The sequence below is a fragment of the Mesorhizobium sp. M0802 genome, assembly GCF_040320115.1.
Taxonomy (GTDB): Bacteria; Pseudomonadota; Alphaproteobacteria; order Rhizobiales; family Rhizobiaceae; genus Mesorhizobium.
The window spans coordinates 222,270-278,046 of sequence record NZ_JAMYOY010000001.1; the positions used below are offsets into that span (position 1 = coordinate 222,270).

At 63.0% G+C, this 55,777-nt stretch carries 54 protein-coding genes, 1 tRNA gene and 3 pseudogenes (2 of these 58 only partly in view); 34 read left to right on the forward strand and 24 right to left on the reverse strand.

Features of this window, described 5'->3' with window-relative positions; translation table 11 throughout:
* The 3 genes from carB to NKI10_RS01115 all read right to left on the reverse strand — a co-directional run.
* Positions 1–220: the 5' portion of a carbamoyl-phosphate synthase large subunit gene (gene carB, locus NKI10_RS01105; protein WP_352858070.1), read on the reverse strand. The gene continues 3,284 nt to the left of window position 1, outside the view; 220 of the gene's 3,504 nt are visible here — the first part of the coding sequence; it begins with the start codon at positions 218–220; the stop codon falls past the left edge of the window.
* Between the two features lie 234 nt (positions 221–454).
* Entirely contained in the window at positions 455–1,540 is a 1,086-nt protein-coding gene (locus NKI10_RS01110; protein WP_352858073.1) for an SH3 domain-containing protein, read from the reverse strand.
* 215 nt (positions 1,541–1,755) lie between these two features.
* Positions 1,756–2,532 (reverse strand): metallophosphoesterase family protein, encoded by a 777-nt coding sequence (locus tag NKI10_RS01115; RefSeq protein ID WP_352858076.1) that lies wholly within the window; start codon positions 2,530–2,532, stop codon positions 1,756–1,758.
* Positions 2,533–2,711: 179 nt separating this feature from the next.
* On the opposite strand from NKI10_RS01115, the gene NKI10_RS01120 reads away from it, so the two are divergent.
* Positions 2,712–3,182, forward strand: a complete 471-nt coding sequence (locus tag NKI10_RS01120) for a nucleoside deaminase (RefSeq protein ID WP_023672423.1) — start codon at positions 2,712–2,714, stop codon at positions 3,180–3,182.
* Positions 3,183–3,205: 23 nt separating this feature from the next.
* On the opposite strand, the gene NKI10_RS01125 is transcribed toward NKI10_RS01120, so the two are convergent.
* The gene (locus NKI10_RS01125; RefSeq protein ID WP_023672424.1) at positions 3,206–3,562 is read right to left on the reverse strand and encodes an ArsR/SmtB family transcription factor; all 357 of its coding nucleotides are present in this window, start codon (positions 3,560–3,562) and stop codon (positions 3,206–3,208) included.
* A gap of 199 nt (positions 3,563–3,761) precedes the next feature.
* On the opposite strand from NKI10_RS01125, the gene NKI10_RS01130 reads away from it, so the two are divergent.
* Positions 3,762–4,940, forward strand: a complete 1,179-nt coding sequence (locus tag NKI10_RS01130) for an MFS transporter (protein ID WP_023683782.1) — start codon at positions 3,762–3,764, stop codon at positions 4,938–4,940.
* A 29-nt stretch (positions 4,941–4,969) separates the two neighbouring features.
* Here NKI10_RS01130 and NKI10_RS01135 read toward each other — a convergent pair whose 3' ends face one another.
* Entirely contained in the window at positions 4,970–5,434 is a 465-nt protein-coding gene (locus tag NKI10_RS01135) for a MarR family winged helix-turn-helix transcriptional regulator (RefSeq protein ID WP_023689742.1), read from the reverse strand.
* Between the two features lie 181 nt (positions 5,435–5,615).
* Between NKI10_RS01135 and NKI10_RS01140 the strand changes: the two genes are divergently transcribed.
* The gene (locus tag NKI10_RS01140) at positions 5,616–6,410 is read left to right on the forward strand and encodes an SDR family NAD(P)-dependent oxidoreductase (protein WP_023689743.1); all 795 of its coding nucleotides are present in this window, start codon (positions 5,616–5,618) and stop codon (positions 6,408–6,410) included.
* Positions 6,411–6,572: 162 nt separating this feature from the next.
* Here the strand turns inward: NKI10_RS01140 and NKI10_RS01145 are convergent.
* Positions 6,573–7,173, reverse strand: a pseudogene (locus NKI10_RS01145) (LysE family translocator).
* Positions 7,174–7,260: 87 nt separating this feature from the next.
* Between NKI10_RS01145 and NKI10_RS01150 the strand changes: the two are divergent.
* Positions 7,261–8,139: a LysR family transcriptional regulator gene (locus NKI10_RS01150; RefSeq protein ID WP_373420136.1), complete on the forward strand. Its 879-nt coding sequence runs from the start codon at positions 7,261–7,263 to the stop codon at positions 8,137–8,139.
* 63 nt (positions 8,140–8,202) lie between these two features.
* Here the strand turns inward: NKI10_RS01150 and NKI10_RS01155 are convergent, their stop codons facing one another.
* The 3 genes from NKI10_RS01155 to NKI10_RS01165 all read right to left on the reverse strand — a co-directional run bounded on the left by NKI10_RS01155 (position 8,203) and on the right by NKI10_RS01165 (position 11,239).
* A complete protein-coding gene (locus tag NKI10_RS01155) occupies positions 8,203–8,853 on the reverse strand; it encodes a dihydrofolate reductase family protein (RefSeq protein ID WP_023731609.1) in 651 nt (216 codons plus the stop codon).
* A 116-nt stretch (positions 8,854–8,969) separates the two neighbouring features.
* On the reverse strand, positions 8,970–9,827 hold the full coding sequence (locus NKI10_RS01160; protein WP_352657364.1) for a protein-L-isoaspartate O-methyltransferase family protein: 858 nt from the start codon (positions 9,825–9,827) through the stop codon (positions 8,970–8,972).
* 53 nt (positions 9,828–9,880) lie between these two features.
* On the reverse strand, positions 9,881–11,239 hold the full coding sequence (locus tag NKI10_RS01165; RefSeq protein ID WP_023672432.1) for an Nramp family divalent metal transporter: 1,359 nt from the start codon (positions 11,237–11,239) through the stop codon (positions 9,881–9,883).
* A 258-nt stretch (positions 11,240–11,497) separates the two neighbouring features.
* Here NKI10_RS01165 and mntR point away from each other — a divergent pair, with 258 nt between their 5' ends.
* Together mntR and NKI10_RS01175 are read left to right on the forward strand one after the other, a co-directional pair.
* A complete protein-coding gene (gene mntR / locus NKI10_RS01170; RefSeq protein ID WP_023697072.1) occupies positions 11,498–11,953 on the forward strand; it encodes a manganese-binding transcriptional regulator MntR in 456 nt (151 codons plus the stop codon).
* 91 nt (positions 11,954–12,044) lie between these two features.
* Positions 12,045–12,233: a hypothetical protein gene (locus NKI10_RS01175; protein ID WP_352858083.1), complete on the forward strand. Its 189-nt coding sequence runs from the start codon at positions 12,045–12,047 to the stop codon at positions 12,231–12,233.
* A gap of 28 nt (positions 12,234–12,261) precedes the next feature.
* On the opposite strand, the gene NKI10_RS01180 is transcribed toward NKI10_RS01175, so the two are convergent.
* The gene (locus NKI10_RS01180; RefSeq protein ID WP_352858086.1) at positions 12,262–14,328 is read right to left on the reverse strand and encodes a hypothetical protein; all 2,067 of its coding nucleotides are present in this window, start codon (positions 14,326–14,328) and stop codon (positions 12,262–12,264) included.
* Positions 14,329–14,516: 188 nt separating this feature from the next.
* On the opposite strand from NKI10_RS01180, the gene ypfJ reads away from it, so the two are divergent.
* From ypfJ to NKI10_RS01195, 3 genes are all read left to right on the forward strand, one after another.
* Positions 14,517–15,452 carry a KPN_02809 family neutral zinc metallopeptidase gene (gene ypfJ, locus NKI10_RS01185; RefSeq protein ID WP_023672436.1) on the forward strand — a complete coding sequence of 312 codons (936 nt, stop codon included), beginning with the start codon at positions 14,517–14,519 and terminating at the stop codon, positions 15,450–15,452.
* A 175-nt stretch (positions 15,453–15,627) separates the two neighbouring features.
* Positions 15,628–16,893, forward strand: a complete 1,266-nt coding sequence (locus NKI10_RS01190) for a TCR/Tet family MFS transporter (protein ID WP_023713902.1) — start codon at positions 15,628–15,630, stop codon at positions 16,891–16,893.
* Entirely contained in the window at positions 16,890–17,810 is a 921-nt protein-coding gene (locus NKI10_RS01195; RefSeq protein WP_023713901.1) for an aldo/keto reductase, read from the forward strand. Before NKI10_RS01190 ends, NKI10_RS01195 begins: the two co-directional genes overlap by 4 nt.
* Positions 17,811–18,072: 262 nt before the next feature.
* Here NKI10_RS01195 and carA read toward each other — a convergent pair whose 3' ends face one another.
* Positions 18,073–19,290 carry a glutamine-hydrolyzing carbamoyl-phosphate synthase small subunit gene (carA, locus tag NKI10_RS01200; protein ID WP_031197557.1) on the reverse strand — a complete coding sequence of 406 codons (1,218 nt, stop codon included), beginning with the start codon at positions 19,288–19,290 and terminating at the stop codon, positions 18,073–18,075.
* Between the two features lie 260 nt (positions 19,291–19,550).
* Here carA and NKI10_RS01205 point away from each other — a divergent pair, with 260 nt between their 5' ends.
* Positions 19,551–20,000: a GatB/YqeY domain-containing protein gene (locus NKI10_RS01205; RefSeq protein ID WP_031197556.1), complete on the forward strand. Its 450-nt coding sequence runs from the start codon at positions 19,551–19,553 to the stop codon at positions 19,998–20,000.
* A gap of 109 nt (positions 20,001–20,109) precedes the next feature.
* Positions 20,110–20,667: a GNAT family N-acetyltransferase gene (locus NKI10_RS01210; protein WP_023683792.1), complete on the forward strand. Its 558-nt coding sequence runs from the start codon at positions 20,110–20,112 to the stop codon at positions 20,665–20,667.
* Positions 20,668–20,674: 7 nt separating this feature from the next.
* Here NKI10_RS01210 and NKI10_RS01215 read toward each other — a convergent pair whose 3' ends face one another.
* Both NKI10_RS01215 and NKI10_RS01220 read right to left on the reverse strand, forming a co-directional pair.
* Entirely contained in the window at positions 20,675–21,856 is a 1,182-nt protein-coding gene (locus NKI10_RS01215; protein WP_023713899.1) for an MFS transporter, read from the reverse strand.
* A 93-nt stretch (positions 21,857–21,949) separates the two neighbouring features.
* A complete protein-coding gene (locus NKI10_RS01220; RefSeq protein ID WP_023672443.1) occupies positions 21,950–23,614 on the reverse strand; it encodes a Na/Pi cotransporter family protein in 1,665 nt (554 codons plus the stop codon).
* A gap of 389 nt (positions 23,615–24,003) precedes the next feature.
* Here NKI10_RS01220 and NKI10_RS01225 point away from each other — a divergent pair, with 389 nt between their 5' ends.
* From NKI10_RS01225 to NKI10_RS01245, 5 genes are all read left to right on the forward strand, one after another.
* Complete coding sequence (locus tag NKI10_RS01225; protein WP_023683794.1) at positions 24,004–24,372, forward strand: RcnB family protein; 369 nt, start codon at positions 24,004–24,006, stop codon at positions 24,370–24,372.
* Positions 24,373–24,543: 171 nt separating this feature from the next.
* Positions 24,544–26,484: a DNA primase gene (gene dnaG, locus NKI10_RS01230; RefSeq protein ID WP_023683795.1), complete on the forward strand. Its 1,941-nt coding sequence runs from the start codon at positions 24,544–24,546 to the stop codon at positions 26,482–26,484.
* Positions 26,485–26,896: 412 nt separating this feature from the next.
* On the forward strand, positions 26,897–28,921 hold the full coding sequence (gene rpoD / locus NKI10_RS01235) for an RNA polymerase sigma factor RpoD (protein WP_023672446.1): 2,025 nt from the start codon (positions 26,897–26,899) through the stop codon (positions 28,919–28,921).
* A gap of 190 nt (positions 28,922–29,111) precedes the next feature.
* Positions 29,112–29,405, forward strand: a complete 294-nt coding sequence (locus tag NKI10_RS01240) for a GYD domain-containing protein (protein ID WP_023733294.1) — start codon at positions 29,112–29,114, stop codon at positions 29,403–29,405.
* A gap of 69 nt (positions 29,406–29,474) precedes the next feature.
* Entirely contained in the window at positions 29,475–29,852 is a 378-nt protein-coding gene (locus tag NKI10_RS01245) for a thiol-disulfide oxidoreductase DCC family protein (protein WP_352740765.1), read from the forward strand.
* A gap of 47 nt (positions 29,853–29,899) precedes the next feature.
* Here NKI10_RS01245 and NKI10_RS01250 read toward each other — a convergent pair whose 3' ends face one another.
* A complete protein-coding gene (locus tag NKI10_RS01250) occupies positions 29,900–30,157 on the reverse strand; it encodes a DUF2798 domain-containing protein (RefSeq protein WP_352858093.1) in 258 nt (85 codons plus the stop codon).
* A gap of 272 nt (positions 30,158–30,429) precedes the next feature.
* On the opposite strand from NKI10_RS01250, the gene NKI10_RS01255 reads away from it, so the two are divergent.
* Positions 30,430–31,107 (forward strand): PadR family transcriptional regulator, encoded by a 678-nt coding sequence (locus tag NKI10_RS01255; RefSeq protein ID WP_352858095.1) that lies wholly within the window; start codon positions 30,430–30,432, stop codon positions 31,105–31,107.
* 100 nt (positions 31,108–31,207) lie between these two features.
* Positions 31,208–31,504 (forward strand): HlyU family transcriptional regulator, encoded by a 297-nt coding sequence (locus NKI10_RS01260; protein WP_352858097.1) that lies wholly within the window; start codon positions 31,208–31,210, stop codon positions 31,502–31,504.
* 72 nt (positions 31,505–31,576) lie between these two features.
* Here the strand turns inward: NKI10_RS01260 and NKI10_RS01265 are convergent, their stop codons facing one another.
* From NKI10_RS01265 to NKI10_RS01280, 4 genes and pseudogenes are all read right to left on the reverse strand, one after another.
* A complete protein-coding gene (locus NKI10_RS01265) occupies positions 31,577–32,611 on the reverse strand; it encodes a hypothetical protein (RefSeq protein WP_352858099.1) in 1,035 nt (344 codons plus the stop codon).
* On the reverse strand, positions 32,601–34,211 hold the full coding sequence (locus NKI10_RS01270; protein WP_352858637.1) for an Hsp70 family protein: 1,611 nt from the start codon (positions 34,209–34,211) through the stop codon (positions 32,601–32,603). The genes NKI10_RS01265 and NKI10_RS01270 overlap by 11 nt, the downstream gene beginning before the upstream one ends.
* Before the next feature lie 320 nt (positions 34,212–34,531).
* Positions 34,532–35,887 (reverse strand): annotated as a pseudogene (locus tag NKI10_RS01275) (IS3 family transposase).
* Between the two features lie 86 nt (positions 35,888–35,973).
* A complete protein-coding gene (locus NKI10_RS01280) occupies positions 35,974–36,609 on the reverse strand; it encodes an FMN-dependent NADH-azoreductase (protein WP_352858101.1) in 636 nt (211 codons plus the stop codon).
* Between the two features lie 109 nt (positions 36,610–36,718).
* Between NKI10_RS01280 and NKI10_RS01285 the strand changes: the two genes are divergently transcribed.
* Complete coding sequence (locus NKI10_RS01285) at positions 36,719–37,675, forward strand: LysR family transcriptional regulator (protein ID WP_023683802.1); 957 nt, start codon at positions 36,719–36,721, stop codon at positions 37,673–37,675.
* Here the strand turns inward: NKI10_RS01285 and NKI10_RS01290 are convergent.
* Entirely contained in the window at positions 37,608–38,234 is a 627-nt protein-coding gene (locus tag NKI10_RS01290; RefSeq protein WP_352858103.1) for a TetR/AcrR family transcriptional regulator, read from the reverse strand. The genes NKI10_RS01285 and NKI10_RS01290 overlap by 68 nt on opposite strands.
* Positions 38,235–38,299: 65 nt before the next feature.
* On the opposite strand from NKI10_RS01290, the pseudogene NKI10_RS01295 reads away from it, so the two are divergent.
* Positions 38,300–38,726: pseudogene (locus NKI10_RS01295) on the forward strand (VOC family protein).
* 94 nt (positions 38,727–38,820) lie between these two features.
* Positions 38,821–39,732 (forward strand): arginase family protein, encoded by a 912-nt coding sequence (locus tag NKI10_RS01300; protein WP_023672458.1) that lies wholly within the window; start codon positions 38,821–38,823, stop codon positions 39,730–39,732.
* A 4-nt stretch (positions 39,733–39,736) separates the two neighbouring features.
* Here the strand turns inward: NKI10_RS01300 and NKI10_RS01305 are convergent, their stop codons facing one another.
* Positions 39,737–40,687, reverse strand: coding sequence for a S1C family serine protease (locus tag NKI10_RS01305; protein ID WP_352858106.1), 951 nt, complete (start codon positions 40,685–40,687; stop codon positions 39,737–39,739).
* Positions 40,688–40,856: 169 nt separating this feature from the next.
* Here NKI10_RS01305 and NKI10_RS01310 point away from each other — a divergent pair, with 169 nt between their 5' ends.
* The 3 genes from NKI10_RS01310 (at position 40,857) to NKI10_RS01320 (ending at position 43,434) form a co-directional block, all read left to right on the forward strand.
* A complete protein-coding gene (locus NKI10_RS01310; protein ID WP_023705828.1) occupies positions 40,857–41,729 on the forward strand; it encodes a S1C family serine protease in 873 nt (290 codons plus the stop codon).
* A gap of 8 nt (positions 41,730–41,737) precedes the next feature.
* Positions 41,738–42,448 (forward strand): helix-turn-helix transcriptional regulator, encoded by a 711-nt coding sequence (locus NKI10_RS01315; RefSeq protein ID WP_198020319.1) that lies wholly within the window; start codon positions 41,738–41,740, stop codon positions 42,446–42,448.
* 119 nt (positions 42,449–42,567) lie between these two features.
* Positions 42,568–43,434, forward strand: a complete 867-nt coding sequence (locus NKI10_RS01320; RefSeq protein WP_023705827.1) for an SDR family oxidoreductase — start codon at positions 42,568–42,570, stop codon at positions 43,432–43,434.
* A gap of 130 nt (positions 43,435–43,564) precedes the next feature.
* Here the strand turns inward: NKI10_RS01320 and NKI10_RS01325 are convergent, their stop codons facing one another.
* Complete coding sequence (locus NKI10_RS01325; protein ID WP_352858107.1) at positions 43,565–44,080, reverse strand: TIGR00645 family protein; 516 nt, start codon at positions 44,078–44,080, stop codon at positions 43,565–43,567.
* 325 nt (positions 44,081–44,405) lie between these two features.
* Complete coding sequence (locus tag NKI10_RS01330) at positions 44,406–46,616, reverse strand: OmpA family protein (protein WP_023727443.1); 2,211 nt, start codon at positions 46,614–46,616, stop codon at positions 44,406–44,408.
* 202 nt (positions 46,617–46,818) lie between these two features.
* On the opposite strand from NKI10_RS01330, the gene NKI10_RS01335 reads away from it, so the two are divergent.
* Both NKI10_RS01335 and NKI10_RS01340 read left to right on the forward strand, forming a co-directional pair.
* Positions 46,819–47,265, forward strand: coding sequence for a YcgN family cysteine cluster protein (locus NKI10_RS01335; RefSeq protein WP_023672465.1), 447 nt, complete (start codon positions 46,819–46,821; stop codon positions 47,263–47,265).
* 220 nt (positions 47,266–47,485) lie between these two features.
* Positions 47,486–47,830 (forward strand): hypothetical protein, encoded by a 345-nt coding sequence (locus tag NKI10_RS01340; protein WP_352858110.1) that lies wholly within the window; start codon positions 47,486–47,488, stop codon positions 47,828–47,830.
* Positions 47,831–48,088: 258 nt separating this feature from the next.
* On the opposite strand, the gene NKI10_RS01345 is transcribed toward NKI10_RS01340, so the two are convergent.
* Positions 48,089–48,799, reverse strand: coding sequence for an SIMPL domain-containing protein (locus NKI10_RS01345; RefSeq protein WP_023705824.1), 711 nt, complete (start codon positions 48,797–48,799; stop codon positions 48,089–48,091).
* Between the two features lie 134 nt (positions 48,800–48,933).
* Between NKI10_RS01345 and NKI10_RS01350 the strand changes: the two genes are divergently transcribed.
* Positions 48,934–49,009 (forward strand) — tRNA-Ile (locus tag NKI10_RS01350).
* A gap of 21 nt (positions 49,010–49,030) precedes the next feature.
* Here NKI10_RS01350 and NKI10_RS01355 read toward each other — a convergent pair.
* Entirely contained in the window at positions 49,031–49,579 is a 549-nt protein-coding gene (locus NKI10_RS01355) for a tyrosine-type recombinase/integrase (RefSeq protein WP_502897528.1), read from the reverse strand.
* 137 nt (positions 49,580–49,716) lie between these two features.
* Between NKI10_RS01355 and NKI10_RS01360 the strand changes: the two genes are divergently transcribed.
* The 7 genes from NKI10_RS01360 to NKI10_RS01390 all read left to right on the forward strand — a co-directional run.
* Positions 49,717–49,947: a hypothetical protein gene (locus tag NKI10_RS01360; protein WP_352858112.1), complete on the forward strand. Its 231-nt coding sequence runs from the start codon at positions 49,717–49,719 to the stop codon at positions 49,945–49,947.
* 938 nt (positions 49,948–50,885) lie between these two features.
* On the forward strand, positions 50,886–51,503 hold the full coding sequence (locus NKI10_RS01365; protein WP_023672469.1) for a cupin domain-containing protein: 618 nt from the start codon (positions 50,886–50,888) through the stop codon (positions 51,501–51,503).
* A gap of 141 nt (positions 51,504–51,644) precedes the next feature.
* Positions 51,645–52,586 carry an ABC transporter substrate-binding protein gene (locus NKI10_RS01370; RefSeq protein ID WP_023701800.1) on the forward strand — a complete coding sequence of 314 codons (942 nt, stop codon included), beginning with the start codon at positions 51,645–51,647 and terminating at the stop codon, positions 52,584–52,586.
* Positions 52,587–52,681: 95 nt separating this feature from the next.
* Entirely contained in the window at positions 52,682–53,482 is an 801-nt protein-coding gene (locus NKI10_RS01375; RefSeq protein ID WP_502897520.1) for an ATP-binding cassette domain-containing protein, read from the forward strand.
* Positions 53,479–54,489: an ABC transporter permease gene (locus NKI10_RS01380; RefSeq protein WP_023746257.1), complete on the forward strand. Its 1,011-nt coding sequence runs from the start codon at positions 53,479–53,481 to the stop codon at positions 54,487–54,489. The genes NKI10_RS01375 and NKI10_RS01380 overlap by 4 nt, the downstream gene beginning before the upstream one ends.
* Before the next feature lies 1 nt (position 54,490).
* Complete coding sequence (locus NKI10_RS01385; protein ID WP_023727752.1) at positions 54,491–55,579, forward strand: phosphotriesterase family protein; 1,089 nt, start codon at positions 54,491–54,493, stop codon at positions 55,577–55,579.
* A gap of 32 nt (positions 55,580–55,611) precedes the next feature.
* Positions 55,612–55,777, forward strand: partial view of a glutamine amidotransferase gene (locus NKI10_RS01390; protein ID WP_352858116.1) — the start only. The gene runs 605 nt beyond the window's last position; 166 of the gene's 771 nt are visible here — the first part of the coding sequence; it begins with the start codon at positions 55,612–55,614; its stop codon lies off the right edge, out of view.

Below are 55,777 nucleotides of genomic sequence, written 5' to 3' on the forward strand. Positions count from 1 at the left end.
CGACTTCAGGCGTGATCGGCTCGATATAGGTGGCGTCGGCCAGCTCCGGGTCGGTCATGATGGTGGCCGGGTTGGAATTGACCAGAATGACGCGAAAGCCCTCCTCCTTCAGCGCCTTGCAGGCCTGTGTGCCGGAATAGTCGAACTCGCAGGCCTGGCCGATGACGATGGGGCCGGCCCCGATGATCAGGATCGACTTGATGTCGGTGCGTCTTGGCATCGTTGTGAGTTCCGTTCGGCGAGCGGCTTGCACGAAAAACCGGGACGGGAAGACCCGGCCGGTTGTGCTTGCGATTCTGGTATCAGGCTAGGAGGGCCTTATAGGGAAGAGTTTTGGGAGATGTAACCCCGAAAATGAGGCTATGCAGTAGGGATCAGGCAGTAGGGATCAGGCAGCAGGGATTAGGCAGGAGCGAGGTTAAGCCGTCTATTGCCTATCCCTACTGCTTAACACCTAATCCCCCAGCGCGAGCTGATCCGTAATCTCAAACCGCTCGGCAGCGCCGATCCGGATCATGTTGAGGCTGCCTTCCCTTGTGAAGCGGAACTCGCTGGGCGAATCCGAGTTGGCCGGCATGCCGGCAGAGAAGGAGATGACGCGCGTGCCGCCATCGGGCCAGGTCACGGTGATATCGGCCTTGTCAGTGCCCTTGTGGACGATGTTGACGGCGCAGCGGGTCATCGGCTGGCCGACATAGCGCGCGCAGGGGATATCCGTGGTAGCGCCGAGGGCGGGCGGGGGTTCCAGCCGTGCAACGGTTTGCGTAGCGGTCGCAGCTTTGGCCTGGTCTGGCCGTGGCGTCGGGGATGGTACCCCCGGCGCGGACGCCGTATCCGGCGCTGCTCCCGCAGACGCGGCGGCGGCGAGTTCCGGCGTCCCTGTGGCCTCCGTTGCCGGAGCCTCTGTGGCGGGGATTTCGTCCATCGGCGGGCTTTCATTCGCTGCGAAGGCAAGGCCGTAAGCATCCTGCATGGCGGTCCTGCCGATCTCGGCGGCGGACTTCGGCGCGCCTGGATTCGTGCCGCCAAGGCGCTCCGTCAGGTCGAGTGGAGCCGGCGCGGGTGCAGCCGGGGTGGGTGGAGCCTGAGTGGGTGCAGCCGGAGCGGCAGAGGCGGGAGGTGCAGTCGTCCGGGGCGTTGCGGCCACGTCGGCCGGCTGCGTCGGCATGTCGGGCGCGACCGCCGGCTCGCCGGCTTCAGCGCTGGCGGTCACCTGGGGCGGCGCGGCGTCAACTTCGACCACGGTCGGATTGTCGGGGATAAGATAGCGCGCGGGCGCCCAGCCTTTGACCAGTGGATTGTCGATCTCCTCGACCTTGCACCAGCGGTGGCCGTCCACTTCGTTGCAGCCGAAATTCCTGACGCTCGAGCCGATCGGCAGGCGCGCCTGAGTTCTGCCCACAGGCGACGGCGTGGCGCGGATGTTGAGGAGATCGCCTGGGCCGAGTTCGGTCACGATGGAAACGATGTCGGCAGGCGCGTCCTCGGCATTCGCCGGCATGCTCACCAGCAACAGGCCCACCACCAACGGACCCGCCAACAACCGGGCTGCCCGCAGGAGCGGAGCGCCAGTCAGTCGATGCAAAATGGTTCGGATTGTGCGCCTCATCATTTGGCCGTGCGCCGATTACCCTTGCGGCAGCAGTCCTGCCGTATGCCAAGGCGGTTTTATAAGGGACGATACGCGGCCATGTAAGTCTGAAAATGCGTCCGATGTTTGGTGCCGCGAGGCGGAAGCAGGGCGCAGCCGGGCGGTCAAGCGGAGCCTTGCCAAGAGGGTTTGGGCATGAAGCCGGTCCTCAGCGCATGCGCCCATTCCGGTCGGCCCGCCTGTGCGGCCTGTCTCGCCGCCGCTTCGTGGTCGTAGTCGACGGCGATGGTCTCGAAACGGTCTGGACCATCGCCATCCAAGGTGAGGATGCCGTAGCGCGCATGCGGGCTGCCTTGCTCCGAAACATGCGCCGGGGGCGTGTCATCTTCATAGGCGGGGGCGCCGACGCTGCCGGGATTGAAGAGCAAGGGGCCGCCGGGGATACGGACCAGTTCCGCGCGGTGGCTGTGGCCGCACAGCACGATGCGGCAGGCCGGGTCCAGCGCCTGCAACCGCCGCTGAATAGCGGCAAGCGGCGCGCGCACCAGTTGGCCATCGACGATCGCGTCGAGCAGGTATTTCTCGTCATGGTCGGGCCGCGCATGGAAAGCGACCACGCCGGGAACAATCTCCAGCGTGAAGGGCAGGGCGAGCAGGGCTTCGCGCTGCGCTGATGTCAGCCGTTCCTGCGCATAGCGGTCTGAAGCCCACATCATATCGTCGGCCGGATCGACCGCGACGTGGCGGTCATGGTTGCCGCGCACCGTCGGCAGGTCGAGCGCTTCGAGCCGCTCGAATGTCTCGCGCGGCCAGAGCGGGCCGGAGACACAGTCGCCAAGGTTGACGGTGAGATCGGCGCCGCCGCGCCGCGCTAGATCGGCGAGCACGGCATCCAGCGCCAGCACATTGCCATGGATGTCGGCGAGAACGGCAATGCGCATGCGGCGGGCTCCTTGGTGCAGCCCGTTGAGGCTTGCGGCCCGTCTTCGTTATCAAGCCCCTGCCTTCATTATCAAGCCCTTGAGATCGTTCGAGACAGCCGGGAGCCCCGCCTATCGCGGAAGCACTCCATCTGCTAGCGTCCACGCCGCTCCAGAGTTCATCCGGGGGAGGACAGGCGATGACCCGCGACCAGATGGTTGCCCACCTTCGCGCCGCCAATGACGTCGCGCGCGAGACTGCCGCGCACGGGCACCATCCTTTCGGCTGCGTGCTCGTCGGCCCCGACGATCGCATCCTGATGCGGCAAGGCAACATCAACACCGTGCGCCACGCCGAAACCGAGCTCTCCCGGCGTGCCGCCGACACCTATCCGCCGGATTTCCTCTGGTCTTGCACGCTGGTCACAACCGGCGAGCCCTGTGCGATGTGCACGGGAACGCTGTACTGGGCGAATATCGGCCGGCTGGTCTACGGCTTCGAGGAAACCAAGCTTCTCGCGCTGACCGGCAATCACGCAGAGAACCCGACGATGAACCTCTCGTCGCGCACAGTCCTCGGCTCCGGGCAGAAGCCGGTCGAGGTCCACGGCCCTTTCCCCGAGATGGACGAGGAACTCCTCGCCCCGCATATCGGTTTTTGGCAGCGCTAGGAGCGGCCTGACTTCGGCACCAGCTACGCCGGAATTTCGATGTCGTGGCCGCCGACGATGGGTAGAGCCGGGTCATCTCCGGCCGCCGCAATCACGCTGTCGAGCAGGCCGGGGAAGCGGGCGTCGAGGTCGGCGCGGCGCAGCGTGATCATCCGGTTGGTGCCGGCCACTTCGGCGCGGGTGACGCCGGCCTCGCGCAGTTTGGCCAGGTGATAGCTGAGATTGGTCTTGGAGCCGAGGTCGAGGAACCGGCTGCAGTTCAGCGGCACGCCTTCCTTGCTGGCGAGATAGCGCACGATGGCGAGCCGGGTCGGGTCGCCAAGGACGCCGAGCACAACCGGCAGGCTGATCTGGTCTGTATTGGGGTGCGGCAAAGTCATGGCCCGAAACTAAGCACAGTCGGTGGAGATTTCAACGCGTCGATCTTTCGCGGGCATGCACAGTCCGTTTCGCGATTGGCCCAATGGCTGTCCTGACACAGGGCTGTCAGCAGGCTTCAGCTATTTTCACCTGGCTTCATTGACATCATGTCCTGTTATGTTCAATTGTTCAATAAGGTTTGAACTAAGGACACGCCCTATGGACAAGCGCCTCTTTTGGCTTGCGCTCGGATCGTTCACGATCTCGACCGAAGGCTTCGTCATCTCCAGCCTGCTGCCTGACATCGCCACCGACGCCCGCATTTCCATTCCGCTCGCCGGCACGCTGATCACCGCCTTCGCGCTGGCTTACGCCATCGGCACGCCGATCCTGGCAACGCTGACCGGCGAATGGGACCGGCGCCGCGTCATCTTGTGGACGCTGGCGTTCTTCGTCATCGGCAATGTGGTGGCGGCGCTGAGCTCGTCCTTCGAACTGCTGCTCATTGCCCGCATCATCATGGCGCTGTCGTCAGGCTTGTTTGCCGCGACCGCTCAAGGCACGGCGGTGGCGCTGGTCGATGACCACCACCGGGCGCGGGCCATTGCCGTCGTCGTCGGCGGAACCACGGTGGCGGTTGCGCTCGGTGCACCGCTCGGCGCGCTGGTTGCCACGATAGCCGGCTGGCGCGGGACCTTCTTTGCCATTGCCGGGCTCGGCGCGCTGGTCGGCGCCATCCTGTGGTACCGGCTGCCGCGCGGCATTGTCGGTACCAAGCTGCCGCTCAGGCGGCGGCTGGCTGCGGCGCTGCGCCCCGGCGTCATGCCGATCCTGCTGACCACCGCTCTTGCCCTGATCGGCGCCTTCTCGGTGTTTTCCTATATCGCGCCGCTGGCCATCCAGAGCGGCGGCCTCAGCCCGATTGCGCTGCCCGGCATGCTGCTCGCCTTCGGTGTCGGCGCCGTCATCGGCAACATAGCCGGCGGCCAGGCGGCCGACCGTTTTGGTGCGACGCGCACCGTCGGCTGGTCTCTGGCGCTGAGCGCCGTCATGCTGGTGATGCTCTCGGTCATCCCGACCTTCCTGCCGCAGCATCTCGCCGGGCCGGCATTGATGGCCATGATGGTGCCGTGGGGCATGGTCGGCTGGGCATTTCCGCCGGCGCAGGCCAGCCGCATCATCAAGCTGGCGCCCGACGCCGCCCCGATCGTGCTGTCGCTCAACGCTTCGGCCCTCTATCTCGGCGTGGCGCTGGGTGCTGTGGTCGGCGGCGCCGTGCTGCGCTACGGCGTGCCGGCCGATCTCGGCCTGGTCGCCGCCATCTTCCCGCTGATCGGGCTTGGCGTGGTGCTGGCCGGCCGCTGGGCGGCCCGGCCGGTCGCCATGCCGGCCGAATAGATCTTTGCAAAGGACCGGCGGCCGCTCTTTCAGCTTGAAGGGGCGGCCGCCGGCACGTCGTACTCCAGCGCCGCGACTTCATCCAGCATAGCGCGCAGATCTGCCGCTCGCTGCTGGCCGACCAGCGCCTCGAAGCGCTGCTGGGCAATGGTCCACAATTTCGTCGTCTCCTCGAGCTTGGCCTGGCCTTGCGGCGTCAGCCGCACCCGCTTGACGCGGCGGTCGTCCTTGTCGGCGAAGGTGTCGACATAGCCGTCGCGGATCAGCGGCTTCAGCGTATGGCCGAGCGCCGACAGGTCCATGACCATCGCTTCGGCTATCGTGCCCATCGCCGGCTCGTTGCTGACATGGATCTGGTAGAGCAGGCCGTACTGTGTGCCCTTCAGACCCGAAGGCGAGATTACATCGTCATAAAAGCGGCCGAGCTTGCGCGCGGCGCGCCGCAGCGTGGCGTTGTTGCAAAGGCTGAATCCCGGCAGCGCGGTCTTGCTCATCACGACTCCTTGCCGGCAAAACCGCTGCCGGCCTGTCGCAGAAATAGTTTCTGCCGCCTCCGTTGACAAGATGGTGGTATATGCCTACTTCCCGGAAAGTGGTATATGCCACTAATTGGAGATCAGGGCGGGACAAGGGTTCATCGACCTGTCTCGCCGGGCAGAAAAAAGGAACAGGACAATGAGTGGACAGGACAACAAGGGTACCGCAGTCGTCACCGGCGCATCGGCCGGCATCGGCGCGGTCTATGCCGACCGGCTGGCCGGGCAAGGCTACGATCTGGTGCTGGTAGCGCGGCGCGCCGACCGGCTGGAGGAACTGGCTGAAAAGCTGCGATATGCTTACAAGCGCAAGGTCAGCGTGATATCAGCCGATCTTGCCGACGACAATGATGTGCGCCGCGTCGAGCAGGCGATCGCAGCCGACGACAGCGTCACGCTGCTGGTCAACAATGCCGGCATTGGTGGCCAGGCCGTGGTGGCAACGGCCGACGCCGACGAGGCCGAGCGCATGATCAAGGTCAACGTCATCGCCTTGACCCGCCTGACCCGCGCCGTTCTGCCGGGGCTTCTTGCGCGCAACCGCGGCGCCATCGTCAACATCGCCTCTGTGCTCGCCTATGATACCTCGTTCGGCGGCATCTACAGCGGCACCAAGGCCTATGTCGTCAACTTCACCGAGGCCCTGCACCGCGAAGTCGCCGGCACCAATGTGAAGGTCCAGGCGGTGCTGCCGGGCGCGACCCGCACCGATTTCTGGGAGCTCGCCGGTGGCGATATCGACAATCTGCCGAAGGAGATCATCATGTCCGCCGACGATATGGTCGATGCCGCGCTTGTGGGCCTATCCAGGGGCGAAGCCGTCACCGTGCCGGCACTTGCCGATGCGACCAAGCTCGACGCCTTCCTCGGCGCAAGGCAAGTCTTCTACGGCAGCCTGCACGCCGACAAGCCTGCTGCCCGCTACGCGGTCTGAGGAGAGAGCTGGTTCGCTTCGCGAACCAGGACCCCCACCCCGCTCACTTCGTTCGCGGCCCTCCCCACAAGGGGGAGGGTAAAGTGCGCGCTCCCCTACCTCCCCTTTGTGGGGAGGTCGGACCGCAGGTCCGGGTGGGGGTACTGGCGCCGACCTCTGCGTTTACGCTCCCCGCCACATTAGGTATGATCGATGCAGCCAGCACCAGCGCCAGCACGATGTTGAGCGCGCGCCATTGCCATTCGGTCTCGAGCAGCCGTGCCAGCACCATGCCCGCCACGCACCAGATCGACAGCGAGACGGCTGCAGTGAGGCCGAAGGTCGAGCCGAGCAGCAGCGCGAGTTGTCCCGGCCCGTCGGCAAGGGCCGCGAACGAGGCCGCCGCCCCCAGTCCCATCGCCCAGCCCTTCGGGTTCATCCATTGAATGCCGGCGCCGCCGAAGAAGCTGTTGGGTTTTGCCATCGCCACATCGAGATTGGGCGGCCCGGCGCGGCCGATCTTGATTGCCAGCCAGATGAGATAGAGCGAGCCGATGATTTTCATCGCCAGTTGCAGCGAAGGCATGGCCAGCAGCAGACCGGCGAGCCCGGCGGCGGCAGCAGCGGTCACGGTGGCGAGACCGGCGGCGCTGCCGACCAATAGGGGAACGGAACGGCGAAAACCGAACTGTGCACCTGAGGCAGTCGACAGGGTGGTGGCGATGCCGGGCGTGACGGTGGCCACGAAGGCAAACAGGATGAGCGGAAAGATGGGCTGCAACATGAGGCGTCCTCCATCGAAGGCCCTACGGTAGACTTCTGCATACTTCAGTAAATGCAATGTTTGCGATGGTTGGCATTAGCAGATATAATGCCAACCATGATCCGCAACCTCGACACAGCGCTGATCCGCACCTTCGTCACTGTAGCCGACAAGGCCAGCATGACGGCGGCGGCGAACGCGCTGCATCTGACGCAAGGCGCCGTAAGCCAGCAGATCAAGCGGCTGGAAGAAGCGCTCGGCTGCAGCCTGTTCGAGCGCGACCGGCGTGGCTTGCGGCTGACGCGGCCCGGCGAGCGGCTGTTCGGCAAGGGCAAACGGTTGCTTGGCCTCAATGACGAGATCTGGGCCGAGATGGCGGGCACCGAGGTCGCCGGCCAGGTGCGGCTCGGTGTTCCCTATGACCTTGTCGGCACTTTGCTGGCGCCGGTGCTGAAGGCCTATGCCGAGACCTATCCGCAGGTCGAGATTTCACTGCTCTGTGCGGCTTCGCCGGACCTTGCCGCGGCCCTCGCGGCCGGCACCATCGACCTTGCCGTCATCGAGGAACGGGTCGGCCCGTCGGCCGGTGAGTGCCTGGCCATTGACCGGCTGGTCTGGGTGGGGGCCAAGGGCGGCGTCGCCCGCGCCAAGCGGCCGCTGCCGGTGTCGATCGTCGCCGACACCTGCGCCTTCCGCCCGGTGGTGCTGTCGGCGCTGAACGAGCACGGGCTGGAATGGCGCACCGTGTTCGAGAACGGCAACATCGACGCGACGACCGCGACAGTGCGCTCCGACCTTGCCGTCACCGCCTGGCTGGCCTCCACCGTGCCTGCCGATCTTGACATCCTGGCTTTTGATGCCGGGCTGCCGCCGCTGCCGAATTTTTCCATCAATCTGCATTTGCCGAAGTACGGCACGGCGCCGGCAGCGCAGGAGTTCGCGCGGTATATCCGGGGTGGGTTGGCACGGCGGGCTGTGGCGGCTTGACAGAACTTGCATTTCCTCTCCCCCGTCGATCGGGGGAGAGGAAAGGTGCCAAGCCTGTCCCTGTTACTTCCAGTTCTTACGCCGCTCGAGCTCGGCCTCTGACGGCTTCTGCGTAGCGAACGACCCGACCTTGACCTCACCCCCGCGTTCGTAGGTCGCCATGATGACGCCTGTGGTAGTGGCCTGCGACTTGACCAGCTTGAAAGCGGCGGGCATCGCACCACCATCGAACAGCCGCTTGCCCTTGCCCAGCAGCAGCGGGAAGATCATCAACCGGATCTCGTCGATCAGCCCGTTGGCGAGCAAAGTCTGGATCAGCTCGCTCGAACCCTGGATGAGCAGGTCAGGCCCATCTTCCTTCTTGAGGCGGCGCAACGCCGCGACGATATCTTCTCCAAGCCATTGCGTATTTTCCCAGGTGAGCGAATCCGGCCGATGCGTCGCCACATATTTAGTCGCAGGGTTGAAGGCATCTCCGATGGCATCTTTCTGGTACGGCCAGTAAGCGGCGAAGATGTCGTAGGTTCTGCGGCCGAGCAGCAGGGCGAAGGGCTTAGAGAACAATTCCTCCATGGCCACGCCCGCCACCTCGTCGAAGTAGTGGAACGTCCAGCCGCCGAACTCGAAGCCGCCAACCGGGTCTTCTTCCGGGCCGCCCGGCGCCTGCATGACGCCGTCGAGGCTGACGAAGGTAGCGGCGATGATCTTTCGCATTGGATTTTCCTTTTCCAGGATCCGCGCCGTCAGGGCCGGATTTCGATCTAAGGACGGACAGGCCGGCGGCCGCCCGACAGGCGTTGGCAAAAAAACGCTGCGGCCGACAAGAGTACCTACCGCCGTCGCCCGCCGCCAAGCGCCTGCGACGAAAACCAGACATCGCCGATGATGGCGGTGGCGGTCCGGTCCGGCGCCCTGTCTGATGTCAGCCAGATCGAACGGCTGCGCGCGGCCTTCTGGAGGTCGGGGATTTTGGCCGCCGAACCGGCGACCGAGGCGCCGACGCAGGGGATGAACCACGAGCGCATGAAGGGGTCGCAGGCAAAACCTTGTTTGGTGCGGGTCACCATTACGGCCAGGCCGACGCCCTGGGACGGGCGCCAGGGAAAGATCATGCGGCCGCCCGCTTTCAGCGCCCGCAGCCAGGCAGCCGGCGGTGCGACGACACCGGCATTGACATAGATGATGTCGGACGGCGGCAGATCGCCGGTGACGGCATCGCCGTGGATGACGCTTACATTGCCGTAGGTCTCGAGATTCTTTGTCGCTCTGGCAGCAAGATCGGCCTCCAGTTCGAAGGCGGTCACCGGGCCGGGCGCAACCAGCCGGGCCAGCAAGGCGGTGTAGTAGCCGGTGCCGGCGCCGATATGGGTGACGGCCTCGTCCGGTCTGGGGGCGATCCTGCCTATCCACATGGCGTGCAGGGAGGGTTCGCCATTGTTGATGCCCTTGTCGGCATCGAGCGCCACCAGCACGTCCTGATAGATGTGAACAGGATCGGCGCTCGGCGTCATGATCTTGCCGTTGCCGGTGGTGAGCGCCCTGCCGGCGACTACCGCCCAGGGTCCGGCCCCGAGAAAGGCCTCGCGCGGAACGGTGGCGAACGCCTCTTCGAGGCGCGGATCGGCCGAGCCGGCATTGGCCGCCATCAGCTGCGCGTAAAATTTCCTGGCGTCTTCGACACTTGTCATGATGGCGAGCAAGATAGCGCAAGCCGCCGGTTTGTCGCGGTCGGGAATGAGAATCAGCCGACGCCGAAGACGGTGTCGTAGAGCAGCTTGAAGTTGAGCACCAGGATGACCGCCGCGACGACCCAGGCGAGGACCGCCACGCCGCGGGGAATGGCAAGGTTGCCCATCTTCTTCTTGTCGGAGACGAACTGCACCAGCGGGATGACCGCGAAGGGCAGCTGCATCGACAGCACCACCTGGCTGAAGACCAGCAACTGGCCGGTGCCCTTTTCACCATAGAGCGCGGTCACGACCACCACCGGGACGATGGCGATGCCGCGCGTCAGCAGGCGGCGCGCCCATTGCGGAATGCGCAGGCGCAAAAAGCCTTCCATGACGATCTGGCCGGCAAGCGTTGCCGTAACCGTCGAGTTGAGGCCGGAGGCCAGCAGCGCCACCGCAAACAGGATCGAGGCGATGCCGAGGCCAAGCAGCGGTGACAAGAGCTCGAAGGCCTGGCCGATCTCGGCGACATCCTGATGGCCGGTGCCATGGAAGGCCACCGCCGAGACGATCAGGATCGAGGCGTTGACGAACAGCGCCAGGACGAGCGCGATGGTCGAGTCCGTCGTCGCCCATTTAATGGCGTCGCGCTTGCCTTTTTCGGTCCGTTCATAGGCGCGTGTCTGTACGATCGAGGAGTGCAGGTAGAGATTGTGCGGCATCACCGTGGCGCCGATGATGCCGATGGCGATGTAGAGCATCGCCGGATTGGTGACGATCTCCGTCGACGGCACGAACATCGAATGCAGGATCGAGCCGACCGGAGGGGCAGCGGCAAAGATCTGGATGGCGAAACAGCCGAAGATGATGATCAGAAGCGCGATGACGAAGGCTTCGAGATAGCGGAAACCCTTGTTCATCAAGAGCAGCACGATGAAGGCGTCGAGCGCCGTCAGCAACGCGCCGCCGATCAGCGGAATGCCGAACAGAAGCTGCAGCGCGATCGCCGTGCCGATCACCTCGGCGAGGTCGCAGGCGATGATGGCGAGTTCGCAGGCGATCCACAGCACGAAACTGACGGGACGCGGATAATAGGCGCGGCAGGCCTGGGCGAGGTCGCGGCCGGTGGCGATGCCAAGCCGGGCGGCAAGCGCCTGCAGCAGGATCGCCATCAGGTTGGACAGCATGATGATGAACAATAGCGTGTAGCCGAACTGGGCGCCGCCGGCGAGGTCGGTGGCCCAGTTGCCCGGATCCATATAGCCGACCGAGACCATGTAGCCCGGTCCCATGAAGGCGAACAGGCGGCGGAACCAGACGCCGGACTGCGGCACCGCAATCGTGGAGTTCACCTCGCGCAGGCTGGGAGGATTGTCCTCCGGCCTGTCAAATCGCCAGGATGATCCCAAGGTTGCGTCGGCTTCGGACATGGAGGGCTTTCCATTGCATGGATTGATGTCTCTCATCCTATCTACGCCAGGGCTCAACATTATGCAATAGGCTATATTTCATTGTATATGCTTCTCATGAGGCAGCCAAGGGCCCAGAAAGGGGGTGATCGCAAACGCCGGTTGCGCCTGCTATGGATGCAAATAAACGGCTGCAACAGTTAAGCCCGTGCTATGAATGGCAAAGGGCGATTGATTTGTCGAAAGCCAATTCTTGCCAAAGGTATGAGGGAACACGTATTGGCACTGAAGCGTAAACCGGTTCGACGCGAAGAGCCGCTTCCGGATGCCGATGTCCATTCCGAAGGCTTCAGGCAGCAGCGCCAAGCGCGCCGCAGCGCGCTGGTCGAGGACTATGTCGAGCTGATCGCCGACCTGATCGAGGACGGCAACGAGGCGCGCCAGGTGGATATCGCGGCGCGGCTCGGCGTCGCCCAGCCGACCGTGGCCAAGATGCTGACCAGGCTGTGCGCCGATGGGCTGGTCTCCAGAAAACCGTATCGCGGCGTTTTCCTGACCGATGCCGGCCGCAAGGTTGCGGAAGAAAGCCGCATTCGCCACCAGACGGTCGAAGCGTTTTTGCGTTCGCTCGGTGTCAGCGCCGAGACGGCGCGCATCGATGCCGAGGGCATCGAGCATCATGTCAGCGCCGAGACGCTGGAAGCCTTTCGCAAGGCGATGATCGCGCCGCGCTGAGGGGTGCCGGGGCCGCACCACTGGAACCTCCGCACGTCAGGCTCGTTGCTCCTGACGTTGCGCGTGATTGTTGCGCGCCAAGGAGGAAAACATGGGCGTCGAACAGGCACCGACCGCGAAGGGCAAGCAGGCGGCCGAGGGTTTGAGGCAGGCAGCGGCAAAGGACGAACGCAAGACCGAGGTCGAAACCGGTCGGCCGCTGAAGAAGGGCGCCGCGCGTTTCGAGGAACGCTCCAAAAGCTCGGATGGCAGGAGCGCCGGCACCAAGCAGAAGAGCTGAGTTCTGTTCGCAAGCGGCAACCTGCCGCTCATTCCTCGGTGTCCTGCACCCAACTGCGCGGATGGCCGTCGACGCGGAACTGGAATATGAAATAGGGCGGAATGCAGGAGCCCTTGCCAGGCTTGGCTGCGGCCAGATCGTCGTAGCCGGCGGTGCAGATATAGTCCTCGCGGCAGGGATGCGCCTTGTCGCAGGCGCGCAGGCCGGCGGTCTTGGTGAATTCCTTGGTGCAGAATTTGTGGTCCTTGCCCGACGCGATGCAGTCGTTGAAACCGGTCTTGGCGAGGCGGCCGCAAGTCGCCTCGTCGGGAAGCTTGTCGCAGCTTGCCTTGCGCAGCATGCCCCCGGGAAAGCCACCGGTCTTCTGCTCGGGGTTGTCGTAGCGTTGGCGCGCCGCGCCATAGCCGGCGAGCTTGATTACCGGCTTCTTGTCGCGCGCCGGATCGATGGCGCAGGCTTTTGCGGTGGCCGGCGACAGGCGGCAATATTTGTCGCTGCCCCAGCTCGATATCTTAATCTCGCCGAACTCGACGGGGTCGCCGACTGCGGTGGCCGCCTCGCTGACGCAGGTGCCGAAGCCCGGATGGATGTCGCTTTCATGGACGCCGGCGCAGCGCAGGCTTTCGCCGCAGCTCCAGTCCTTGAAGCTGGCATCCTTGCCGCTGTAGCAGATCGAGCCCCAGCCATTGTAGAGATCGGTGCCTTTCAGCGCTTCGGCGAGTTTGGCGTCCGGACGGGCGGCGAAGCCGCGTGAGAAATCCGGATGGCCGCCGGCGGCGAAGTCCTCGACGATGGCGCGGCGGCGAGGCAGGTCGGCGAAGAACACCGCCGAGCCGGGGACGAAGACGGCGTTGCGGCGCGGCTCGCTGGCCGGATCGGCGCCGGTGTAATGGAAGCCGGCAATGCCGTGCGTCTGGTGGCAGCCGGTGCAGGTCATTTCGTTGAGACGCAGATTGAAGCCGGCCACCGATTTCACGCTGCGCAGCTCGTTGCCCTTGGCGACATAGTCCTGCAGTGCCTTGTCGATGTCGGCATCGTCGAGCAGCCCATAGGCGATGTTGTTTTGCGATCTGGCCATGCCGCCGGGTGCGACCGAGACGGCGCTGGTCGCCAGGAATTTGTCGTCGATGACCAGCCGGCCGCGGTCGAGATCGTAGATGTTGCGGTCGGTGAGCAGCCATTTGGCGAAGGCCGGCCGGTCGGCCAGAACCACTTTCCGGTCGATCTGGTTCTCCATCTTCGATTCCTGGAAGGTGGACGTCGTTGGGTCCCATTTGAAAATCTTGAGGAGATATTCGGCGTGGCCACCGAAGTCGCGGCGGCTCGAGGCCGACAGCCGGAGAACCTGCATGTTCAGCTCAAGCCGCATGATCTGCGACGAATTCAGCATGGCGTTGGAGAGCGGCCCTTCGTCGGAGCGCAGCCAGGCTGCCAGTTGCTCGGGCGCAAGGTTCTTCTGGCCGGCGGCGAGCCAGCGCTTGGCGATTTCGGCACAGGAAACGGCGGTGGCGCTTGGACGGTCTCTCGAAGCGCGGGGGCGAGCCTCGCCGGGCCTGGCGTTGAAGACCAGACTCATGGTCAGCGGCAGCCGCGACGAGATGCGTTGCGCTGTCTTTCCCTTCGTGGGCTTCTCCGCCACCGAATAGTGGAAGCGGTAGATCAGCCTGATCTCGCCGCATTCGGTGTGGCCGAGATAGCCGCGGTCCATGCGGTTGACGACGCCGGTCAGGTCGAGCGTCGAGCCGTCATCGTCGATGTATTTCGGGTTGAATTTCTGGCTGGTGTCCTTCGACTTGACCATGGCCGCGACGTAAGGATCGGGGCTATTGGCAGGCTCGTCGGCGATCTCCTGCTTGACGGCGTTGCGCACAGGGGTCAGCGCGCGCACCGAAAACAGGCCCCGATTGTCGACCTCGCGCGTGAGACCCAGCGCCGGGCCGAGCAGGCGGCTGATCGAGAGGCCGCCACGCTCAAGCGCCTGCAATGTCTCGGGATCGGTCACGGCGACGCTGGAATCGAGCGTCACGGCGCGCGCCGGCAACGGGCCGAGGCATAGCACCACGGCCAGCAGCAGAAATCGACCGATCGTCCGCAAGTCCCCGACACCCCCGTTCGAACCGGATGCTACAGCGCGCATGCCGCCTCGACCAGAGTGCGAACGCGATGCCGCCGCCACGAAAAATACTGTGACTTGGCGCAACCATTGCGATAATTGTCTGTTGGGTCGGACTGGGCCACGACAATCGGCCAGGCCAGCCGAAAATTTGCATACGGGGAGTTGCCATGCTCTGGAAGGGCCGCCGTCAGAGTGACAATGTCGAGGACGAGCGCAGCGACAGTGGCGGCGGTGGTGGTTTCGGCGGCGGCAGCCCTGGCCAGTTCCGCATCCCGATCGGCGGCCGCACCGGCGGCGGCGGCAGCATCCTGCTGGTTGTCCTCGTGGTGCTGGCCGGATGGTATTTCGGCTTCGACCCGTCGCAGATCCTGGGCAGCGGCGACGGCGGCGGCGTGCTGCCGGGTGGCGGTGGCCAGATTACCGACAACAGCGGCGGCCAGGACGACGGCGCCGGCACGCCTGCTTCCGACGAGATGAAGCAGTTCGTGGCGACCGTGCTGGCCGAGACCGAAGAGACCTGGACCGGCATCTTCCAGTCGCAGGGCCTGAAATACGAGGACCCGAAGCTTGTGCTGTTCAGCGGCCAGATCCGCTCGGCCTGCGGCTCCGCCTCGACGGCAGCCGGACCGTTCTATTGTCCCGGCGACCACAAGGTCTACCTCGACACCACCTTCTTCCAGCAGCTCGACCAGCAGTTCGGCGCCTCGGGGGATTTCGCCCAAGCCTATGTGATCGCTCATGAAGTCGGTCACCATGTGCAGAACCTCACCGGCATCCTGCCCAAGTTCAACCAGATGCGGCAGTCGATGGGTGAGGCGGAAGCCAACCAGATGTCGGTGCGCATCGAGCTGCAGGCCGACTGCTTCGCCGGCGTTTGGGCGCATTTCACCGCGCAGAAGGGCATTCTGGAACAGGGCGACATCGAAGAGGCGCTCAACGCCGCCAAGCAGATCGGCGACGATACGCTGCAGAAGAAGATGCAGGGCTATGTCGTGCCGGAAAGCTTCAACCACGGGACGTCGCAGCAGCGGCAGACCTGGCTTGCGCGCGGCTACAAGAGCGGCAAGCTGTCGGACTGCAACACGCTGACCGGTCCGGTTTGAGGCGCTCGCAAGTTCCAGCCGACTCGGTCCAAAGCGCATCCGTCGGCGGGCCGATTCACCACCGGCAACAGATGTCAGGAGGAGAACGCCTGAGGCGTTCTCCTATTGTTCCAAAGTGGCGCCTCGCCTATAACGGGCGCCCGCCCAAGGGCGGTCTCAGGGAGCAGACGCCATTATGATCGACCCCAAAACCGCCAGGCGGGGCCTTGCGCTCGTCTTCACCACGCTGCTGCTCGACATTATCGGCTTCGGCATGATCATGCCGGTGTTGCCGGCCTTTCTCAGGGAGCTTTCCGGCGTCGGCATCAGCGAAGCGGCGATCGAAGGCGGCTGGCTGTTCTTCGTCTATGCGGCGATGCAGTTCTTCTTCGCGCCAATCATGGGTGGATTGAGCGACCGCTTCGGGCGGCGGCCGATCCTGCTTGCCTCGGTGCTTACATTCTCGATCGACAATCTGATCTGCGCCATCGCCTGGTCCTATCCGATGCTGTTCATCGGCCGCGTGCTGGCCGGCATTTCGGGCGCCAGCTATTCGACGACGTCGGCCTTCATTGCCGACATCTCGAACGATGACAACCGGGCGAAGAATTTCGGTCTGCTCGGCATCGCCTTCGGCGTCGGCTTCGTCATTGGGCCGGTGCTGGGCGGGCTGCTCGGCACGTTCGGGCCGCGAGTGCCGTTTTACTTTGCCGCCGGGCTTGCCTTCGTGAACTTCCTCATCGCCATGTTCTTCCTGCCTGAAACGCTCGATGAAAAGCACCGCCGCCGCTTCGAGTGGAAACGCGCCAACCCGGTCGGCACGCTGCTGCAGATGCGCCAATATCAGGGCATCGGCTGGATCGGGCTCGCCTTCTTCCTGATGACGCTCGGCCACATGATGTATCCGGCGGTGTGGTCGTTCGTGTCCAATTATCGTTATGGCTGGAGCGAGCAGCAGATCGGCTTCTCGCTCGGCGCCTTCGGCCTGTGTGGGGCGATCGTCATGGCGACGGTGCTGCCGCGCGTGATCCCCAAACTTGGCGAGTGGAAGACGGCGGTGATCGGCCTGACATTTACGGCGGCCAGCGCCTTCGGCTACGCCTTCGCCTCGCAAGGCTGGATGATCTATGCGGTGATCGTCGTCGGCTGCCTGGAAGCACTGGCCGATCCGCCGCTGAGAAGCCTCGCCGCCGCCAAGGTGCCGCCATCGGCGCAAGGCGAATTGCAGGGCGCGATGACGTCGATCTTCTCGATCACCTCGATCATCACGCCGCTGCTCTACACCGCGATCTTTTCCTGGTTCACCGGACCGAATGCGCCCGTAGTGTTCGGCGGCGCCCCCTATCTGGTTGGCGCGTGCTTCCTGACGCTTGCCGTCATTGTCTTTGTGACGAAAGTTGCGAGGCCGACGGCGGTGAGAAGCGTTGCCACCGGCGCTGCGGAAGATGGAGCCCAGATATGAGCCATGACAGCCGCATAGAGCTGACCAAGGACGGTTTGTCGCTGTCGCGGCTGGTGTTCGGCGCCTGGCGCCTGCTCGACAGCGCCGCGCGCCCGGACGCCGACCAGATCGCGCGGCTGATCGGCACTGCGGTCGATCTCGGCCTTACCAGCTTCGACCATGCCGATATTTACGGGCATTACCAGGTGGAAGCTGCCTTTGGCGCCGGCTTGTCGCGCTGGAAGGGCAAGCGCGACAGCATCGAGCTGATCTCGAAATGCGACATCATTCTGGCATCGGCCAACCGGCCTCAGAACCGGCTGAAGCATTACGACACCAGTGCGGCCCACATTGCCGCCTCGGTCGACCGTTCGCTCGCCAATCTCGGCACCGACTATCTCGACCTGTTGCTGCTGCACCGGCCGGATCCGCTGATGGATGCCGACGAGACGGCGGCGGCCCTTGCCGGGCTGGTCAAGTCGGGCAAGGTGAGAGCGGTCGGGGTCTCCAATTACACGCCGTCGCAGTTCGACCTTCTGGCTTCGCGGCTGCCGTTTGCCTTGGCCACCAACCAGATCGAGATGTCGGTGCTGAAAACCAATGCGCTGGTGGATGGCAGCCTCGATCACGCGCAACGCCTCGGCTATGCGCCGATGATCTGGTCGCCGCTCGGCGGCGGCTTGCTGTTCACCGGCAAGGAAGGGCGCGAGGCGCGGGTCAGGGCGGCAATCGCGGCGGTGGCTGCCGAGATCGGCGCCGGCGATCTCGCCGCCGTCGCCATCGCCTGGCTGCTGCGTCATCCGGCGCGGCTGGCGCCGGTGCTCGGCACGATGAAGCCCGAGCGGCTGGCCGTCATGGTCAAGGCGCTGGAGATCGACCTCGGCCGCCAGCAATGGTTCGCCATACTGGAGGCCAGCGAAGGTCGGCCGGTGGCGTAAGGTCACCCAGGCGCGAACTTCGAACCCGCCATAGGTGTGTGCTTCGTCCCTTAATGCGGCGCGCAAGCGAAGCGATGAGGAGGGCTTGGGCTCACGGGATTGCCGTCGGCGCTCTCGAAGCCTTCGTCGCTTCGAGCCGTCACAAACAGACCGGTGACCGGTTTATTCCATTGACCAAGACAAGGGCAATCGCGCCGCGTTTGTAACTCCGGCTATTCGGAGCATCACGATCTGGGCAACGGCTAGACGAAGACCTGTAAAATCAAACCCGTTCGGCCAGCAGTTCCTCGCCGCGCTTTTCGCGGATCAGGTTGACGAAGCGGCGGAACAGATAGTGCGAGTCCTGCGGGCCGGGCGAGGCCTCGGGGTGGTGCTGGACCGAGAACACCGGACGTCCGGTCAGCGCGATGCCGCAGTTCGAGCCATCGAACAGCGAGACATGGGTTTCCTCGACGCCCTCGGGCAAGGAGTCGGCATCGACGGCAAAGCCGTGGTTCATCGAGACGATCTCGACCTTGCCGGTGGTATGATCCTTGACCGGGTGGTTGGCGCCGTGATGGCCCTGGTGCATCTTGGCGGTCTTGCCGCCGAGCGCCAGGGCCAGCATCTGGTGGCCGAGGCAGATGCCGAACACCGGAATATCGGTCTTGAGCAGGTCCTGGATGACCGGCACCGCGTAGTCGCCGGTGGCTTCCGGGTCGCCGGGGCCGTTGGAGAGGAAGATGCCGTCGGGCTGCATGGCCAGGATTTCTTCCGAACCGGTACCGGCCGGAACCACGGTGACCTTGGCGCCGAGGCCGGAAAGCAGGCGAAGGATGTTACGCTTGACGCCGTAGTCGATGGCGACGACGTGCATCGACGGCTCGGCCTGTTCGCCAAAGCCTTCGTTCCACACCCAGGGCGTTCCACGCCAGACCGAGGACTGGCCGGAGGTGACTTCCTTGGCGAGGTCAAGCCCGATCAGGCCCGACCAGGCGGCGGCCCGCCGCTTCAAATCGTCGAGGTCGAAGATGCCGTCGGGCGCGTGCGCAATGACGGCATTGGGCATGCCCTTTTCGCGGATCAGCGCGGTCAGCGCCCGGGTGTCGATGCCCGACAGCGCGACGATGCCGCGCTTCTTCAGCCACTGGTCCAGCCCGGTGCCGGCGCGGTAGTTGGACGGGTTGGTGACATCGGCCTTGAACACCGCGCCGACGGCGCCGGCACGGGCGACCGGGTTCAAGTCCTCGATGTCCTCGTCATTGGTGCCGATGTTGCCGATATGCGGGAAGGTGAAGGTGACGATCTGGCCGGCATAGGACGGGTCGGTGAGAATTTCCTGGTAGCCGGTGAGCGCGGTGTTGAAGCAGACTTCGGCAACGGCGGAACCGGTGGCGCCGAGGCCGCGACCCTCGATGACGGTGCCGTCGGCCAGCACCAGAAGGGCGGTCGGCTTTTCGGTTGCCCAAGGCGGGGTCAGTCCGGGGGTCATCTCGGCCATGGCGACGCTCCTGTCACGCTGCGCGCTTCGATGGCGGGCCATCTGCGCAGCAAACGGCGCGGCCGATCTCTCGAGCCTGCGCGCATCAATTCTTTGTCTTGTGCAAGGCCGAGTACATAGGGGAAGGCGCCAGAGCGGTCAATGATGCCCGTGCCAAAAACGGCGAGCATTTGTTTCGTCGAACAATATCAGAGGCTTGGCGTGTTTGCTTTACGAGTTCGCCACCGTTATTGTCCGCACCGTTCGAAGGAGAAAGCATCATGCGCGCAAAAATCGCCGAATCCCTGAAGAGCGCGATGAAGGCGCAGGACAAGCACCGGCTGCCGACACTGCGGCTCATCCAGGCCGCCATTCACGACCGCGACATAGCCAATCGCGGCTCGGCCAAGGACCCCGCCAGCGACGAGGAGATCCTGCAGATCCTGGCCAAAATGGTGAAGCAGCGCGAGGAATCGGCCAAGGCGTTCGAGGACGGCAAGCGCCCGGAACTGGCGGCGCAGGAGCGTGGCGAGATGGAGATCATCCGCGGCTTCCTGCCGACGCAGTTGGACGAGGCGGCGGTGACTGCAGCGGCGCGCGAAGCGATCACTGCTACCGGTGCGACCAGCCAGAAGGACATGGGCAAGGTGATCGCTGTGCTGAAGCAGAAATATGCCGGCCAGATGGATTTCGGCAAGGCTAGCGGCATCGTCAAAGGCCTGCTGCAGTAGGAGCCGACACCACTTCAATGGCGAAGGAGAGCAGGGGCATTACCTCTGGGCAAGAAACGGTCCGCACCGGCTTAAGCGAGCAAGCCTTGACCTGCCGGAGAGACCCACCATGATCGAAATCGTCAAACCCACGCTCGAACATCTGCCCTCCTACAAGGCGGCGCTCGAGCGTGGCTGGTCGCCGGACAATGTCCGGCTGATGGAAGCGACGCGCGAGCAACTTGCGGCGATCGACGAGGATCCCGCGGCGTTCCTTGCCAGCCTCGACGATCCCGAGGCCAAAGGAGGCCCGATTACCTTGCCGGACGGCACGACCGTGCCGCGGCTGCCGGGCTTCCGGCGCTGGATCTGGGACGGCGAGGCCGCCGGCTCGATCGGCTTTCGCTGGCAGCCGGGTACGGCCGCGCTGCCGTCGCATGTGCTCGGCCATATCGGCTATGCCGTGGTGCCGTGGAAGCGCGGACGAGGCTATGCGACCGAGGCGCTGCGGCTGATGCTGGACGAGGCGAGGGCTGTTGGTTTGCCATATGTCGAGATCACCACCGACCTCGACAATCCGGCCTCGCAGAAGGTGGTGCTGGCCAATGGCGGCCGTGTGGTCGGTCCGTTCATCAAGGACGCCGCGTATGGCGGCGCCGAGAGTTTGTTGTTCCGGATCGATTTGTAGTCCGACGCTATTCGGCCGCTGCCGGCAGCGGCGGCGCTGCCCGGCTGCGCCCCTCCCAGATGTAGGAGGCAAGTGCCACCACCACCGCCACCAGCATGGCGGCAGCGCCCACAACCGGCAGGCTGCGATAGCCGTAGCCGGCATTGAGCATGGCAGCGCCCAGCGACGCGGCGAGCGCGATGCCGACATTGAAGCCGGAGGGGATGAGCGAGGAGGCGAGGTTGGAGGCGTCCGCCGTCCAGGCCAGGATGCGGGTCTGGATCGGCGTGCCTATGGCGAAGTTGAGGCCACCCCAGATAACGATGGCGATGACCATCGGCACGGGGTAGGGGCTGACGGCATAGATCACGCCCAACATCACCGCCTGCAGCGCAAGCATGGTGATCAGCGACGGCATCAGCTTCCAATCGGAAAGCTTGCCGCCGAGAAACACACCGACGGTGGCGCCGACGCCGTTGAGCAGCAGCACCCAGGGGATCAGGCTCTCGTCGAGATGGGTCACCTCAAGCAGTGTCGGGGTGATGTAGGTGAACAGGCCGAACTGGCCGATCATCAACGTCAGCATCAGGATCAGCGAGGTCCAGACTTGCTGGCGCGCCAGCACGCGAAACTCGCTGCCAAGACTGGCGGATGGCCTTGATGCGCCTGTCGTGCGCGGCAAAAGCGCAGCCATGGCGGCGAACGCCACCACGCCCAGCGCGCACATCACCCAGAAGGTGGCGCGCCAGCCCCAGAGATTGCCGATTGCGGTGCCGGCCGGCACGCCGATGACATTGGATACGGTGAGGCCGGAGAGGATCACAGCCACGGCCATGCCGCGCTTGTCCTCGGGCACGAGGCCGACAGCCACCACCATGGCGACGCCGAAATAGGCGCCGTGTGCGACGGCGACCGCAATGCGCAAGAGCAGCATCGAGGTAAAATCGGGCGCCGCCGCGCAAGCGGCCTGGCCGATGGTGAAGGCGACGGTCAGGCAAAGCAGTAGCGTCTTGCGGGAAATGCCCTTGGTGGCGAGCGCCAGCAATGGCCCACCAACGGCGATGCCGCCGGCATAGCCGGAGACGAGATAGCCGGAAGTCGGGATCGAAACGCCAAGGCCGTCGGCCACTTGCGGCAATACACCGGCGATGACGAATTCGGTGGTGCCGAAAGCAAAGGCGGCAATGAACAGGGCAATGAGCGGGAGCATGGCGGAAGCGATCCTCGGATAAGGTCGCCTCAAACCATGGATGGGGTTCGTGGGCAATGCAGAAATTATCGACGCCGCTTTAGGTTTTCTTGATCAGCTTGCCTTCAACCGCGACCCACCGAGCAACCCGCGCTCTTCCAGCACCGGGTAGGCCATCGACGCCAGCAGCGAGTTGATCTGCTTCAGGTCGCGGATGGTGTCGAGGTGGATGGAACTTGTTTCGACGCTCTTGGCGGTGCCGTCGCGCAGGCGCACGAAATGGCTGGCGCTGGTTTCCTTTTCGCGGTCGCGCAGCCGGTCCTTTTCCAGCACCAGCTGGCGGGCGGTCTCAGGGTCGCGCGACACCAGCACGTTGAAAGCAAGCCTGGCATTGGCCAGCACCGAGGTGTGAAAGGCGAGCAGCTCGCTCCAGCCCTCGGGCGTGAACTCCAGCCCGCGCTCGAACTTCTTCTTCACATGCACCAGCATGTTGCGCACGATGATGTCGCCGACCTGCTCGAGCTTGACGCAGGCGCCTATCAGCTCCTGGCAGCGCAGCGCCTCGTCCTCTGTGAGCGAGTTCCTGGTCAATTTGGCCAGATAGAGCTTGATCGCCGCGTGCTTCCTGTCGACGCGGTCGTCAAGGGCGGCCAGCGCCTTGATCTTGTCGCCGTCGGCGCTTTCATACAGCTCGATGATGCGCTTGAGCATGATCTCGACCGTCTCGCAGACGCGCACCACCTCGCGGGTGGCGTTGGCCAGCGCCTGGCTCGGAACGTCGAGCGCGCCGTCGTTGAGGGCGGAGAGTTCGACCACATCGAGCTCTGTAGCAGGCGCCGGCTTGGTGCCCATTGCGACGATCTTCTCAGAGGCACGATAGATCAGGCTGGCAAGCGGCAGGCCGGCGAGCAGGATCAGCACATTGAACAGGATGTGGGCGTTGACGATCTGGTCGGGCACGGTGGCGCCGAGGAAGGCGACCGGTGGCTTCAGCGTCATGAACAGGATCAGCATCACCAGCGAGCCCATGCCGCGCATCAACAGATTGCCGATCGGCACGACGCGCACGCCAGGTTCGGCACTTCGGGTGAGCAGCGGCGCGATGATCGACGAGCCGAGATTGACGCCGAGCACCAGCACGATGCCGAGTTCGGGCGGGATGAAGCCGCGGCCGGCCAGCGTGACCATCAAAAGCACGGCGGCGATCGAGGAGTGGAACAGCCAGGTGACGAGCGCGGCGAGCAGATAGGCGGTGACGTAGTCGCTGGAGAAATATTCGATGATGAGCGGCATCAGCGTGCTCTGGCGCAGCGGCTCCGAGGCCTGGCCGATCATCTCCAGCGACAGTACCAGAAGGCCGATGCCGACCAGGATGCGGCCGAACTGGCGCCAGTCGCGCCGCTCGGTGGCCATGAACATGACCGTGCCGGCGACGAGGCAGATCGGCACCAGCAGAGTCAGATCGAAGGTCAAGAGCTTGACCACCAGCGCCGAGCCGATCTCGGCGCCGCGCACAGCCAATTGGCCCGACATGCCCGAGACGATGCCGGCGCCGGCGAAGGAGCCGACGAGAAGCGTGACGGCGGTCGAGCTCTGCAGCGCGATGGACAGGCCGCAGCCGGCCAAAACCGCCATGATCGGATTGCGCATGGTGGAGCGCAGCCGGTGACGCAGCACGTCGCCATAGGCGCGCTCGACGCCTGTCTTGACCATGCGGGTGGCAAACAACATCAGCGCCACCGCGCCCGCCAGATGCAGCAGGACGACGGAGCCGCTCATTTCGAAACCCGCACGCAGACAGGGACCGCGACGCGGAGGGCGCGCAGTGCAGGGAGGAAAACGGGGCTGCGAATCATGGTCATGACAGTCTTGAACAATATCCCGGAATATTTTAGCCGGGTAATAAAATCTTGTCGATTTCAAGAGCCGTCGCGGCGCGACAGGGCGTGTCGGAAAATGGACGGATGCGCAAATGGTTGCATGGCGGATCCCTGGTGATGGCAGCGGATCGTCCCGGTTTGCCGGACTCCCGGCAATCGCCTTTGCGATGATGTTCAAATATCCAGGATAAGCACCGGATTTCATTACGTAAATGTAATGCTAGTGTTCAGTTTCGGTTCATCCTTCGGGCGCTATTCCCTAGGCATCGACAACCAAGGAGCCCCGCTATGAAACGTATTGTTCTTTCCGCCCTCGCTTTCTCGATGCTGGCCGCCACTTCGCTTACCGGCCAGGCCGCACCGGTGAACGCACCGGTCGCACCGCAGTCGAATTACACGCAGGTCGACTGGCAGAGGCCCGGCAAGCATGTCGATGTCAGGAAGCGCGTCGTGAAGAAGACGGTGGTCGTCAAGCGCAGCCATTGGCGCAATGGCCGGAAATATTCCAGCTGGAAGCGGCACCAGCCGATCCGCGATTATGGCCGCTATGGCCTGCATCGCCCCGGCCGCGGCCAGGAATGGATCCGCGTCGGCAACGACTATGTGCTGGTCAGCGTCCTGTCCGGCATCATCTTCGGCGCCATTGCCGCGCATTAAGCCCGGCCTCGCCGGCGCAATGCAGAGACTTGAAAGGAGGCGGCCCGAAACGGCCGCCTTTCTTTTGGCTGTAGAAACCGGGCTTTTTGGCTGTGGAAACCGGGTATGGTCCGCAATAAGGGTCGTCGGATTCCGCGCGCATGATTATATGAGGGACAAACGAGTTCCCCAATGCGCTTTCCGCCCGCCTTTCTCGATGAGATACGCGACCGTGTGCCGATTTCATCGGTCATCGGCCAGCGCGTCGCATGGGACAGGAAGAAGACCAACGCCTCGCGCGGCGACTATTGGGCCTGTTGTCCGTTCCATGGCGAAAAGAGCCCCTCCTTCCACTGCGAGGACAAGAAGGGCCGCTATCACTGTTTCGGCTGTTCGGTGTCGGGCGATCATTTCAAGTTCCTGACCGAGCTCGACGGATTAAGCTTTCCCGAAGCGGTCGAGAAGATCGCCGACATGGCCGGCGTGCCGATGCCGGTGCGCGACGAGCGGGAAGAACAGCGTGAGAAGGAACGCGCCAGTCTGACCGACGTCATGGAGATGGCGACTGCCTTCTTCCAGGAGCGGCTGCAAGGACCGGAGGGTGCAAAAGCCCGCGCCTATCTCAGGGATCGCGGGCTGACGCCGGCGACGCAGCAATCGTTCCGGCTGGGCTTTGCGCCCGACAGCCGCAATGCGCTGAAGGAACATCTTGCCGCCAAGGGTGTGCCCAAGGCCGACATCGAGGCCTGCGGGCTGGTGCGTCATGGCGACGACATCCCGGTCTCCTATGACTGGTTCCGCGATCGCATCATGTTCCCGATCCCGGATTCGCGCGGCAAGATCATCGCCTTCGGCGGCCGGGCACTGGCGCCCGATGCGCTGGCCAAATACATGAATTCCCCCGACACCGAGCTCTTTCACAAGGGCAATGTGCTCTACAATTTCGCCCGCGCCCGCAAAGCGCTGGCAAAAGGCGGCACGGTGATTGCCGTCGAAGGCTATATGGACGTGATCGCGCTGGCGCAGGCCGGCTTCGAGAACGCCGTGGCGCCGCTCGGCACCGCGCTCACCGAAAACCAGCTCGAACTTCTGTGGCGCATGGCGCCTGAGCCGATGCTGTGCTTCGACGGCGACCAGGCCGGGCTGAAGGCGGCGTGGCGCGCCGCGGATCTCGCGCTGCCGTCGGTGCAGGCCGGGCGGTCGGTGCGCTTTGCGCTGTTGCCGGAGGGCAAGGATCCCGACGATCTGGTCAAGGCAGAAGGGCCGGACGCGTTTCGTGCCGTGCTGGCGGAAGCGCGGCCTCTCGCTGATTTGTTGTGGATGCGTGAGACATCCGGTGGCGTCTTCGACACGCCGGAGCGGCGGGCGGGGCTGACAAAGACGCTGCGCGAACTGACCAGCCGCATCCGCGATGAGAGCCAGCGCTACCACTACCAGCAGTGGATGCGCGAGCGGGAGCTGACCTTCTTCAGCGCCCAGCGCGAAGTGCGGCAAGGTCGCCAGGACTGGAAACCGGGGCAGGGCAAAACGCCCGCACCCGGCGGACAGTTCGCCAAAGGCAGCGGGGCAGGCGCGCGCGCCGCGATCACCGAAAGCCTCGGCCGCTCCGCCATGGTCAAACGCGGTGGCGAGATGATGTCGGTGCGCGAGGCGACGATCATCGTAGCCCTCGTCAACCATCCGGCGCTGATCGACGAGAACTTCGCCCATGTCGAGTTCCTCGATCTCGCCAACACCGATCTGCAGCGGCTGCACGCCGCCATCCTCGATGCGATGGCGCACGACATGGCCAATGACCGTAGCGCGGTGATCGCCACCATCGAACGTGCCGGCTGCAGCGATATCTGGGGGCGCGCCGTGGCGCTCATCCAACGGGCCAGGCAATGGCCCGCGCTGGAAACCGCAGCGCTTGACGATGCCCGCGACGCCTTCAACCAGGCGCTGCACTTGCAGCGCAGCGCGCGCACCTTACATAAGGAACTGAAACAGGCGGAAGCAGCGCTCGCCAGCGATCCCACTGACGAAAACTACCGGCACCTCATCGAGATTCAGGCGCAATTCCGTGATGTACAAGCAACGGAAGCGCTGATCGAAGGGTTCGGTGTATCCTCGGGCAGGGGTGGGCGCGTCTAGGTCGAAACCTGCGCAAGAATGAATGTTGTACGTGCTGCGCGTCGAATCGACGCCTCTAAGTCGGGTAATTGATTCGCTTTTTTGATGCGAATCATGCGAGAGGCGCTTGACCTTCTGGCAGAATGACGGAATCAGGACGATTCGAAACCTTAACCCGCGCCGGCGTCGATGGAAATGCACTGACGCGAGGTGCTGATCACTGGACAGGCTGACAGCCTGCCACAGATATCAGGGTTAATCTGGACTTAATGCATATCGCCCAAAAGTGAAAACCGGTTTTGGGGGCACGATATGAACAAACAAAAGAGTTGATTCGGTTACCGGCCCGGTTATGCGCCACCAGCGCATGTAGTTTGACCGGTGCGGCAGCTACGCGGCTTCGATGCTCGGCCGCTAGGAGAAGATAAAGACTATGGCGACAAAGGAAAAGGAAGAGGTCGAGACCGAACGTGAAGGCGCCACCGATGGGCCTCTGCTCGACCTTTCCGATGATGCTGTCAAGAAGATGATCAAGGCCGCCAAGAAGCGCGGCTATGTGACTCTCGACGAACTGAACGCGGTGCTGCCGTCGGAAGAGACCGATCCGGATCGCATCGAAGACATCAATGCGATGCTGTCCGACATGGGCATCAACGTGGTCGAGGACGACGATCAGAGCGAGGAGCCCGAGGCCGCCGACAGCAATGCCGACGCCGAGGAAGACGCCAACGAGCTGGCCGAGCAGACCGGCACCGCCGTCGCCGCCACGACCACCAAGAAAGAGCCGACCGACCGCACCGATGACCCGGTGCGCATGTATCTGCGCGAGATGGGCTCGGTCGAGCTCCTGTCGCGCGAGGGCGAAATCGCGATCGCCAAGCGCATCGAGGCCGGCCGCGAGACGATGATTGCGGGCCTCTGCGAAAGCCCGCTGACCTTCCAGGCCATCATCATCTGGCGTGACGAGCTCAACGAATCCAAGATCCTGCTGCGCGAGATCATCGACCTCGAAGCCACCTATGCCGGCCCCGAAGCCAAGCAGGCGCCGGTGGTCGAGCGCATCGAGGAGGCGCCCAAGGCCGAGGACAAGCCGAGGCGTGGACGCGACGAGGAAGACGACATCACCAATGTCGGCGCCGACACGCGCGGCCTGGTCGATGACGACGAGGAAGACGAGGACGAGGCGAGCCTGTCGCTGGCGGCGATGGAAGCGGAATTGCGCCCGCAGGTGATGGAGACGCTCGACGTCATCGCCGACACCTACAAGAAGCTGCGCAAGCTGCAGGACCAGCAGGTCGAAAACCGTCTGGCCGCGACGGGCACGCTGTCGCCCAGCCAGGACCGCCGCCTGAAGGAGCTGAAGGACCAGCTGATCAAGGCGGTGAAGTCGCTGTCGCTCAACACGGCGCGCATCGAGGCGCTGGTCGAGCAGCTTTACGACATCAACAAGCGCCTGGTGCAGAACGAAGGCAAGCTGCTGCGCCTGGCCGAAAGCTATGGCGTGCGCCGCGAGGAATTCCTCAAGGAATATCAGGGATCCGAGCTCGACCCGAACTGGACGCGCTCGATCGGCAACCTGACCTCGCGCGGTTGGAAGGAATTCACCAAGAACGAGAAGGACGCGATCAAGGATCTGCGTTCGGAAATCCAGAACCTCGCCACCGAGACGGCGATCTCGATCCTGGAATTCCGCAAGATCGTCAACCAGGTGCAGAAGGGCGAGCGCGAAGCCGCGATCGCCAAGAAGGAAATGGTCGAGGCCAATCTGCGCCTCGTCATCTCCATCGCCAAGAAATACACCAATCGCGGCCTGCAGTTCCTTGACCTGATCCAGGAAGGCAATATCGGCCTGATGAAGGCGGTCGACAAATTCGAATACCGCCGCGGCTACAAGTTCTCGACCTACGCGACATGGTGGATCCGGCAGGCGATCACGCGTTCGATCGCGGACCAGGCGCGCACCATCCGCATTCCGGTGCACATGATCGAGACGATCAACAAGATCGTGCGCACGTCGCGCCAGATGCTGCACGAGATCGGCCGCGAGCCGACGCCGGAGGAACTGGCAGAAAAGCTCGCAATGCCGCTCGAAAAAGTGCGCAAGGTCTTGAAGATCGCCAAGGAGCCGATCTCGCTCGAAACCCCTGTGGGTGACGAAGAGGATTCGCATCTGGGCGATTTCATCGAGGACAAGATGGCGATCCTGCCGATCGATGCGGCGATCCAAGCCAATCTGCGCGAGACCACCACGCGCGTTCTGGCCTCGCTGACGCCGCGCGAGGAGCGGGTGCTGCGCATGCGCTTCGGCATCGGCATGAACACCGACCACACGCTGGAAGAAGTCGGCCAGCAGTTTTCGGTCACCCGCGAACGTATCCGCCAGATCGAAGCCAAGGCGCTGCGCAAGCTCAAGCACCCGAGCCGGAGCCGCAAGCTGAGGAGCTTCCTCGACAGCTGATACCGGCAACAGACCAGCATTCGAAAAGGGCGCCGACGGCGCCCTTTTTGTTGCCGGGTGAAGGCTCTTGTCGCCCATCTCCGTCGGGAGGATACTTGCCTGGTCGGATGCATGTTCTGGGCGAAAAACCGGATGTCCGCCCCGGCTGATGTCCTCAGCCGTGCTCCGTGGCGCCGGAGGGAGGTGTGTGATGACAACCTACATCCTGCTGATGAACTGGACGGAACAGGGCGCCAGAAATATCCGAGAGTCGCCGAAGCGGCTCGATGCCGCCAAGAAGCAACTGGCCGACATGGGCGGCTCGTTCAAGGCGTTTTACCTGACTATGGGCGAATATGACATGGTGGCGATTATCGAGGCGCCCGACGACGCTGTGCTTGCTCGTTTCGCCCTGATGCTGGCAACGGGCGGCAGCGTCAAGACGCGAACGCTCAAGGCTTTCCCGGAATTTGCCTATCGCGAGATCGTCGCCTCGCTTGGATAGCGCTGGGCGCGGGTCCGTGCGGCTCGGCGTCATATTGCGGGGCCGTGCCGTCAGGGCGATAGTCGCGCCATGTCCAAGCCTGCGCTGACCGTCTGGTACAACACACGCTGCCCCGTCTGCGATGGCGGCATCACCAGGCAGAAACGGCGGCTGATCGAGGCGATCAAGGCCGGGCGGATCGAATTCCGCGACATCAACCTCGAACCGGCGGCGCTCTCTGGCTACGGCGCCTCGCTGGAGGACATACGCCGCCGGCTGCATGCCACCGATGCCGAAGGCAGGCTGCTGGTCGGCGCCGATGTCGCGGTTGCCGTCTGGCGGGCGACGCCGGGCGAGGGCTGGCTGGCGACGCTCTTCGGCAATCCGGTCGCGCTGCCGCTGACACGCTTGGCCTATGATCGTTTCGCCGATCTTCTCTATGCCTGGAACCGGCGCAAGGCTCGCTGATAGGGAGGCAAGGCCCGAAGACTCTGCGGGCCTTACCGTCATGGGCGTTACCGGGACGCCGGCTCGCAAAGCCAGCCGACAATGCGGCGCACCGCCGGCAGCACCATGAGCAACGTTGGGAACGCTACCAGCCAGGACAGGCCCCAGGCAGTGAGCCAGACAGCCGGCAAATCAGGTTGCAGTCCAAGGCTTTTCAGCGTCGATATGAGCGAGACGATGAAGGTCATCAGCAGCGACAGCACGAGCGGACTGACGATCGCGGCATAGCGCGCCGGCAGCTTGCCGCGCTTACGGGTCGTGGTCATTTTTGGATTTTCCTGAAACATCCGGTCCGTCGCATTTGGCATCCATTGCGCCGGGTTTCCGGCGGAACTGCCCGGAAAGACCGGGGTGGATGCGTTGCTTGACGTCAGACGCTTACGGAGAGGTTTTGGCCCTCACGCGCTTTCTAGCTGCCGGCGGCGGCGAAATCAACCTTCTGGCGCCGCCTTTAGATACATCGTAAGATATATCTTGACTCGTCGGCGGGGTAAGCCTAATTAAGATGTATCGTAAGATATAACTCAAGGAGCAATTCATGCATAGACATCATTCCTTTGGCGAGCGCGCCGAGCGCGCATTCCTGCACATGGCAGGCAAATTTGGTGGAAGAGGGGGCGGCGGCTTTGGTCCGTTCGGCCACGGCGGACGTGGCGGTGGACGCGGCGGCCCGGGCGACATGTTTCGTGCCGGGCGCATGCTGGCCGACGGCGATCTCAAGCTGATCACGCTGTCGCTGCTGGCCCAGGCGCCGCGCCACGGCTACGACATCATCAAGGCGCTGGAAGAGCGCACCAGCGGCATCTACAGCCCGAGCCCGGGCGTCGTCTATCCGACGCTGACCTTCTTGGAAGAGGCCGGCTATGCGGCTTCAGCCGCCGACGGCAACAAGAAGGTGTTTTCGATCACCGAGGCGGGCCAGGCGCATCTCGCCGAGAACCGCGAGATGATCGACGGCGTGCTCGAGCATCTCGAGCGCTTCGGCCGCAAGATGGCCAAGGCGCGGGACTGGTTCGGCTGGAACGACGACGGCGAGGAAGGCGGACGGCGTGGTGGACGGGGTCGCTCAGAAGCCCGCGACGAGTTCCGCGCCGTGCGCCACCGGCTGCGTGCCGCGCTCGGCGATCTCGTCGACGCGCCGGCTGAAAAGCAGGCCGAGGCGATTGCAGTCCTGGAAGCCGCCGCTGAAGCCCTGGAAGCGCTATCGCTAGGTTGACCTTGGCGGGAACCCTTGCCCGTTCTACTTAGGAACGGTACTGAAAATCATCCTGCACCGCGAGACGTGGTGCAGGGTGATTGCCGTTGGAGGAAGCCACATGTCTTTTCTGAAACGTCTTTTCGGTGGTGGCGGCGGTGAGGCGGGCGAGTCCAAGAGCGCAGCACCGGCAAAGCAGGTTGAGCACAATGGATTTTTGATCAGCGCCACGCCCTACAAGGCGGAGGGCGGCCAGTACCAAACTTGCGGCGTGGTTTCGAAGGAAGTCGACGGCGTGATGAAGGAACACAAATTCATCCGCGCCGATCGCTTTGCCGGACTGGACGACGCCGTCGACATCTCGATCAAGAAGGGCATGCAGTTGGTCGACGAGCAAGGCGAGAGGATGTTTGGGTAAGGGCCTGCGGTGGCCAACATTTGCACCGGTTGTTTATCTTTTCCCCCGATTTCCGCTCGATAATTTTTCGGCCTATGGCTCCGGCATCCCACTCATCTTTTTGAAACATTCGTCAAACGACAGATTACGACAGAGGTCGCGAAGAACGCCTGCGGGCACTTGTTGTGTGGCATCGGGCCGTGAGAATGTTTTCGCGGGCTCATTTGAGCCAGAAAGCGCAGCAGCAAGTTTAACAAGCACAAAGATGATCATAACCCATACCCACCCGGAAATAGGTGATTGACGCGCCGAACCGGTGGCTTGGCTCGATGGTGCGATTGTTTCGGGCTCAGGGTCCTGTTGCGGCGCGGACGCCATACGATATTGGGGTGCCGTCTCAGGATCGATTAGCGCGTGCAACCAGTCAAGCTGTTGACGCTCCCAATAGTTTGGTCCGCGATTGCGTGTCCAGCCAAAGCGTTCGTCAAGCAAGTCAAGCAAGCGCTGCATCATCCAGGGCTTGGCCGACGGACGCTGCCGCTCGCCGAAGCCTGATTGTTCGCAAACATAGGTCCGCATGCGGGTTTCAAACTCTTGAATGTCATCAATCGTCTGTAGGAGCTCGCCATCCAGAATTGCCAGCCAGCTGTCTATTCTCTGCCATTTTCTTGGTTCGGTGATAAGCGACTCGACAGCTTTCATGGCGCGAAGGGCAGGCGCTTCGATGGCAATTGAAGCCGTGCGGGCTGGAGCCGCTTCTTTCCGTGCATCTGGTTCGATATTTTCGATAAGGAGCGTCTCGATATCATCTTCCATGGCCCGCAAAGCGCGTGCTTCGAGGATAGCGGGAAGCGGACTCTCGTTGGACAGTGGCACGTTCTTCAACGCGGGCGTGTCGGTGTCTTCGGCAATTTGTGTCTCGTCAGGGGAAGTAATTTTCTTGAAATACTCCCGCCGGTTGACCTGATCGCGCGCCTGCTCGAATGCGTGACGCAATGCAATGAAGCTGTCGCGATTCTCATCGACGTTGATTAGTTTGAGCTTTGTAGCGTAGGCGCGCTTGATCTCGCGTTCGGTGACGTCTTCCCGGTCGGATATTCCGAGCATGGAAAACACGTCAATAAACATCGTACTTCTCTAACGCTTCGAGTTTTCCCGTGATTTGGGATCGCACTGCGGCGATTTCCTTGGGATGTTGCCGGGCAAGGATTGCCTCGAATTCCCCAAGCCATGCCGACAACATCTTGCGTTGCGGCCCCAAGGCGTTTTCAAAAGCTTTCGTGATGCGCGCGACGAGCGCCGCGTTAACCGCTTCTTCGCGTGGATGGATTTTGATCCGTTCAAGTTCTGCCAGGCGTTGCAGAATGTCTTTTTGCGAAAGAGCGCCCGGATTGCCTTCTATGACAAGTCGATGAGCCTTGCCATTGGTGACGACCGTTGCGATGACTTCAAGCACTCCGGACGTATCGTAGGTAAAGCGAACATCGACCGCTTCATTTGCGTTGCGGTTGACGGGAACAGGAACGCTCAATGTACCTATCTTCACATTGTCGCGTACCAGCGGCGCCTCGCCCTGAAAGACATTGAGTTCCACTTTCTGCTGACCAGGAACTACAGTATTGAAACGCTCAACCCGGCTCGCTGGAATAACCGTGTTGCGCTCGATGATTGGAGCAAAATATCCGGGCAGGGTTTGGCTATTCGGTCCGACTTGATGATTTGTCTCGATACCCAAGGTGAAGGGTGAAACATCGGTCATGACGATGTCGTCGAGCGCCTGATGCCGGGAAGCAAGCCCGGCCTGTACCGCCGCGCCCAAGGCCACGACATGATCAGGGTCGAGATCATGTTCCGGAAAACGCTTGAAAAGCTTGGTTATTGTAGACTTGATGATTGGCATTCTCGTTGCACCGCCAACGAGAATGATCCGGTCGACCTGGTCGTTGCTTAGGTTTGCGTCGCGCATCGCGCGCTGTAAAGGGGCCTTCATCCGGTTGACTAACTGCGTCGTTGCCTCCTCAAAACGATCTGCAGAGACGGAAAGATGCTTCTGTTCGCTGTCCAGGACATATCGGATATCGGCGTCTTTGCTGGTTGAAAGCTTGTGCTTTGCTTCGTCAGCCAGCGCACGCAGCCGTGACAGATCTCCCTTTCCCAAATCTTCACGGCCAAGATCCTTGCCCAACAACGCCACAAGGATATCCGTGAAGTCTTCTCCGCCCAGAAATGCGTCCCCGGCCGACGCTCGCACCTCCATGACGCCAGAAAACATCTCCAGAATTGAAACGTCGAATGTGCCGCCGCCAAGATCCACGACAAGAAAGGTGCTTTCATCGTCCTTGCGATGCAGGCCATAAGCCAAGGCAGCCGCGGTCGGTTCATTGATCAGCCGGCTTACCTTAAGACCCGCGAGTTGTGCGGCAGCGATCGTTGCCTTGCGTTGCACATCGTTGAAGTAGGCCGGCACGGAAATAACCGCATCGTCAATAGGGTGCTGGAAATGCGCCTCGGCGTCCGCTTTCAAGGAGCGCAGAATGAACGCGGACAACTCTTCCGGTCGAAATGCCTTGCGGCCGAGACGAACCATGTGATCCGTGCCCATATAACGCTTGAATCGTGCCGTGCTTATATCGGGATTGGACACGAGCCTGTCCTTGGCTGTCTGGCCGACCAGCAAGTCACCATTGTCGCTAAGCCCCACGGCAGAAGGCGTCAGAAAAGCGCCGATGAGCTACCAACGAATTGGTCGTGCCAAGGTCAATGCCGAGAATTGGGAACTCAGACAAACAAGTCTCCATGAGCGGTTTCGAGGTGGCTTGTCATTAAGACGTATGTGACTTGCGCATACTGTATTTGGCATAAAACTCAAAATGGAACTTATCTGAATGATAAAACCCGTGTGAAGAAAATTCACCCGACAACGCGTACACGGTTACGTGGCGATCTCGCGGCGCGTTTCACTACATGCGCTACTCCGTTCCGGTCGACATTCGTGCAACAACAAAAGAGGCAGGCGCCGGATGAACTGACCCCATAAAGTTGGACGGTTCATTGAGTTGGTAGGTTTAAGGGCTGGTTCCTGTATTGCACAGGGGCCAACCCTTTCAGTTTCAGTTTGATGCGGCGGTGGTTGTAATAGTCGATGTAGTCCGTGATGGCGTCCTCCAGGCTTTGAACGGTGTCGAAGGTTCCGGGATGTAAGAGCTCGGATTTGAGGATGGCAAAGAAGCTCTCCATTGGAGCGTTGTCGAGGCAATTGCCTTTGCGTGACATGCTCTGTTGGAGGCCTCTGGCTTCCAGCCTGCGTTGGAATGCCGACATCTGATACTGCCGTCCCTGATCGGAATGCAGGATCGGCCTTTCGTTCTCACCAAGCCGGGCGAGGGCTTTGGTCAGCATATTGTCCACCATTTTGAAGCGTGGCCGCCGCGCCGTCTCGAACGCGACGATCTCGCCATTGTAGAGATCCATGACCGGGGACAGATAGAGCTTGTCGCCGGCCAGGCTGAACTCCGTCACGTCGGTCACCCATTTGCGGTTGGCGCGGTCGGCGCCGAACTTGCGCTGCAACAGATCGGGAGCGGTCCGCCCAGCCTCGCCCCTGTAGGAGCGATACTTCTTCGGCCTGACCAGCGACTTCAATCCCATCCCGGCCATCAGGCTCTGGACGGTCTTGTGGTTGACGCGCCGGCCCAACCGGTGCAGTTGCGCAGTCACCCGGCGATAGCCGTAGCGACCCTTGTGGCTGTCGAAGATGGCCTTGATCGCCGCCTTCAGCGCCGTATGGCGGTCCGAGCGCTTCGCTGCTTTCTGTCTGTAATAGAACGTGCTGCGCGCAAGCTTCGCCAGCTCGAGCAGCCCGCTCAAGCGAATGCAACGGCCTTAACGCCTGGACGGCTTGCGCTTTTTGGGCGCGTGTCCCTGCGTTAAGGCCTCCAGTTTTTTTAGGTAGTCGTTCTCCATCCGCAGATGCTTCAGCTCAGCCAGCAGTTCTTCGCGGCTTTTGGCCTCGTCACTGGCTGCAACAGGCACTGCGGGGGACGGCGGCTTTGACATGGGTCGTCCTCTGGGACGTGGGCCGAGCGCCTCTATCCCGCCCGCATGATAGCGCTTCTCCCAGCCCGTCAGGCAACTGGCATTGCGGATATTGAACAATGCAGCCGTCTGCCGATACGACAGACCTTCCTCCCACATTCGCTCAAGCACCGACAGCCTGAACGCCGTGTCATAACGATCGTACTTACCAGATAGCCCGGCATCGCCATGCGCCTGGTACAACGCAACCCACTTGCGAACAGTGGCCGCATCAACGCCATGCATCGACGCCGCACTCGCGTAGCTCTCATCCCCGCCTAAATAGCTATCGACAACCGAGCGCTTGCAACTCTCGCCGTGTCTGGACATGCAAAACCCCGAAGGTTGTGTCCAACTTTCGGGGGTCAGTTCACGGAGCGCCTGCCTTTTTTAATGCAGGTGGGAAGGGCCTGCGCTTACGCCGCTGCAGCAACCTGCTGGCTCGCAGCCACCACGGCATCGACCTTGGCCGTCGCATTGGCGAGCGCGGCGGTCACGGCGTCGGGACCCATGCCGACGCCTTCGATCCGGATGACGTCGACGTCGGTCATGCCGAGAAAGCCGAGCACGCCGCGCAGATAGGGGATGGCGTGATCGAACTGCACGGCCGCACCTTCGGAATAGATGCCGCCCGAGGCGAGTACGATATAGACCTTCTTGCCGGTGACGAGGCCCTTGGGACCACTCTCGCCATAAGAGAAGCTCTTGCCGGAGCGGGAGATGTGATCGACCCAGGACTTCAGGGTCGAGGAGATGTTGAAGTTGATGAAGCCGGTGGCCAGGATCACGGTGTCGGCTGCGAACAGTTCGTCAAGCACGATGTCGGAGACGCCGACGACTTCGGCCTGGCGCGGCGTGCGGGCTTCAACGGGGGTGTAGATGCCGGTCGCATAATCGGTGTCGATATGCGGCAGCGGGTTGGCCACGAGGTCGCGTACGACGAGCGTATTCGACGGGTCGGCGGCGACGAGCTTTTCAGCGAATTCGGTAGCGATACGGGTCGAGTGCGAGGCAGCGCCGCGCGGGCTCGAGGTTACAAGCAGGATAGACATAGCGGTTCTCTCCAGTGGGAATTGATTTCTCCCGCCTGATATGGGCCTACCGACCCATTTAAAAAACCGGTATATTATCTATATGATCCATCCATAAAGTAGGTATGCCGTGCAACCCAATCCGACGCTCGACCAATTGCAGATCCTGGTTGCGGTCGCCGACACCGGCAGCTTCTCAGCCGCCGGCCGCAAGCTTAACCGCGCGCAGTCCGTCATCAGCTACGGCATCGCCAATCTTGAAGCGCAGCTTGGCCTGAAACTGTTCGAGCGCGAGGGCACGCGCGAGCCGCAGCTGACCGAAATCGGCCGGGCGATGCTGGAGGACGCCCGGCGCATGGTCGGCGTTCTGCAGCGCATCCGTTCGCGTGCCGACGGTCACCATCAGGGGCTGGAGGCTGAAGTTGCGCTGTCGGTTGACGCGGCGCTGCCCTCGCCAGTGCTGGTGCGCGTGCTGAAGGCGTTCGAGGCGCAGTTCCCGACCGTGATGATGCGACTGCATATCGGCACGCTCGGTCTGATCCCCGACCATGTCGTCAGCGGACAGTCGGATCTTGGCATCGGTGGCTTGCTGGGCGAGGTCGACGTGCATCTCGTGCGCATCGGCTTCATGTCGATCGTGCTGGCTGCCGCCCCCACCCACCCTCTGGCACTGCTGCCGAAACCGGTGGCGCTCGAGGATGCGCGAGAGCACACCCAGCTGGTTGTCAGCGACCAGTCGGAACGCACCAAGGGACGCGACTTCGGCGTCTTTGCCTATCGTACATGGCGGCTGACAGACGTGCGTATCAAGCATACGTTGATGCGCGAGGGGCTGGGCTGGGGCGGGTTGCCGCGCTGGCTGATCGCGGACGATTTGGCCAGCGGCAGGCTGGTCGAACTCGACCTTGAACCTTTTAGCGAGGTGCGCTCATCGCTCTATGCCATGCACCGCGCCGACCGCAGCCCGAAACCGGCGGCGGCCTGGCTGATCGACCAGTTCAAACGCCAGCTCGGCTGCTTCAACGAGTTCGACCCGGACGACCTGCCTGAGGATGAGCCGGAGACAGCCCATCGATCAGAGCCATGAGCACGGCGCGATAGTCTTCGGCCGAGGCGCCGGCCTCGACGGCAAGTGCTGCGCGGTCGAAGGCAGCGGCGAGCAAAGCGGTCAGCGCATCGGCCGGCAGTCTGGTCATCGACTGTTCGCGCATCGCCGCAACCAGGCCTTCGCGCAGCGACCGGTTGCCGTGGCGATTGTCGATCGCATCCATGGCGACGCGGCCAAGCACGGCCGGTCCGTCGAGCAGCAAAAGCCGCGTGCGGCCGGGCGCGCGCATGGCGGCGAGATAGGCGTCCGAGCCGGCAATCAGCGCATTGCGGGCAAACAAAGAAGGCGGCGAGGCGCGCTCGATCTCTTGCGCCACCGCCGCCGCCTCCTGCTCGACCACAGCGGCAAACAGCGCCTGCTTGTCGGCAAAGTGGTGATAGAGCGCGCCGCGGGTGACGCCGGCGGCCGCAACGATCTCCGGCGTGCCGGTCTCGGCATAGGACTTTTCGATGAACAGTTTGCGCGCCGCAGCGATCAGGTCGGCGCGCGTCGCTTCGGTGCGGTCGCGGTTGGAGCGGCGCGGGGTTTCTCGTTGCATACATGCAGCCTGTATGTTATTTCGAATACATGCAAACTGTATGTTGGCTGACGGGAGAAAGAAAGATGAAGACGACGAGCTATTTATCCGGTGCTGATGACGGGCGACGTAGCCGGCACAAAAGCCTTCTATATCAATCACTTCCGCTTCAAGCCGCTGTTTGCGAGCGACTGGTATGTGCATCTGCAGTCTGCCGAGGATCGCCGGGTCAATCTCGGTATCGTCCAGGGCGACCACGAGACGATCCCCGAGGGGGGGCGCGGCCGCACATCGGGGCTGCTGATCAATTTCGAGGTGAGGGATCCTGATGCTGTCTATGAACGGATCGTTGCGGCCGGCCTACCGATCCTGTGCCCGCTGCGCGACGAACCCTTCGGCCAGCGCCATTTCATCACCAGGGATCCCAATGGCGTGCTGATCGACGTCATCAAGCCGATCCCGCTCAGCCCGGAATTTCAGGCGCAATTCGCGGCGGGCGCGGCGGGCGCCTGAACAATGGCAGCAAATGTCGGCAGCGGCTCCGGCCGCTGTGGCCGGACCCGCACCGTGCGGTCTATGTTGGTGATGTTGAAGCTGGGCCTGCCGCATGCGTGACATCTGCCTTGTTCGTGCGCCATCCAATCTCGGCCTTCGGCCCTTGGAGCCGGGCCATGTGCCCGGCACCTGGCGTGCGCCGCAGGCGCTGAGCGAAGCTGGTTTGATCGAGTCGCTGGCGCCGGGGCGGGTGGTCGATCTCGACAGACCCGCCTACAGTACCGAACCGCAACCGGGCACTAGGCTGCGTAATGGTCCGGCGATCCGCTGCTTCAACCTCGATCTTGCCGAGATCGTCACCGGTGCGCTTGGGCAAGGCGAGTTCCCGCTGATCATCGGCGGCGACTGCTCGATCCTGCTTGGCGCACTGGTCGCCGCGCGGCGCTCGGGCGCGGTCGCCCTGGTCCATGTCGATGGCCACAGCGATTTCCGCCATCCCGGCAACTACGATGTCAATGCCTCACTCGGCTCGGTTGCCGGCATGGATCTGGCACTTGCCACCGGACGCGGCGAGGCTTTGCTGGCGCAATGGCCAGGTGTTGTCGGTCCGCTCGTCGCCGACGAGGCGGTGGTTCAGATCGGCGAACGCGAGAGCCGCGATGCCGATTTTGCCTGGCCCGACATCAATGCGACCGCCGTGACGCGCATCGACGTCTTTGCCGCGCAGGAACTCGGCGCGGCTGGAGTGTTGCAAAAGACAAGAGCGACGCTGGCGCGCGCCGGCTGTCCCTACTGGCTGCATCTCGATGTCGATGTGCTCGACCAGACGGTGATGCCGGCGGTGGATTCGCCCGGCAGCCCCGGCATCGACCCCGATGAACTCGTTGCCATTCTGTCGGCGCTGACAGCGGACCAGCGCTGCACCGGCTTGGACATGACGATCTACGATCCCGACCTCGACCCGACCGGTGACCTTGCGCGACTGCTGGTGTCGCTGCTCGGGCGGGTGCTCAACCCTCGATAAGGGCTCAACTCGCCCTTGCTACCGGCGTCACCGTCACCTGGCTGACGCCGGTGCGGCGCACCACGGTGCACAGCGTCTCGCGGCCGATGCGTTCGGCGTCGAGCATGCGCACGAGGTCGTCGACGCCGGTGACCGGGCGACCGTCTATTGACGCGATGATGTCGCCTTCCCTGAGGCCGGCCTTCGCCGCGGGTCCGTCTTTCTCGACGCTGCGCAGCCGTACCGCCGTACTGGTGGTCACTTGCGACAGAAGGGCGGCGCGGCGCGGCAGGTTGGTGGTGTCGGCGGAGATGCCGATGAAGGCACGGCGCACGCGGCCGAAGCGGATGATCTCCGAAATGACGAAATTGGCGGTGTTGGAAGCGACCGCGAAGGCGATGCCTTGCGCGCCGTGGATCATGGCGGTGTTGACGCCGATGACCTCGCCTGCCGACGACACCAGCGGTCCGCCGGAATTGCCGGGATTGAGCGCGGCATCGGTCTGGATGACATCGTCGATCAGCCGCCCGGTCGAGGCGCGCATCGAACGGCCAAGTGCGGAGACCACGCCTGACGTTACGGTCCATTCGAAGCCGAGCGGATTGCCGATGGCAATGGCGATCTGGCCGCGCCGCAGCCGCTTGGAATCGCCGAGCGGCGCGACTTCGGTGAAGCTGCCGTCGGCGCGCACCAGCGCGATGTCGGTGTCAGGGTCGCGGCCTAGCACGCGGCCTTCGCTGGAGGCGCCGTCGGGCATAGAGACGCGCACCGTTTTGGCATCGCCAACGACATGGAAATTGGTAACGACCAGCCCGTCCGGCGCGATGACGAAGCCGGAGCCATGGCCACCTTGGCCACCGACGCGCTCGATGCGGCAGACGGCTGGGCCGATGCGGTCGACGGCGTCGGCGACTGTCGTCGAATAGGCGTCGAGCAGTGTGTCGTCGGTTTCGAATTTGTGGGCGGCGAGGGCCATTGGCGGGGCTCCGTGTTTTCAGGCGCGATGATGACTATATGTGCGGAGCGGCTCGAACTGCCGCGACCTGACCAGATGGCCAGTCACACCAGTAACTAGCCGTCAGACGAGTACCTCCGGGCGCACTGCCGAGCGATATCTGGGGCATGAGAAAACCCAGGAGATCATCATGAGTGACTTCAACCTTAATGCATTTTCCGAGGCCATCGCCGATCTCGCCGCCAAGGCTGCGCCGGCAACGGCAAGTTTCACCACCCATCACCATCGCACCGCCAGCGCCTTCCACTGGCGTGACGGCTATTTCGTCACCGCCGAGGAAGCTGTCGAGGCCGGTGAGGAGATCGAATTGACATTGGCTTCGGGCGAAGCGGTGAAGGCCGAACTGGTCGGTCGCGATCCGTCGACCGGCGTAGCGCTTCTGAAGCCGGCCGGCGCGGTCGCGGCGCCTGCGCTCGCCAAGGCTGACGCGGTACGGCCCGGCAATCTTGCCATCGCCATCGGCAGCAGTCAGGGTTCGGCGCTGGCCGTCTCGGGTTCGGTCGGCGAGGTCGGCCCCGCCTGGCGCTCGATGCGCGGCGGCACCATCGATCGGCGCATCAATCTCGCCGTCAATGCCGGCGGCCGTTTCGAGGGCGGGCCGGTGCTTGACGCCAAGGGCGCGCTGATCGGCATGCTGCTGTTCGGGCCGCGTGGTCGTGCGCTGGTCATGCCTTATGAGACGGTCGAGCGGGCCGTGGCGACGCTGCGTGAAAAGGGCCATGTCGCGCGCGGCTATCTCGGCGCCGGCCTGCACCCGATCCGTGACGGCGCGGCGCGCGGCGCCATGGTCATGAGCCTCGACGACAATGGTCCGGCCAAGGCCGCCGGCCTTGCGCTGGGCGACATCATCGTGGCGTGGAATGGCGAGGCCGTGCACGGCCCGCGCGAACTGATCCGAAAGCTCGGGCCGGATAGCGCGGGTGCCGCGGTGACGCTCGGCGTGGTGCGCGGCGGCGAGCAGCGCGATGTCGCGCTGACCGTCGGTGAAAAGCCGCTGAGCTGAGAGGGCCGATGGAAAGCGAGACGCTGACAAGGCCGGAGGCGAGTGGATCGGAGGCGGGTGGGCCGGAGGTGGCGGGCGGCGGACGCCAGCTCGTGGTGCTGATCGCGCTGCACGATGCCGCGCGTGCCGAGCGCCTGTCGGCTTCGCTTGCGATGGCGGACGATCTGCTTCCGGTCGTGGCCGGCAGCGGGATTGTCGACGTCGCTGTCGTCGATGACGCTGTTGCGAACAGTGCGGCCTGGCTCGATCGGGCCGATGGTGGCAACAGCGCAATCCCACGGGTGCTGCTATCCGCGAGCGCTGGCCGGCCGGAAAACCGGGTGCTTGCCGTGCTGCCTTTGGCGTCGGATGCGAATCTGATCGCGGCTGCCGTCAGACTGGCGGCGGCCGGCTACCGGGTGTCAAGGGATGGGCGTTCGACGCCGGATCGTCATGGCGGTTTCGATCACATAGCGAGCGGAACTGAAACCGATAGCGGGCTGTTTGGCGAGGAATCTTTTGACGACGGCGCCGCCCTCCGACCAGCGCTGTCACCGCGCGAGACGGAAGTGCTGGCGCTGCTCGCCGAAGGCGCGCCCAACAAGGTGATCGCGCGGCGGCTGAACATCTCCGTGCATACGGCAAAGTTCCACGTCGCCGCGATCCTGATCAAGCTGGGTGCTGCGAACCGCACGGATGCCATCGCGATCGCGATGCGGCAGGGCCTGGTGCTGGTCTAACCCCCTTTTCCGTTTGAGCCTACGTTGCGTAACCCGTTGCAGGCTGCCGAGGCCTTGCGCAGTGCATTGCCGCCGCGCAATGGTTCGCGTCAGTGATGTAGCAAGGGAGGTGCCAAGACATGTCGCTCAAGGGAAAGACGCTGTTCATCTCCGGCGGGTCGCGCGGCATCGGTCTTTCGATCGCGCTGCGCGCTGCGCGCGACGGCGCCAATGTGACGATCGCGGCCAAGACCGCCGAGCCGCACCCGAAGCTGCCGGGCACGATCTACTCGGCAGCTGAGGAGATCGAGCAGGCCGGCGGCAAGGCGCTGCCTGTTTTGTGCGACATCCGCGAGGAGGCGCAGGTGGCCGAGGCGGTTGCCAAGACCGTCGAAAAGTTCGGCGGCATCGATATTTGCGTCAACAATGCCAGCGCCATCCAGCTCGCCAGCACGCTGGAGACCGACATGAAGCGCTACGATCTGATGCACCAGATCAACACGCGCGGCACTTTCCTGGTGTCGAAAATGTGCATTCCGCACCTGAAGTTGGCTGAGAATCCTCACATTCTGAATCTGGCACCGCCGCTCGATATGAAGGCCAAATGGTTCAAGAACCACGTCGCCTACACCATGGCCAAGTTCGGCATGTCGATGTGCACGCTGGGGATGAGCGCCGAGTTTGCCAAGGACGGCATCGCGGTCAATTCGCTGTGGCCGATCTCGACCATCGACACGGCGGCGGTGCGCAATCTGCTCGGTGGCGCGACGGTCGCGGCGATGAGCCGCTTGCCCGACATCATGGCCGATGCCGCACACGCCATCTTCCTGCGGCCATCGCGCGAGACATCAGGCAATTTCTACATCGATGAAGAGGTGCTGCGGGCCGAGGGCGTGACCGATTTCGCGGCCTACGCGCCAGGCGCGACCGGGCCGCTGGCCGGAGACTTTTTCGTGCCGGACGCGGTATTTGCCAATTCGCCGACGAACGTCAAAAGCATCTACTGACGGAAATCACGGGCCGACGGCGCTGCTTCCTCATCCACCTGCCGGCGTTGTTCGAAAAACCAAGCAATTGGCTTTTCGCCCGCTGTGCGGACCAGCCTCACCTCCCCATGAACGGGGAGAAAGGGGCTCATCACTCCTCGCCCTTCTTGCCTTTGCTCAGTCCCATCAGCCGGTCGATATAGGCCAGCATCAGCGCCGAAACGACGAAGGCGAGGTGGATGATGGTCAGCCACATCAGCTGGTCGATCGTATAGGAAGACGAATTCAGGAACACCTGCAACAGGTGGATCGAGGAAATAGCGACGATGGTCGAGGCGACCTTGACCTTCAGCGAACTGACATCGATCGTACCCAGCCAGTGCACACCGCCATCCTGGTCGTCGAAGCGGCTGACGAAATTCTCGTAGCCGGAGATGATCACCATCACCACCAGCGAGGCGACAAGTGCGGCGTCGATGAGGCCGAGCATCTTCAGGATGGTGTCGGTGTCGTCGAGTGTGAAGGCGACCATGACGAACTCGTAGAGTTTTTTGCCGAAGGACAGCGCATAGACGGCGAGCGCCAGGGCCAGCCCGATGTAGAAAACCACCAGCAGCCAGCGTGAGGCGAGGATGATCGATTCGATGGTGAGTTCGAGACGTTTCATGCAGCGGTTCCGGTCAGCTTTCTGAGGTCGACTGGGGTATTTCGGTCAGCTTGCCGCGGTTTGCAAGGCAAATTGCGGCGCAAAAAACCCCGCCGGGAGGGCCGGCGGGGTTCAATGCATCCCGCTGGAGTCGGGACGGGGCAGGGAACGCCCAGCCTCGAATCTGGGGAGGGCGGCCGCTCTATTCAATGAGCCGGTTCTAATACCAATACAATTCTTGTTGAACCGGGATTGCTGTCCGCAGCTCGACCCATCCCGGTCTGCCGGGATGGGTCCTTGTTGTTGATCTGATTCCAGAAAGCTGCTCAAGCCATTGGAAAGCAGATCAATTGTTACTCGCCACCGGTGCCACCAGCGAGGTGATGCGACGGATGCCGACGCGGCGGTTCTCGCGGTTGGGCGCCGTGGTGTTGACCTTGAGGTATTCCTCGCCATAGCCCTGAGTGGTCAGGTTTTCCGGCGGGATGCCGAAGGCATTGGTCAGCGCTTCGGCGACAGACTCAGCGCGCCGGTCGGACAGAGCAAGGTTTGCCTCCGGCGTGCCAACCGCATCGGTGTGGCCTTCGATCAGGAAGGTTTCGGCCGGGTTCTTCTTCAACAGTTTCTCCATGGCCGTGGCGACGCCTTCCAGTTTCTGCACTTCGGTGTCGGATATCGAGGCCGAGCCGAACTCGAAGTTCAATGTGTCGAGGTCGACGCGACGGGCAATGTCTCGCACGCGCGCCGAACGCTTCACTTCGTCGATGGAATAGAGGCGCTGGACCTTCTCCACCGGCGGTTGTTCGAGGAACTCGTAATAATCGTCCGGGCTTTCGACATCTTCCGAATCGAGGATGTACTCGCGGCGCGGGATGGTGAGCCGCATCGGCGGCAGGTCGTCACCGGGATCGCGCCAGTCATTGTCGTCGTCATAGCTGCGCTCGTCGACATAGCTCAGCACATATTCGTGCCCATCCGGCGTGATGCGCGATCGCCTGATGACGTCGCCATTGCGGTTGCGGATGGTGACGATCTGGATGCCATTGTCGCGCTCGACGATTTCCCGAGAGCGATCGCCCGACAGTTCCTCATAGTAAACATTCCTGGCGCCGCGGTGCATGCGCGGAGCGTCATTGCTTTCCACGATCGTCTGGTTGTTGAACTGCAGGATGACGCGGTCGCCGAGTTCCTTGACGACGTCGACGCCTTTCGGACGCCGGCGGTCGCGGACGTTCTCATCGGGTGCACGCTCGACGCGTTTGCCTTTTTCCTCCGTCACCGGGGCGATCTTTTCTGGCTGAATTGCCTGCTGAGCTGACTTGTCGTCGGTGGGCGGCGGTCCCTGGTCGACCGGAGCCGGCTTCGGGGCTTGCGCCTCGGTGCCGCCCTGCGCGGGCTGCTCGCCCGTCTGGCCGCCAGCATTCTGGCCGTTCCCATTCTGGCCGTTCCCATTTTGGCCGTTCCCATTTTGGCTGTTGCCGCCCTGGTCCTTGCGGTGCTTGCGCCTGGCATCCTTCTGGCTGTCCAGGATGGGTGCTTCGTCGGGGTTGGCCGTGGCTTCGCCTTGCGCCGGCGTCTCACCTTGCGCTGGCTGCTCGGCATTGGCCGGTTGCTCCGCAGGCTGTGGTTCACCGGTCGCAGGCTGCTGTTCGCCCGTCACCGGCTGTTCGCCGACAGTTTTTTTGCCGTGCTTTTTCGCCTGATCCTTCGGCTGTTCACCTTCGGCGGGAGCCGCTTGCTGATCGGCCGGGGGCTGAATCGGCTCGGCCTGCGGCGCGGGCTCTCCGGCAGGCGCAACTTTGACGTCTGGCGCTTTGTCGGCAGGCGCGGCCTCAATCTGCTGATCCTGCTTGCGCTTTTTCTTGCCCGACTTGTTGTCGTTTGCCGGCGCCACCTGTTCGGTGGGCGCTGCCTGCTCGGCAGGCTGCTGGGCCGGCTGTTCAGCGGGCGCCGCTTCGATCTGCTGTTGGTCGCGCTTCTTCTTGCGTGGCTTTAGCGGCTGTTCTTCATTTGCCGGAGCTACCTGTTCGGCCGGTTGTTCAGCCGGTGCTGCCTCGATCTGCTGCTGGTCACGCTTCTTCTTGCGTGGCTTGAGCGGCTGCTCATCGGTCGCCGGCGCTGCCTGGGCGCCGCCCTCATCCGCAGGCGCCGCCTCGATCTGCTGCTGTTGATTGCGCTTCTTTTTGCGCGGCTGCTGTTCCTCGGCGGCAGGTGCGGCCTGTTCGGCCGGGGCCTGCTCGGTCTGCTGCTGATCCCGCTTCTTCCTGCGCGGCTGTTGTTCCTCGGCGGCAGGGGCGGGTTGCTCTGCAGCCGGTGCAGGCTGCTCGGCGGCCGGCGCTGCCTGTTCGGCCTGCTGGCGTTTCTTTTTGCGCGGCAGTTCCTGGTCGGTCTGCTGACCATCTGCAGCAGGGTCGTCCTGGACCAGGATCAGTGGCGCGGCCGTGTGCTGCAAGGGGCCGAAAACGGCGTTGCCCTGCAACGGGGATGCGCCCAACGGCGCGGATGCCATAAGCAGGCCAAGTGCCGTACCTGCCAGTACCCGTGGTTGGCGTTTCATCTTAAATTCTCCTTGTGGGGTCCCATCCCTGCCCAAACTGTCCTTGACCGGATTGGTTCCGGTTTGCGGGCATTACCCGCACCCAAGGACGATTGACCGGCGTTTTGAAGGCAACTTCATGTTTTTCCTATGGTGCGGCCGGAATTTGAAGTCACACAACAGCTTGACCTTGCCGCATGCGGAGGCCACATCTCGACCCATAATGGAAACGCCGTTCTGGAAGACCAAGACGCTGGAAGCGATGACGCCCACCGAGTGGGAATCGCTGTGCGACGGCTGCGGAAAATGCTGCCTGTCTAAACTCGAGGACGAGGATACCGGCGAGATCTACTGGACATCAGTCGGCTGCCGGCTGTTCGATGGGCAAAGCTGCCGCTGTTCGGACTATGCCAACCGGCTGGCGCGCGTGCCGGACTGTGTCGGGCTGACGCCGCAGAATGTGCGCACCATCACGTGGCTGCCGAAAACCTGTGCCTACCGGCTGGTTGCCGAGGGGCACGACCTCTATTGGTGGCACAGGCTGGTGTCGGGAAGTGCCGAGACTGTTCATGATGCCGGCATCTCCATGCGCGGCCGCGTCCGCGCCAGTGAGACCGATCTGGCCGAGCCGGACGACTATTTCGACTATATGCTCGATGACGAGCCCTGAGCATTCTGGAACGGACGCTGCCATAGGGCGTTCTGCGCCATTGGACGTTTTTGACGGTCAGGATCGTTTGCAGCGGTGGAAGGGGCGGTTGCTTTCAACCTGTCGGGCAGATTAACCGAAAATGAACGGCCGGTTCGCGAAGAGTTCAGATTGCAAGGAGCATTCTCCCCCCATCGGTTCGACCAAGACGGGCGCAAGCCCTCAACAAGGAGAGAAGACAATGTTCAACTCATTCAAGACGGCAGGCCTTTCGGGTCTCGTAGCTCTCGGCACGCTTGCCGCAGTGCCCGCCCAGGCGGACTCGATCTATCTCGGCTTCGGCAACAACCATGACCGCCGCGTCGGCGTCTACACCGGCGACGATGAGGACGGCTTTCGCCGTGACCGCAATTGGCGCCGCTGCTCGCCGGATCGCGCCCTCGACAAGGCCGAGCGCATGGGCCTGCACCGCGTCCGCATCGTCGATGTCAATCGCCGCGTGGTGAAGGTCGCCGGCCGTCAGTATGGCGATCGCGTTGTGATCGTGTTCGCCAATGAGCGCGGCTGCCCGGTTATTTATCGCTAACAGAACCAGACTGATCTTCTGCGAAGATCAGTCTGGGATACGACCTTCTGCGAAGGTCGATCCGGAGGCATGTTCCTCCGCGAGGATCAGCCTGGAGTAGCGGCATGACCCTTCTAGGGTCAGCCAGGAGCCCCTTTCCCTCCGCGGAAGGGTGCGGCTCGAAAAAACCCCGGAGGCCAGTCCTCCGGGGTTTTTCATGTCGGCGATAGCGGTTCCGGCCGACGGGTTCAGCAGAACCGCACCCGGCCCGGCGGCCTGCTACTTAAGCTCGAATGTCACTGTTACCTGCACGGCGTAGGCATTCTCGCCGGCCTGCACGGGAACCGCGGCGCCTGCCGCATCGAAGGCCTTGGCATTGATCGGCATCGGCGCCGGCGCAACGTTCTGGTCGGTGATTTCCAGCACCCGGCCGATGCTGACGCCGGCGGCTTCGGCCAGCGTCTTGGCCTTGGCCATGGCATCGGCGACCGCCTTCTTGCGGGCTTCGGTGACGGCAGCCTTCGGATCCTCGTTGGAGAACGAAATGCCGCCGCCCTGGTTGACGCCGAGCGACACAGCCTTGTCGAGAACCTCACCTGTTTTGTCGATGTCGCGAATGCGCACCGAGAGTGTGTTGGTCACCTGGTAAGCGACAAGCTCGGCTTCCTGGCTGCCGTCGGGCTTGTTGGTGTAATTGTAACGCGGGTTGATCTGGATGCCGGCGGTCTGCAGGTCGCGATCCTTGATCCCTGCCGACTTCATTGCCGCGATCACGGCGGCCATGGCGTCGTTGTTGGCGTCGAGTGCCGCGCGTGCGGTCTTGGCCTCGCGCATGACGCTGAGCGTCAGCAGCGCCAGGTCGGGCGCCACGGTCGACTGGCCTTCACCCGACACGATGATCCGGGGCGGGGGCAGCGAATCGGCAGCGCTTGCCATCGCCGGAAAAGCGATCGCGGCGGCAAGTGCGAGCGGCAAAATATGTCTGGTCATGAAAATCTCCTCGATGTGCGATCCAGTCGCGCCTGTCGACTAGGGCGCGAATATGGGCTGATTTGGGCGATCTCGGCCAGCCCGTCCGGAAAGCCTTGTGCCGCGCAAGGAAAAACACTAATCCAGCGCGCGTGGGGCCTGTAGCTCAATGGTTAGAGCCGGCGGCTCATAACCGCTTGGTTGGGGGTTCGAGTCCCTCCGGGCCCACCATTATCGTTATTTATCAATGTGTTATAGGGTGATTCGCCACGAGGTTCGCCAACAGGTTCGCCAAGCATCGGCTTGCGCGTGACCAGCCGCACGACTCGATCCCCTGGACCGCCAGCCGTACCTGCTATGCTCGCGCGAATAGAGCTCCGCATGATCGATATCGTCGTGACCGAGGACGTCCATCATCTGCCTGGTGGAGGCCTCGGCCTCCGCCAGATAAACACCGAGCGATTTCCTCAAACCATGCAGGGTAAGGCCCTTCGGAAGACCGGCAAGCTTGCACCAATGCGCCATCATTCCAGTCAAGGACTTGGCGGAGAAGGGCTCCCCATAGGCGTTGACCAAGACGGTCTCGCCGCGCCTGTCAGCCGCATCCAGGATCTCGGACAGCATCGGCGTGATCGGCACGAAAAGCCGTTTGCCGCCTGTTCGTCCCTTGTTCTTCCCCTGAACGATATCAAACCCGTCAAAGTGACGCTCGACGCCATCGATGAAGACACGGCGGGTGACCCTCTGGTCCCAGCGCAGGCCCGCGACGTCGCCGCGGCGGTTGCCGAGCCAAAGCCCCAAACCATAGCAAGTGCGTGCTGCGGTGCCCAAGTGCCAACGGTTTTCAAATTGCGCCATCGCTTCGCGCGACCAAGCTTTCCAACCGACATAGGCCGGGCGCCACTCGACCGCTGCTGTGGGATCGATTTGATCCAATCTTGTCGCAGTGCTACATAGACCAGCTTGCGTATGCCCACCAGCAGGTGCTTGGGGGGTGTGGCGATGAAGCGGCCAAGAAGCTCTTCAATATGGATACGTCTAAGGTTCTTAACCGGTACGTCGCGCCAAATCAGTGCGTGATCTGGGACCACCCGCAGTTCCAGAAATTCTTCAATCAGCCGCGTGTTCTTGCGCTTGCTGGCTTCGTCAAGCGCCAACCACTTGACTGAGATCTTCAACCGTTGAAAGGCCGCTCCAAATGTGCCTGGCAGGGCGGCACCAGGCATTTGGACGACGGGTGGCTGGGGGACTTTCGGCCTTCGAACGCTGCCTGGTATGCGTCCTTAAATCCCGGTTGATTGGGAGCAGGCAGACTGACCAAACGCTCCTTCGTCCGATAGCGCCAGGGCGCAGCTGGATCTGGTTGCTGAGCGAGCCTTGCGTGAGCCCGGCGTTCTTGCGGGCGCGGCGCAGGATGGCCCCGAGTTGTTTTTCGTTGCGAGCGATCTGGTCTGTCATGATGGGCCTCCATGCTCGCAATATACGCGATCGCGTATTGATCGTAATATACGGAGTTGCGTATAAAATTGATGTATACGCGATCGCGTATGACGCCGATCGGTCAGCTGGCAAGCGGCGGTCTTATGCCGCCAGCCCGGCGGGCTGTCGCGGAGCGCGAAGGCGAGCGTCTGCGGCTTGGTCGCCTGCAGCGACGCATAGACGCCTTCCTCGGTCGAGAAAGCGACGCCGTTATCCAGGAACGCCTGCTCCTCGATAGAATCGGCGGCGATCCCGGACCGGTCCCTGGGCGGAAGCTGCCGGGAATGTAGTTCAGGTGAATCCCAAACAGGCTCCCCGGGTGGCCGCGCGCCAGCCACACGCTTGTGGGAGTTGCGCGAGGCGAGTTGCTCACGCTCAGCTAACGCGGCTCTCCCGAGGAGTTAGGCATCTTGCTGTGGTATCAGTGGTCGATGACGGTACCTCTGCGGCATGCATCGGGCAGTTACTCGCAAATGCGCCGAAGGCGTCGTAGCGTTTGGTCGGGGATGATGGTTTTGAAAAGCCCAGCCGAGTCGATTGGATGCATCGTCCGTTTTTCACAGGATGGACAACGCCTGGGATCAGTTTTACGAGTCAGCCCAACCAGCGGAGATGTTCGCGTCCCCAAATGAACAAGATGGACACCCAAAACAGCAAGGGCGGCGACGAGCGCTCGACCGCCACCAGCCTTCTGCGGCTCGGCATACGGTTGAAACTCTCCCGGCAGACGCGTGGGCTGACCTTGAAGGCGCTAGCTGCCGCCGCGAACTGCTCTGAAAGCCTGCTTTCCAAGGTCGAGAACGGCAAGGTCTCGCCCTCGCTTCCCATGCTGCACCGGCTTGTCGAGGTGCTTGGCACCAACATTGGCTGGATGTTCGAGGAATCCGATGGTGAGGAAGGCATCGTCTTTCGGGCTGGATCGCGGCCGTTGATCGCGCTCGATCCGCTTCGGCGCGGCGAAGGCATTTCGCTCGAGCGCGTCATTCCGTATTCGCCCGGCCATCTCCTGCAGTGCAACATCCATCACATCGAGGCGGGAGGTGAGAGCGCCGGCCCGATCCAGCACGCTGGCGAGGAAGTCGGCTACCTCCTGGAAGGTGCGATCGAATTGATGGTCGGCGAAAAGACGTTTCGCCTGTCGGCCGGCGATTCCTTCGTCTTCAATTCCGAACTGCCGCACTGGTACCGCAATGTCGGCGACGAACGCGCCAGCATTTTCTGGGTGAACACGCCGGCAACATTCTGATAGGGCGAGCCCCTCATTTGTCTTCGTTGATGCCAATTCAAGTCACTTGACAAGAAATCAAGCATCTTGAAATATGCTCTGCGCTCAGGCGCCAGGTGAGCCCGATCAAGGGCCTTTTCGAGAAAACCAAGGGGAACCGGAATGCGTCTTACCAAGATCCTTTCAGGCTGCGCCGCAGCCATCGCCATGACCCTCGCCCTCGGCTCTGCTTCGGCCATGGCCGAGACCTATGCGCTGGTGACCATCAACCAGCAGGCCCTGTTCTTCAACCAGATCAATGACGGCGCAACGGCTGCCGCAAAGGCTGCCGGCGTGGACCTCGTCATCTTCAACGCCAACAATGTACCAAGCGCGCAGAACGACGCCATCGAGAACTACATCACCCAGAAGGTCGACGGCATCATTCTCGTCGCCATCGATGTCAACGGCGTGAAGCCGGCCATCACCGCGGCCAAAGCCGCCGGCATTCCGGTCATCGCCATTGACGCGCAGATCCCAAATGGCGACAACGTCGCCTTCGTCGGCGTTGACAACACCAAGGCAGGCGAGGATATCGGCAAGTTCTACGCCGAATACGTCAAGACCAAGCTGAGCGGCACCGCCAAGATCGGCGTCGTCGGCGCGCTCAATTCGTTCATCCAGAACCAGCGCCTCGACGGCTTCAAGAAGGCTGTCACCGACAGCGGCCAGAAGGTCACCTTCCTCGACACGGTCGACGGCCAGAACGTCCAGGACGTCGCCCTGTCCGCCTCCGAAAACCTGATGACTGCCAATCCTGACATGACGACGCTTTACGCGACCGGCGAGCCGGCTCTGCTCGGCGCGGTTTCCGCCGTCTCCAGCCAGGCCCGTACGGGCGACGTCAAGGTGTTCGGCTGGGACCTGACCAAGTCGGCGGTGCAGGGTCTCGAAGAGGGCTGGGTGGTCGCTGTCGTCCAGCAGGATCCGGCCGGTGAAGGCAAGGCTGCCATCGAAGCTTTCGTCAAGCTCAAGAAGGGCGAGAAGATCGACCCGATCATCAACGTTCCGATCACCATCGTGACCAAGGAAAATGTCGGCCAGTTCAAGGACATGTTCAAGTAGTATCCTTTCCGGACCGCTGGGCTGCGCATTGACCCGAGGGTTGCCTGCGCAGCCCGGCGACCAATTGAACATGTCGCGCCCAGAGAATTGGAACCATGATGAGCGATGGCGAGACCTACCGCGTCAGGATGACCGGTATTTCCAAACGGTACGGCCCTATCCAGACGCTGGACGATGTCTCGCTGAACCTGAAGCCTGGCGAAGTGCTCGGTCTGGTCGGCGACAATGGCGCCGGCAAATCCACCTTGAGCAAGGTGCTGTCCGGTGCGGTCATTCCTGATGCCGGCACCATCGAGATCAATGGCAAGGCGGTGTCTTTCTCGTCGCCGGCCGATGCCCGCGCCGCGCGGGTGGAGATGGTCTACCAGGACCTTTCGCTCTGCGACACGGTGGATGTGGCGGGCAATCTCTTCCTCGGCCGCGAGCCGCGTCGCCGCGTTCTCGGCGTCCCCTTTCTCGACAACAAGCGCATGCATGGCGAGACGCGCCAGATGCTCGACCGGCTCGGCATCGTCATTGCCGATACCAAGCTCAAGGTCGAAAACCTCTCCGGTGGGCAGCGCCAGTCGATCGCCATCGGCCGCGCGGCTTCCTTCGATCCGTCGGTGCTGATCATGGACGAGCCGACGGCCGCCCTTGCGGTGGCGGAAGTCGAGGCGGTTCTGGAACTCATCCGCGCCGTCAGCGCCCGTGGTGTCAGCGTCATCCTCATCACCCATCGCCTGCAGGATCTGTTCCTGGTCTGCGATCGTATCCAGGTCATGTACGAAGGCCGCAATGTCGCCGAGCGCAAGATCGGCGAGACCAGCATCGAGGAGGTCGTCAACCTGATCGTCGGCCGCAAATTCACCGCGCGCTCGGCCCGCGCAAGCCGCGATGAGGGGGTCCAACCATGAACGTTACCTCCGCCGGTGTTGGCGCCTCGCCCAAACGCGCTCACAACAGCACGTGGAAGGATGTGGCGTTAGCCAATGGCAGCGTCGTCTCGATTGCGCTGTTCTTCATCGTCGTCTGCGTGGTCTTCTCGCTGATCACCGGTTCCTTCCTGACGACGCCCAATCTGCTCAACATCGCGCGCCAGTCGGCGCCGCTGCTGATCGTTGCGGCCGCGATGACCTTCGTCATCACCACCGGCGGCATCGACCTCTCGGTCGGCTCCGTGCTGGCGCTGACGGCAACGCTGTCGGCGGTTTTCCTGCAGGCCGACCTGCCATGGCCGCTGGTCGTCATCGCCATGCTGGCGCTTGGTGCTGCGATCGGCGCCTTGCACGGCTTCTTCATCGCCTACGAGCGGATACCGCCCTTCATCGTCACCCTTGCCGGGCTCTCCGTCATCCGCGGCGTGGCGTTGCTGATTACCGGCGGCTATTCGATCCCGGTCGAACCGACCAGCTTCTTCGTCAACATCGGCAGGGCCTGGTTTCTCGGCGTGCCGGTACCGGCGCTGCTCGCCCTTGTCGTGCTGATCATTGCCTATCTCGCCTTCAACCAGACGCCGTTCGGCCGCTATGTCACCGGCATCGGCGCCAATACAGAGGCCGTGCGCCGAGCCGGTGTCGATACGCGCTTCATGACGCTCTTCGTCTACATCCTGTCGGGCATGGCGGCGGCGGTGGCCGGCATCATCCTCGCCGCCCGGCTCGGTTCCGGCTCGTCGAATGCCGGCCAGGGTTTCGAGCTCGATGTCATCGCCGCCGTGGTGCTTGGCGGCACCAGTCTGTTCGGCGGGCGCGGTACGATCATCGGCACTGTGCTCGGCGCGTTGACCGTCGCGGTCATCGGCAACGGCTTGATCCTTGCGCATATGTCGCCCTTCCTGACGCCGATCGTTACCGGCACAATCATCCTCGTTGCCATCTGGCTGAATTTCCGGCTGTTCAAGGGCGCAACGCGGAGCCGCTGACATGGATCATCTGTTCGACGACAAGCCAAGGGAACGGGCACCGATCGGTGTTCGCTCCGGCACGGTGATGACCGTTACTGGCCCGGTTGCGATCGCCGATATGGGCGTGACGCTGATGCATGAACACATACTGCTCGATGGCGCGACGTCGTGGAAATGCCCTTGCCATCCCGACGAGAAGAAGATCGGCGAGCAGCCGGTCAGCATGGAGATCATCGGCGAGTTGCGGATGAACCCCTACATGAACCGCGACAACGTCTCGCTCGACGACAGCGACCTAGCCCTTTCGGAGTTGGCGAAATACCGGGCGCTCGGCGGCCATACCGTGGTGGATGCGACCAACATTGGCATTGGCCGCGATCCGGTGAAGCTGGCGCGCATCGCCCGCGCCTCTGGATTGCGGATCGTCATGGGGACGGGCTTCTACCTGCAGCACACCCATCCCGTCTGGCTGAAAGCGATGGACGTTGACGACGTCACCGAATTCCTCGTCAATGATGTCGGCGGCGGGTCGGCGCAGCCCGAAATCATTGCCGGCATTATCGGTGAGGTTGGCGTCAGCAAGGATTTTACCGACGAGGAGCGCAAGTCGCTGCGGGCCTCCGCCCGTGCGGCCAAGATGACCGGCGTGCCGCTGACGATTCATCTGCCCGGCTGGGAGCGGCTGGCGCATGATGTGCTTGACGTGGTCGAGGCAGAAGGCGCCGATCTCCGGCATACGGTGCTTTGCCACATGAACCCCAGCCACAACGATCTTGCCTACCAGCAAAGCCTCGCCGCGCGTGGCGCCTTCCTGGAATACGACATGATCGGCATGGATTTCTATTATGCCGACCAGGATGCGCAGTCGCCGTCCGACGAGCAGAATGCGCGGGCGATCCGCTCGCTGATCGATATGGGACTGCTCGACAGGATTCTGCTGTCGCAGGACGTCTTTCTCAAGATCATGCTGACCCGCTTCGGCGGTTTCGGCTACGGCTTCATCCTCAAGCATTTCGTGCCGAGACTGAAACGCCATGGTGTCGAGCAGTCGGCAATCGACACGATGCTCATCGACAATCCAAAGACTGTGTTCGCCGAGGGCCTCTGAGCCGCGGCTCCAAAACAAGATAGGGAGACTACATGTCCAGGAAGAAGGTTCTTCTCGCAGGCGAGTCCTGGGTCTCGACCGCGACCCACATCAAAGGCTTCGATCAGTTTCCCACCGTGACCTATCACACCGGTGCCGATGAGTTGCTGGCCGCGCTGAAGGACAGCCTGTTCGACGTCACCTTCATGCCGGCGCATG

Bases quoted from the DNA above. Each gene is read 5' to 3' on its own strand.
- NKI10_RS01115 (WP_352858076.1), bottom strand. From the start codon at position 2,532: ATGCGCATTGCCGTTCTCGCCGACATCCATGGCAATGTGCTGGCGCTG.
- NKI10_RS01120 (WP_023672423.1), top strand. From the start codon at position 2,712: ATGACCCGCGACCAGATGGTTGCCCACCTTCGCGCCGCCAATGACGTC.
- NKI10_RS01125 (WP_023672424.1), bottom strand. From the start codon at position 3,562: ATGACTTTGCCGCACCCCAATACAGACCAGATCAGCCTGCCGGTTGTG.
- NKI10_RS01130 (WP_023683782.1), top strand. From the start codon at position 3,762: ATGGACAAGCGCCTCTTTTGGCTTGCGCTCGGATCGTTCACGATCTCG.
- NKI10_RS01135 (WP_023689742.1), bottom strand. From the start codon at position 5,434: ATGAGCAAGACCGCGCTGCCGGGATTCAGCCTTTGCAACAACGCCACG.
- NKI10_RS01140 (WP_023689743.1), top strand. From the start codon at position 5,616: ATGAGTGGACAGGACAACAAGGGTACCGCAGTCGTCACCGGCGCATCG.
- NKI10_RS01150 (WP_373420136.1), top strand. From the start codon at position 7,261: ATGCCAACCATGATCCGCAACCTCGACACAGCGCTGATCCGCACCTTC.
- NKI10_RS01155 (WP_023731609.1), bottom strand. From the start codon at position 8,853: ATGCGAAAGATCATCGCCGCTACCTTCGTCAGCCTCGACGGCGTCATG.
- NKI10_RS01160 (WP_352657364.1), bottom strand. From the start codon at position 9,827: ATGACAAGTGTCGAAGACGCCAGGAAATTTTACGCGCAGCTGATGGCG.
- NKI10_RS01165 (WP_023672432.1), bottom strand. From the start codon at position 11,239: ATGTCCGAAGCCGACGCAACCTTGGGATCATCCTGGCGATTTGACAGG.
- NKI10_RS01175 (WP_352858083.1), top strand. From the start codon at position 12,045: ATGGGCGTCGAACAGGCACCGACCGCGAAGGGCAAGCAGGCGGCCGAG.
- ypfJ (WP_023672436.1), top strand. From the start codon at position 14,517: ATGCTCTGGAAGGGCCGCCGTCAGAGTGACAATGTCGAGGACGAGCGC.
- NKI10_RS01190 (WP_023713902.1), top strand. From the start codon at position 15,628: ATGATCGACCCCAAAACCGCCAGGCGGGGCCTTGCGCTCGTCTTCACC.
- NKI10_RS01195 (WP_023713901.1), top strand. From the start codon at position 16,890: ATGAGCCATGACAGCCGCATAGAGCTGACCAAGGACGGTTTGTCGCTG.
- carA (WP_031197557.1), bottom strand. From the start codon at position 19,290: ATGGCCGAGATGACCCCCGGACTGACCCCGCCTTGGGCAACCGAAAAG.
- NKI10_RS01205 (WP_031197556.1), top strand. From the start codon at position 19,551: ATGCGCGCAAAAATCGCCGAATCCCTGAAGAGCGCGATGAAGGCGCAG.
- NKI10_RS01210 (WP_023683792.1), top strand. From the start codon at position 20,110: ATGATCGAAATCGTCAAACCCACGCTCGAACATCTGCCCTCCTACAAG.
- NKI10_RS01215 (WP_023713899.1), bottom strand. From the start codon at position 21,856: ATGCTCCCGCTCATTGCCCTGTTCATTGCCGCCTTTGCTTTCGGCACC.
- NKI10_RS01220 (WP_023672443.1), bottom strand. From the start codon at position 23,614: ATGAGCGGCTCCGTCGTCCTGCTGCATCTGGCGGGCGCGGTGGCGCTG.
- NKI10_RS01225 (WP_023683794.1), top strand. From the start codon at position 24,004: ATGAAACGTATTGTTCTTTCCGCCCTCGCTTTCTCGATGCTGGCCGCC.
- dnaG (WP_023683795.1), top strand. From the start codon at position 24,544: ATGCGCTTTCCGCCCGCCTTTCTCGATGAGATACGCGACCGTGTGCCG.
- rpoD (WP_023672446.1), top strand. From the start codon at position 26,897: ATGGCGACAAAGGAAAAGGAAGAGGTCGAGACCGAACGTGAAGGCGCC.
- NKI10_RS01240 (WP_023733294.1), top strand. From the start codon at position 29,112: ATGACAACCTACATCCTGCTGATGAACTGGACGGAACAGGGCGCCAGA.
- NKI10_RS01245 (WP_352740765.1), top strand. From the start codon at position 29,475: ATGTCCAAGCCTGCGCTGACCGTCTGGTACAACACACGCTGCCCCGTC.
- NKI10_RS01250 (WP_352858093.1), bottom strand. From the start codon at position 30,157: ATGACCACGACCCGTAAGCGCGGCAAGCTGCCGGCGCGCTATGCCGCG.
- NKI10_RS01255 (WP_352858095.1), top strand. From the start codon at position 30,430: ATGCATAGACATCATTCCTTTGGCGAGCGCGCCGAGCGCGCATTCCTG.
- NKI10_RS01260 (WP_352858097.1), top strand. From the start codon at position 31,208: ATGTCTTTTCTGAAACGTCTTTTCGGTGGTGGCGGCGGTGAGGCGGGC.
- NKI10_RS01265 (WP_352858099.1), bottom strand. From the start codon at position 32,611: ATGTTTATTGACGTGTTTTCCATGCTCGGAATATCCGACCGGGAAGAC.
- NKI10_RS01280 (WP_352858101.1), bottom strand. From the start codon at position 36,609: ATGTCTATCCTGCTTGTAACCTCGAGCCCGCGCGGCGCTGCCTCGCAC.
- NKI10_RS01290 (WP_352858103.1), bottom strand. From the start codon at position 38,234: ATGCAACGAGAAACCCCGCGCCGCTCCAACCGCGACCGCACCGAAGCG.
- NKI10_RS01300 (WP_023672458.1), top strand. From the start codon at position 38,821: ATGCGTGACATCTGCCTTGTTCGTGCGCCATCCAATCTCGGCCTTCGG.
- NKI10_RS01305 (WP_352858106.1), bottom strand. From the start codon at position 40,687: ATGGCCCTCGCCGCCCACAAATTCGAAACCGACGACACACTGCTCGAC.
- NKI10_RS01310 (WP_023705828.1), top strand. From the start codon at position 40,857: ATGAGTGACTTCAACCTTAATGCATTTTCCGAGGCCATCGCCGATCTC.
- NKI10_RS01315 (WP_198020319.1), top strand. From the start codon at position 41,738: ATGGAAAGCGAGACGCTGACAAGGCCGGAGGCGAGTGGATCGGAGGCG.
- NKI10_RS01320 (WP_023705827.1), top strand. From the start codon at position 42,568: ATGTCGCTCAAGGGAAAGACGCTGTTCATCTCCGGCGGGTCGCGCGGC.
- NKI10_RS01325 (WP_352858107.1), bottom strand. From the start codon at position 44,080: ATGAAACGTCTCGAACTCACCATCGAATCGATCATCCTCGCCTCACGC.
- NKI10_RS01330 (WP_023727443.1), bottom strand. From the start codon at position 46,616: ATGAAACGCCAACCACGGGTACTGGCAGGTACGGCACTTGGCCTGCTT.
- NKI10_RS01335 (WP_023672465.1), top strand. From the start codon at position 46,819: ATGGAAACGCCGTTCTGGAAGACCAAGACGCTGGAAGCGATGACGCCC.
- NKI10_RS01340 (WP_352858110.1), top strand. From the start codon at position 47,486: ATGTTCAACTCATTCAAGACGGCAGGCCTTTCGGGTCTCGTAGCTCTC.
- NKI10_RS01345 (WP_023705824.1), bottom strand. From the start codon at position 48,799: ATGACCAGACATATTTTGCCGCTCGCACTTGCCGCCGCGATCGCTTTT.
- NKI10_RS01365 (WP_023672469.1), top strand. From the start codon at position 50,886: ATGAACAAGATGGACACCCAAAACAGCAAGGGCGGCGACGAGCGCTCG.
- NKI10_RS01370 (WP_023701800.1), top strand. From the start codon at position 51,645: ATGCGTCTTACCAAGATCCTTTCAGGCTGCGCCGCAGCCATCGCCATG.
- NKI10_RS01375 (WP_502897520.1), top strand. From the start codon at position 52,682: ATGATGAGCGATGGCGAGACCTACCGCGTCAGGATGACCGGTATTTCC.
- NKI10_RS01380 (WP_023746257.1), top strand. From the start codon at position 53,479: ATGAACGTTACCTCCGCCGGTGTTGGCGCCTCGCCCAAACGCGCTCAC.
- NKI10_RS01385 (WP_023727752.1), top strand. From the start codon at position 54,491: ATGGATCATCTGTTCGACGACAAGCCAAGGGAACGGGCACCGATCGGT.